Here is a 57671-nt window from a genome sequence, read left to right as displayed (position 1 = left end):
AGCCGGGAACGCTGGTCACCCTGCTGGGACCATCCGGCTGCGGTAAGACAACCACCCTGCGCCTGCTCGCCGGGCTGGAACACCCAACGTCGGGACGCATTCTGATCGGTGGAAAAGACGTCACAAATCTTCCTGCCAATGAACGCGACGTTTCCATGGTGTTCCAGTCTTACGCGCTGTTTCCACATATGAGTTCGCTGGACAATGTTGCCTATGGCTTGGAATCTTCCGGCTTCAAGAAGGCAGAGGCGCGTGAACGTGCGGAAGAAGGACTGAAGTTGGTTGGTCTGGCCGGTATGGGCCATCGCCTGCCTGCGGAACTTTCGGGCGGGCAACAGCAGCGTGTGGCTGTGGCTCGTGCTTTGGTACTGGAACCACAGGTTCTGCTTCTGGATGAGCCGCTTTCCAATCTTGATGCGCGACTGCGCCGACGCGTACGAACGGAAATCCGTGAGTTGCAACAACGCCTTGGATTTACGGCGGTCTATGTCACCCATGATCAGGACGAAGCGCTGGCCGTGTCAGACACCATCATCGTGATGAAGGAAGGCAATATTGCTCAAAAAGGCAGCCCGCGTGACCTCTATGAGTCCCCCGCCTCCGCTTTCATCGCGGATTTTATGGGAGAGGCGAATGTGGTTCCCTGCGAAGTGATTTCCACCAAAAACAACGAAGCCGTTATCCGGATCGGCGCACTGACACACCGTGTCGCTGCGCGCAATGCCAGAACTGGGCCTGCACAACTGGCGATCCGCCCGAACGCTGTCAATTTGCAGCCGATGGCTGGTGGTGATTTTCCGGGCCGTATCGCGCACGCCGCTTATCTGGGAGATCACATTGAATATGAGATCGAAACCGAACATGGCAAACTCTTCATAGTCGATCCAGAAGCGGAGCAGGCCTTGCCGCCACTCACCGACGTCTCGATACACTTCAAGACACGTGGACTCGCCCTTATCAGTCAATAGACCGTAGTAGCCATCTCTATTTCCGACGAAAGCAGAAAATGACGAACCATAACAATCAGGAACTGGAAGCGCGACTGGCTCTTGCCAAAGACATTGCATTAGCCGCTGGCGCTAAGGCACTCGATTATTTCAACAATCGCGAGGCACTCACTATTGAATTCAAGCGCGATCCGCAAGATGTGGTCTCCATCGCTGACCGTGATGTGGAACAGCTTATTCGCACGTTGGTTTCAGAAAAATTTTCAACCGACGGCTTTCTCGGTGAGGAATATGGGCTAGACGAAGGATCGTCTGGTTATACGTGGGTGGTGGATCCTATTGATGGAACCAGCCCCTTCGTCAATGGCATGCCGAACTGGTGCGTTTCGATTGCCGTTTTGAAGGATGGTGAACCTGTCATTGGTGTTATCAAAGCGCCTTGTTTTGATGAGCTTTATGCTTCTGCAAAAGGTCTTGGTGCGACACTCAACGGCAAGGCACTGAAACTTGATTCAACGAAGACCATTCAAAACGCTGTTACCGGCATCGGTGCAAATAACTACGTTACTCCACAAACCGTGGCCAAGATCGTGGAGAACCTTCTGGAAGCCGGTGGTACTTTCATTCGCAACGGTTCAGGCGCTTTGATGATTGCCTATGTCGCAGCAGGCAGGCTCGTGGGCTATTATGAACCATACATGCATGCTTGGGATTGCATGGCTGGATTTTGCCTCGTGCGCGAAGCAGGCGGTTATGCCCATCCATTCCCGGTCGATGGAGAAAACATTATGAAAGGCAGCCACGTATTTGCTTCAGCACCCGGAGCCATCGATGATTTAAAAAAGGTCGCGAACCTCTAAGACCTGTCGTCTTGTTGCGCACATTTTTTGACTTCGCAAAGCTTGTCAAAGCGCGCAGTGTTCCAGTGTATATGACACTATTTAACGGTTTGGGGGAACAGGAAGGTGACTCCAGCCTTTATACCCCATTTGGGACCTTCCTCAGGACCCTCGAGCCAGTATTTGGCCCCCAGCGACAGGCTCATGGTCTGATCGCCAACCTTTACGATCTTTGAGAACGAGCCCGAAACAGGCACAGTCCATTGATCGGCTGTCCAGTCATAGTCGGCATCTAGATTGGCCGATATCGTCCTGCCTTTACCGATATGCCACGCGATAAACGGTTGCAACTCTGTCTGATTTACGTCCGGCCTACTACCGGCACCGAGTACCGACCAAATATGATTTGCCGACATACCGGTCGTGACCGAACTGGTTTGATAAAGCAGCAAGCCCAATGGGCCGAGAGAGAACTTACCGGACCCCAGCAGATCATCTGTAGCCGTTGGAAAAGAAAACTGCGGTCCAATTGCCCAGATTAGCGGGCCATGAGCCGCCGAGGTGAATGAGAAAGTTTGTGTGATATCGCCTAGCCCGTAAGTGCTACCGCCCTCGCCAAACGGGTTGGTATAAACGAAAGGAATGTCTGTATGAGAAATGACATTCCAGCGATCATTAAATCGCATTGGTATCACCGGCTCGATATCCAGAGAGAAGCCGCGCACCTTCCCGCTTCGCCGGCCGAAATCGAGATCAGAATGCACCGGCACACTGATCATGAATGAAGCCGGATTGGAGACCTTTCGGGCCAACTCATCGACATCATCATTTGAAGATTGAGCAAGGGACGACGACGTTATCAATAGGATAGAAACCACACCGCCTAAAATAAGCTGCCCGGCTTTTCCACCAATTCTCGCTCGGGCGATCAAATCTGTGGTCACGCGGTTTCCCATCAGCGGCCTCGACACCTGCGTCCAATTCAAACCTAAACATGTTTTACAATAAGATCTCTATTGTGCTGTGGCTTGTGAGAACGCCACCCCGGCAATCCGGTCGCCATCCAGGCGATAAACAAGCGATTGCTCCACCGTCTCACCTGAAACTTTATGCTCGTTTGAATAGCGTGCAAATTGCTTGGCTTTTACCTTGCCCAGACGTTTCTCCAGAGCACGTTTGTCATCTTTCAAAGCTGGAATTGGCAGTTCGAGGTTCGACAGATCGATACGGGGCTGCCCACATTTGGCTGACTTATCCGTTATAACTTCAGCTGCGATCAGATTGAGAATGGCGCCATCGCCCTTCTTCTTGTTCAAACCGTCCGATATAAACCAGATGCGACGGGGTAAATTATCACCGGTTATCTCGTAACAAAGCCAAGCGGTTTTACCCGATGACGTGCTATGGCCCTGAACGGTGCCTCCGGCGAGCGCTTGAATTTCATCGAGTTTTGTTTTTCCAAGCGATACATCCTTGTCGGCCAATCTGATAAGATTATCAAAAGGAACGCTAAATTGAACGATAGTCGCTTTGGCTGTCTGCCCGCCCAGCACCATGGCCGGAAACCCACTTAACTTATCGTTCTGAGCATTCGCCGACGAGCAAGTCAGGACCGAAAATATCATCCCGACCAAGCCCACCAATCCGGCGGGATTGAATGATCTGATATGCATAGCCATCTCCCTCATCATGCCATGGTGAAACTGGTGGTTTGCAGAATGCCTTCGAAAGAAACGCACATGGCTCGCTTAAAATGCTTTTCTTCAATCTGCTGAAACCATTGGCTTTTTGACCGATAACGGCATCGACAATGTCAGAATAACTGCATCACCTTCTGCACGGTTTTCCGCCGCGAATTCATGGAAATATTTAACGCGGGCAGAAAGCGGGGTTTCCCCCAGCTCAAAGTTCCAGCCAGCTGTCGCTCCTATGGCCGCCACACGGCCCTTGAAAGGGGCGGCGGCCCCGTCTCCACTATCACCAGACAGCTGCTGATAGTAATAGCCAACCAATCCCGCATCGAATTTGGCATTGAAGTGTTTTACCGCTGCCCATTCAAAATGGAACTCGTTACCAGTTCTATAGTCCGTAGCAGGGTTTTCCGCATTGAATGTTATACCGACCACACCGGAGAGATCCCAACCGATAGCAGGATCCAACCAGGTTCCAGCGGCAAATATGTCTGCGCCCCAATGGTGGAAAGCGATGTTTGAAATCTCGCCATCCTGATAGTCGCCAATAGGTACATTGACCAATGTACCGACCTGGTAGTGGAAGTTACCGGTCTGCCACCCAAGGAACCCACTGACGATGGGGTCACCAATGGTAAAAACCGTATCTCGTACGCCCCTCGAAACCTCGCCGACGCGCGGACCATTCAAAACGACATCGGCCTCGGTCTTCTTCCATCCAAATGGCAGCGATGCGCCCAAACCGAGAGAGCCTCCCGCAATGGTTTCCGGCAAAACCCACATCACGGTCGGAATCTCGATGGCTGCCGTGCCCGTCACACCAACGGCCAGTTTACCGCCTGTCGGAAGGCTTTTATTTCCACCAAGATCTCCCCGATAATAATAAAAGTCGTTCTGAAAATAGACGCCCGGAGGAGGTGTTATGCCCGCTGCGGGGCCCTTCGATCCCAACAGGTAGAAACCCGCCCCTCCTTCCGCACTCATCGCAACAGACGGAACAAGAAACGATCCCACAAGTGCCCCCAGTGCCAGCATATGCAGAGAAATTCGACCCATGACATCCCCTCGACCACGAGCAAAGTGTTCAGTATTCTTTACGAATCTGCGCATACTAATTTTTAGCAATACTCGTTTCTTTTCGCTTTTCGCGCAATGTTTAATAAGTACGTTACGGTAAATCCCCGCCGCCGAAGGTCTTCGTATTTCAACTTTTAAAAGCAATGGCTCGACGCGACGGTCATCCAGCGGCTTAGACAAGCTCGATAATCAATTCCGCACCGTCGGCTTGGGCAGTTCGGCCCTCGTCTGCCCAATCTGGATTTGATCCATAATGACATTCGCAACCATACGTGGAACGCTCATTCCTTCCAGCTCGTTGCCGACAGCTTGATGCAGACCGGGATTAGACTGCGTCACATCCTTCAACTCCGCTGTCGCTTCAGTCGGCCTCAGTTGGACGAGCGCCGCCAAGCGAAATCCAACTGCCAGATCATTCTGCGGAGGCAATTGATTGGCAAACAACAATACATCATGCCAGTTACCACGCCGGGCAGCATCAAGCGCGAGAACTGTACGCGCTTTCAATGCCATATTACGCTTCTGCTGTTCGCTTTCGTTAATCAAAGCAATAGCTTGATCCCAGTTCTGGTTAGCAAACAAGGCAAGTGCCAGGGTCGCCTTTACCTCCAGATTATTGGGATTGAGCGCTACGGCGCGCTTTCCAGCCTCCAGCGCATCCTCTATCCTGCCTTTGCGAAAATTGGCTTCCATCAGGGCAAATTCGGCTCGATCTGACCATGGTGCGATAGAGACAGCCTCCTGAGCAAGTTCCAGGCTACGGTCGAGCACATCTTTGGCGATAACCGACCCGCTGGAATTGACAAGAACGCGGGAAAGAGCTGCCATCGCATCCGTCTGTCGCGGATCATACTTCAGCGTCCGTTCAAGACAGCTTTGGGTGTCTGATTGTACCTGACCTTTCGCCAACGATATTTCTGCTTTCAGAACACAGACATTGCCAAAGAACTGGCTCTTCACATCCGTAGCGATCCGGCTATTGATTATGCCCGTTGAGGCGGCCAACTTTTGTGAAAGCCCGGACGACAGTTCCGCCCGCACCTGCTCCGCGGTCAATCCTGATCCCGGCACCTCTTCCACACCTGAACTCACAATGACGTTCTTGACCTCGTCATTGACCTGCCACCAGATGCTTCTGGTCTGGTCTTCAACCCGATACCGCATGCGTACCGTGTAGGCGGGAAGTCGCATCTGAGGATCTATGGACCCGCTATCGTTGGAACGAAGTGCTAGTGTGTGAAAATTGCCAAGCGCGATCAGCAATGAATCGCGAACACTTTCAGCCTCTCGATCAAAGGCAGGGTTCTCGGGGCTAAAATCGATTGCAACCGTCGGCTTGACTGTATCCGTCGAACGATTGGTCAGAAAATAAACAAGTGCCAAAGAGATTAACAATGCGAAACTGGCAACGGCCAGATCGAGATATTTAAAACGACGCCTTAATGTTACGGGCGGTATTGACGGAGGCGGGATCGGGGCTTGCCCCACAAGAGGATCCGAAGTTGCCTCTTCGGCATCGGCACGACGGTTGAACGCCAATGCATACTTGCCTTTTGGCAACTCTATCTCAATCGGCTTTTCTCTGCCGAAAGCCTCATAATACTGTACTAGAGCAGCGCGCAAGCGGCTGACTTCGATACGGACAATCGGATCGGTAGAAGGATCGAAGCTCTCTGGCCGCCCAAGGACATCAATCGCTATTGAATATCCTTTTACTCCGTCGTCACAGCCCGCGAAATGAAGGCTCGCGATGTAGTTGAGTATGGCTTTGCCCCGATCCGTGGCACGGAACCGCTTGTCCGCAGTCAGGTCAGCCAGCGCAGATTTAATTTCCTCATCTGAGATTTCTCGGTCATCAAACGCATTACTATTCCGTGCCATACCACCCCTCGCGGACCCGACATGAGAATAAATTAGCTGTTTGGAATTAAAATAAGCCTCAGACGAATATTGTCAATATTCCCGGATAATTAAAGAACAATGTTCCATTTCGGGGCATGAACTAGCGATGTGATAAGCAATACTCCAAGACATCGTCTTCTATTTCCTTGCATATTGTCTCATATTCCAAGGAAAGTGGAGTGATTTCAACTTGATCCCGCCTCAACCTCTCCAACATATTGCTGGCTTCGTCATAAGCCTCGAAAAGACCGATCAGCGGCTCCCCGGAGAATTGCTTCAGCTCCGAGCGGACAGATGGAAGCTTTAACATGAGTTTGCTAAGTCCGCTTCTCGATGCTGAGCTGGCGTTGCGGCGGACTGGTCTATCCTGGTTCACTGTCCACGGATCTCCCCTCAACGGATTTGGTTGTAAAGCATGACACCAATTTGTGCGCGTGGCAGTACGTTACGGTAAATCTACCTGTGTCACCGCGGCCACTCGATCTCTGCCAGCGAGAGAGTGTCAACAGCAATCGAACCTGCACTAGAGTATTTACTGTAACGTACTTACGAGCGCCCCAGAATTATTCGAGCTTCTTCAAGTTGCCATCGATATGAGCATCGACGACATCCCAATTTGCCTCGCGAACAGGAGCACGGAATGTTGATACAATCCATTTTGAGGAGGGCGCTATGAAGAAGCCCGTTATCCGCCGACTACTTTCGGCGACCGCCGCGCTCGTCATGACAATGACGTCTGTGACGGTTGTAACACCCGTTCATGCGCAGCAAAATGCGCCTGCAGAACCCGCGGCAAAGCCGAACATCCTCGTCATCTTTGGTGACGATATCGGCCAGACGAACATCAGCGCCTATTCGTTCGGTGTCATGGGATATCGTACACCGAATATCGACCGGATCGCGCATGAAGGACTGATGTTCACGGACTATTATGCCGAGAACAGCTGTACCGCTGGACGCTCATCCTTCATCACCGGACAAACCCCGAAACGCACCGGCTTGTCGAAAGTCGGTGTGCCAGGGGCAACTGTTGGTCTGCAAGCACGCGACGTCACCCTCGCTCAGGCGCTTAAACCTCTGGGTTATGCAACCGGGCAGTTTGGTAAGAACCACTTGGGCGACCGTGACGAATATCTGCCAACCAATCACGGGTTCGACGAATTCTACGGCAATCTCTATCACCTGAATGCCGAAGAAGAGCCTGAAAATCCAAACTGGCCGAAGGATGATGAAGCCTTCACCAAGATGAACTCGCCGCGCGGCGTGCTCAAGGCCAGCGCTGACGGAAAAATCGAGGATACCGGCGCGCTGACGAAAAAGCGCATGGAAACCATCGATGACGAAACAACCGACGCTGCAATCGACTTCATAAAACGTCAGGTCGACCAGAAGAAGCCGTTCTTCACCTGGATGAACACGACGCGCATGCATCTGTTCACCCATGTTCGCCCTTCAATGATCGGGCAGAGCGGCATGACCGGCAATGAGTATGCCGACGGCATGATCGAGCACGACGGTGATGTCGGAAAACTCCTGAAGACGCTGGATGACCTGGGCATCGCGGACAACACCATCGTCGTCTACACGACCGATAATGGACCGAACCGCTTCACCTGGCCGGATGCTGCAAACTCGCCATTCCGCAATGAAAAGGATTCCAATTTCGAAGGTGCCTTCCGTGTACCGGCAATGGTGCGGTGGCCCGGCCATATCAAGCCCGGTCAGGTGTCGACGGATATGTTCTCCGGTCTGGACTGGTTCCCGACTTTGATGGCTGTTGCCGGCGATACCGATATCAAGGATCGCCTTCTCAAGGGTACCAGCATTGGCGGCAAGCAGTTCAAGGTGCACCTGGACGGCTATAACCAGTTGCCATATCTCACAGGGCAAGAATCCAAGAGCGCTCGCAATGATTTCGCCTATTTCAACGATGACGGTGTTCTCGTTGCCTATCGCCTTGGCGACTGGAAAGCGGTCTTCGTTGAGATGCAGCATCCCGGCGGGTTTGCCGTATGGCAACAGCCTTTCACGCCGCTGCGTGTTCCCAAGCTCTACAATCTGCGCATGGATCCCTATGAGCGCGCCGATATTGTTTCAGACCAGTACTTCGACTGGTTGACAAGAAACGATTTCAAGCTGGCACAGATGACGATGCACGCCGCAGAATTCCTTCAGACCTTCGTTGAATATCCGCCTAGTCAGGAACCGGCAAGTTTCTCGATAGATCAGATTGCCCGCGATGTCGAGGCCAAGATCAAGGAAAACGCAGCGAAGTCCAAAGCGAACTGACATTCGAAATGACGGCACGCGCTTCAGCGCGTGCCGTTTCTTCGCCGACAGGAGCACAGCATGACTGCACGCGATGACATTCTGAAACTAGGTGACCGTGTGGGACAATCTGTCATCGGACAGGAGCAAATGGTCGAACGCCTATTGCTGGGTGTGATTTCAAACGGCCACATACTGGTTGAGGGGCTCCCCGGGCTTGCCAAAACCCGTGCAATCAAAAGCCTTGCGAAAAATCTCGAATCCGAGCTTTCACGCATCCAATTCACACCCGATCTTCTACCTGCGGATGTCACCGGTTCTGAAATCTATATCTCAGACGGCGCAAAAAGCGCCTTTCAGTTTCAGCAGGGTCCGATCTTCGCCAATCTCATTCTTGCCGATGAGATCAATCGCGCACCCGCCAAGGTTCAATCAGCCCTGCTGGAAGCGATGGAAGAACGGCAAGTAACTGTCGGTGGAAAGAGCTATCAATTGCCGGACCTGTTCATGGTGATGGCAACGCAGAATCCGATTGAGCAAGAAGGGACCTACCCCTTGCCCGAGGCACAACTGGATCGATTTCTGCTTCATATTCGGGTCGATTATCCCGATGAACAATCCGAAGCTGCGATCATGCGTCTTAACCGGAGCGAGGAACAGGAAGCCCACGACAAGGCTCCCGCAAAAGAAAAAACGACCCGCCTATCGGCGCAGAGCATCTTTGAGGCGCGCAAGGAAATAGGCACGATTACAGTGTCGGAGCCGGTTGAAAAATACATGGTCGCACTGGTTTTTGCGACACGTTATCCAGAACGATACAATGCCGATCTGGCCAAACTTTTACAGGTAGGTGTGAGCCCGCGCGGTGTGATCGGCCTTGATCGCATGTCGCGCTCCTATGCCTGGTTGAAGGGTCGTGATTTTGTTACGCCCGATGACGTCAAGGCCATCATGCACGACGTATTCCGGCACCGGTTACTGTTGTCCTATGAAGCACATGCGTCAAACACAACGCCCGACCAGATCATTGATCGCATCACCGAGCTGGTGGCTGTGTCATGAGCGCAAGCCTGAGCGACGATACTGGTGTTTACGTAGACACCTCCGCGCTCGTTGCACTTGAGGCGCAAGCGCGTGATCTCAGCTTCGTCCAAAAATCGCCCAGCCATCGCCAGCTTGCGGGACGGATGCGCTCGGCGGTACGTGGTCGAGGCCTCTCCTTCGAGGAGTTGCGCGAATATCTGCCGGGCGACGATATCCGCTCTATCGATTGGCGCGTCACGGCGCGCACGAAGAAGCCGGTCGTGCGAGTTTACAGTGAAGAGAAAGAACGTCCTGCCCTCCTGATCGTTGATCAGCGCATCAATATGTTTTTCGGCAGCAAACGCGCCATGAAATCCGTATGTGCAGCGGAATGCGCAATGCTGTGCGCCTGGCGTATTCTGGGATCGGGTGATCGTGTTGGTGGCATCGTATTCGGCGATACAGATACAGCGCAGATCAAACCGCAGCGCAGTCGCAATGCGGTGATCGGCCTAGCCAACCAGATTGCGGAGAAAAACGCTGCACTCAATGCCAGCTATGCGCTTGATCCCGCTCCATCCATGTTGAATGACATTTTGCATCACGTCAGCGCCATCGCCTATCACGACTATCTCGTGATCGTGGTCAGCGACTTCGATGGCCATGACGATACGACACGCGATTACCTGCTCCAGATTTCGAGCCGCAATGATGTGATCTGCCTGTTGGTCTATGATCCATTTCTGCTTGATCTGCCGAAGAGCGGCGAACTGGTCGTCAGTGGCGGCACCACACAGGCCGAATTGACTTTTGGCAAAGGACCAATGCGCAATTCCATCGATAGCTTCGCGCGTAACCGCGGGCGCGAATTCCGCTCCTGGCAACGCGAACTCGGGCTACCAATGCTGCCCATCTCTGCGGCAGAAGAAACCGCACCACAATTACGCAACCTCCTTGAGAAGTCCATGTGGCGCCAAAGGAGGCGATAGTGGATCAAGCAACAGAGACCGCTCTTAGGTCGCTCCACGACATTGCTATTCCACCGCCAATTTCATGGCTACCGCAAACATGGGGATGGGGACTACTGGCGGCCCTGCTCTTCCTGGCAATTGCCATCTTCATCGTTCGATGGTTCGTCCGCTATCGACGCAACGCCTATCGGCGTGAAGCACTCCACGCTCTCGAGATCATTTCCAACAACACACTCTCAGCACGGTCACCGGCAATAGAAGTTGCCGAACTGCTGAAGCGCACGGCACTATCCGCATGGCCTCGCATCGACGTCGCAACTCTATCTGGCAGTCGCTGGGTTGGGTTCCTCGAGCAGCACAGTTCAGAGCCGCTCGGAGCTGATCTGAAGGCACTCCTGACGGGTCAGGAATACGAACCGGGACCGACAAAGGACTTGCCTGTGATCGTCAGTCAGGCGCGACTTTGGATCGAGAGGCATCATGTATGAACTCGATCATCCATGGCTTCTGCTTCTATTGCCAGTACCGCTGCTTCTCTGGTGGCTTCTGCCAAGCCATCGGGTATCGGCCGCTTCAATCAGACTGCCCTTCTTCAAAGATGTCGCACGAGCAGCAGGTGTTGAGCCAACGGTGGGATCGATCATTCCGCGGCGAAGCTGGTGGCAGATCGTCCTTGATCTACTCGCTTGGGGCTTGCTGGTTTTGGCGCTCGCCCGACCGCAACTCATCGAACCGCCGATTACCAAATCGATACCGCAGCGCGATATATTGCTAGCGCTCGATCTTTCCCAATCGATGGACACACGCGATTTTGCGACACCAAGCGGTGCGTTGGACACGCGGATCAACGCCGTCAAAACAGTGGTAGCGGACTTTGTTGCAAGGCGGGCATACGACCGGCTGGGGTTGATTGCCTTTGGCGACGCCCCTTATCCGCTAGCGCCGTTCACGATGGACCACGATTTAATACGGACAATGATCGGCTCTCTCGTGCCGGGCGAAGCCGGTCCCAGAACCGCAATGGGCGACTCTATCGGCCTTGCTATTCGCATGTTCGAGAAATCGGATGTGCCCGAGAAAGTGCTTATCCTGCTCTCCGATGGCAACGATACTGCGAGCAAGATGCCGCCTCTAAAAGCCGCAGAAATCGCCAAAGACGGCCACATCGTTATTCACACTGTCGCAATCGGTGACCCAAACGCCACCGGCGAGGATAAGGTCGACACACAGACATTACAGGCCATCGCCACGCGAACGGGTGGACGCTATTCATTCGGTCAGGATCAGACCAGTCTGGGCTCCATCTACGAGATGCTGGACAGTATAACACCACAGGAACAAAAAGAGTTGTCATGGCGACCGCGACGGGAGCTGTTCCAGTATCCGGCAGCACTTTCATTGATGATATTGATCTTTTCTCTTTGTCTTAGTGTTGCACAGGCACGAATGGTGCGGAGAGCAGCGGTATGACCTCCGACTTTCACTGCCTGCGCCCGGCCTGGCTAATTTTATTGATACTGCCACTTGCCCTGGTTTGGTTTGCGGCGCGGTCTTCAAACGTCAGGCAGAAGTGGAAAAACATGATTGCTCCACATCTGCTTGAGCGACTGGTTATCGAAGGAGACAGCAAGCGGCGTTTTCAGCCAGCGACACTTCTAGCGCTCATTATGGTCATCATGATCCTCGCAATCGCCGGTCCAAGCTGGGATAAGGAAACACCACCTTTCGTGCATGACACGGCATCACTGGTGATCGCGGTCGATCTTTCGCAGACAATGGATGCCATTGACGTCAGCCCCAGCCGCATCGAAAGGGCCAAGCTCAAAATCCACGATATTCTGGCAAGTCGCGCTGGGGCTAGAACGGCCGTGATTGCTTACGCAGGCACAGCACATCTGGTTCTACCCCTCACCGATGACGCCGATCTGATTGAATCCTATACCGATGCGCTTTCAACGGGTATCATGCCGCGTCCCGGAAAGGATACGGGCGCAGCACTTATCCGCGCAGCCGCACTACTGAAGGAAGACGGTTCTTCCGGAACAATATTGTTCATGACAGACGGAGTAGAAACCTCAGCCATCAAATCGCTGGGCGATGAACGGGATAATGGCGTTGTGGTGTTGATCATCAGTACGGCGGATGGTGGGCCGATCAAGACCGGCGACGGTGGCTTTCTTTCATCAGACAGTGGTACGCGCCTCGTTACCAAACTCGATGCTGAAAGCATGGCACAACTGCGCGCCTCAAACACTATTGCAGTCACAACCGTCACTGACGACGATGCCGATGTTCGATGGATTACGGCACAGATACAGGGAAACTTTGCACAACAGCAATGGAACAAGGAAAGCCGATGGCGCGACAGCGGATGGTGGTTTCTCATCCCGGCGGCGCTGCTGTTTGCCCTCACGTTCCGACGCGGCTGGGTTGTCAGACTTGGCGGCATGATCATTGCCATTCATTTAATCGGAAACGATCCGGCAAGCGCTGGTTCATTCGAAGATATGTGGCTGACGCAGGACCAGCAGGGACGAATTGCTTTTCAAAACAAAGATTTTTCCAAAGCCGCGAAGTTGTTTCGCAATCCCATGTGGCGTGGTGTCGCCGAATACCGGGCCGGGAATTATCAGGGAGCCATCAATGCATTTGCCATCATCGACAGCCCGCAGAGCTGGTACAACCAAGGCAATGCGCTGATGCATCTGAAGAAATTCGCTGAAGCTGTTTCCGCATACGAGAAAGCACTTCAGGCAAACCCAAAGTCGGAAGATGTTCAGGCCAATCTCGCGACGGCAAAACGTCTCCTGCAAGCACAGCAGAATGAGGAGCAGGATCAGACAGAAGATCCCGATTTGAAGCCTGACAGCGTCCAGTTTGATGACAAGGGCAAAGAAGGCAAAGATGTTGAAATTGCCATGTCTGAACAAACTTCTCAGATGTGGATCAAAAACATTGCTGTCAGCCCGGCCGCCATGCTGGCACGCCGGTTTTCGATTGAAGCAGAAGGCGGTACCAAATGAGGATTTTGTTTCGCCTCATCGGTTTCGGCCTTCTTCTGACAACCCAATTTCTCGTCAGTGATGCCTCAGCGCAGGAACCTATCATACGTGCCAAGATCGAAGAAACCGGCACAATCGTGCCGGGCCAACAAGTTCATCTCGTGCTGAATGTGCTTGCTCCGGGTTTTTTCACCTCGCCTCCACAATTCCCCCTGTTCGCGCTGCCGCACGCTCTGGTGACATTGCCTGATGAACGATCCCAGAACGTCACAGACACCATAAATGGCGTTCAATTCAGCGGCATTCAAAAGCGCTATTCTATTATACCCCAAGTCAGCGGGAGTTATAGCATTCCCGCAATCGAGATTTCGTTCGACTATCTTGAGGATGGAAATCGCAAGCACACAACAGCGACGAGCGCACCGATGTCCTTCAGCGTCGACGCTGCCCAACAGGATGGACAGCCTGAATTTGCTGCCGGGTCTTTGGAACTGACACAAAGTTTCGATAGGCCTCCGGATAAATTACAGACCGGAGACGCTCTGGTCAGAACACTTACTATTACCGCAACGGATACGGTGGCGATCACCATTCCGCCTGTCAATGTTGGCACCTCACAAGGCCTGGACCAGTATGTAAAGCCGGCCACTGTGGCGGACAATGTTCCAGCGGGGCGACAAACAGCAAGTCGTCGCGTCGAAACCATCGTCTACACGGCTTCCAAGCCTGGCACTTTCACGCTACCGGCGGTTTCCTATCACTGGTTTGATGTGCAATCACAGCAAGTTCAGATCGCAACTTTACCGGTGACAACCGTTACGGTCGCTCCAAATACAGCGAAATCTGCGACACCCGTTGAACCCGCAGACAAGAACATGCCAAGTCGGCAGGTGCTTTGGATATTGGCGTTAGCCGTGCTTCTGGTCGCTGTCGTTCTGGCCGTCGCTTTGCGATATCGGGCGCGGCTTTCGAAGCTTCTGCACAAATGGAATGAGCGGCGGCGAAACTCGATCGGTAGGCAAAAAAGACAGACACTTCGCATTATCAAAACGGCGAATTATCCACAAATCAACGCTGCGCTGGAAGCCTGGACGCGTCGCAAGGGATACGCCTCCCTTGAAGATTGGGCGCGGGCAGCAGGTGACACGTCACTGGCCACGCAAGTCAAGATCCTACAACGACAGCTTTATGGAAATAGCGCCCCGGAAGAGATTGATCGCCGTATCCTGGCTCGCGGCGTTGAGAACCGTATATCGCGTAAAAGCACCACAAAGCCACCTGCCCTTGTCGCGCTGAACCCCTGATACACTTTGCTGATTTACCGTAACGTACTTCCTGCCAGAACGACACCAAGGCAACCTTTGTACAATTTCGCGGAGGATGACGATGGGTATGAACGCTTTGAGCAAACGTTATTCCGAGCAGGCTTCAGATGAAATGGCCTGGATTCCAGGCGGGACGTTTCAGATGGGGTCGGACAACCATTATCCCGAGGAAGCGCCGCGACACCCGGTGAAGGTGGACGGATTTTGGATCAGCACAACACCTGTCACCAATCGTCAGTTTTCCCGCTTCGTTGAAGAAACGGGGTATATCACGATGGCGGAGAAAGCACCCGATCCACGGGATTATCCCGGCGCTCTGCCCGAAATGCTGCGCGCAGGCTCACTTGTATTCACGTCGCCAAAGCGGGTCGAAGGTTGCGATATAGGCCAATGGTGGAAATTCAAATTCGGAGCAAACTGGCGCAAGCCATTGGGCGGGCTCAGCGATTTACGCGGTAAGCTCGATCATCCTGTCGTTCACGTGGCCCATTGTGATGCACTTGCCTATGCTCAGTGGGCGGGTCTTGATTTGCCAACCGAGGCAGAATTCGAGTTCGCAGCCAAAGGTGGGCACGAGGACGTGGAATATGCGTGGGGCGACGAACTGATGCCAGATGGCGTTGCCATGGCCAACACGTGGCAAGGCGTATTTCCCGTGAAAAGCACGAAACCAGCAGGGCGTGAGCGAACATCTCCAGTCCGGTCATTCCCCGCCAACGGTTATGGTGTTTACGACATGATCGGCAATGTCTGGGAATGGACCAATGATTACTGGACAACGCAACATGCGCAACCGGCTGCAAGTCCCTGCTGCATACCCAGCAACCCCCGTGGGGGCGAAGCATTGGCGAGTTTGGACCCACAGCAACCCGATATCCGCATCGCCAGACGTGTGCTGAAGGGCGGCTCTCACCTCTGTTCGCCTGATTATTGCCGGCGCTATCGTCCGGCTGCGCGCCATGCAGAACCCGAAGACACATCCACAAGCCATGTCGGATTTCGGTGCGTGAAAAGACCAACGAACTAGGGAGAAGTTCATGCGTTTGCTTACGCTGTTGGTGCTGATCGTCACATTGCAGATATCTACATCAGCATGGGCCGCAGAGCTTTCCAACTGGAATGACAGTAAATCCAGACAGCAGATCGTCGACTTCGTCGAGAAGGTAACGAAGGAAGGCAATAAAGATTATGTAGCACCTGTTGACCGAATTGCCGTGTTCGACAATGACGGCACACTCTGGACGGAGCAACCCTATTATTTTCAGTTGGCTTTCATGCTGGACCGGGTCAAGGCACTGGCTCCCGATCATCCGGAATGGAACACCACGGAACCGTTCAAATCCATCCTCAACGGCGATCTGGCAGGTATCGCGAAAAGTGGCGAGAAGGGCGTGGTGGAGCTTGGCATGGCGACCCATGCCGGCATGACAACGGACGAGTTCAACAAGATCGTCACAGATTGGTACGCAACGGCGAAACACCCAAAGACAGGTAAGCCCTTTACGGAAATGACATTCCTGCCTATGCGCGAGCTGCTTGATTATTTGCGCGCTCATGACTTCAAAACATTCATCGTGTCAGGCGGTGGCGTGGAATTCATGCGTCCCATGACCGAAAAGGCCTATGGCATTCCTGCGGAGCAGGTGATCGGCAGCAGTATCAAAACCCAATATGCCGTCGAGAATGACCAGCCCGTCCTGAAACGCTTGCCGGAGGTCGATTTCATCGATGATGGTCCCGGCAAACCGGTGGGCATCAATCGCATCATCGGCAAGAAGCCGATTTTTATCGCTGGCAACTCCGATGGTGATTACGAAATGCTGCGTTGGGGCACCACCTCTCCCAACAGCCTCGGTATCATCATCCATCACACCGACGGAGACCGGGAATATGCCTATGACCGGCAGTCGTCATTCGGCAAGCTGGACAAAGCTCTGACCGAAGCGCCGAAACGAAATTGGGTCATCGTCGACATGAAGAATGATTGGAAGAAGGTCTATGCCTTCGAATGACCTTTCATTCCACGTGCCATTATCCGCAGTCCATAAACACTCAAGGAGGACTCCAATGCCGATCAACAGGCGCATTCTCCGATGTACAGTCAGCGGGCTATTCTTGCTCGGCATGATTACCATATCTGCCGCACAAGACGGCAAGGCTGCTTCCGACAGGATCGAACCCGCTTCGATTCAAGCCTTAGAGAATATGGGGAAGCATTTGCAATCCTTGCAGAAATTTTCCCTCGAATCTCAAACGATTGTGGACGCCGTTCTGGATACCGACCAGAAACTGGAGATTGGCGGCGAGATTACCTATGAGGTTGAAAGACCGAACAAACTCCGTATCGATCTGAAAACTGATGTGGTGCAGGGTGAGTTCATTTATAACGGAACGACGTTCACCTACGTTTCGCCAAACAGCAATACTTATGCTCAGGCTCCAGCACCCGCGACGATCAAGGAAACGCTTGAAGAAGCCGCTCAGAAATATCATCTGACTTTCCCATTGGCGGATTTATTTGCTTGGGGCACACCAGACGCGCCTATCAAAGAGATTGTCGAAGGCTTTCACGCTGGTAATGCAACGGTGAATGGCAAGCCAACGGATCATTGGGCTTACCGCACCAGTGATCAGGATTTCGAAGTCTGGATTGCTTCAGACGGCCCACCTTTGCCCCTCAAGGTTTCGCTTGTGGATCGTGACGATCAGACCCGCCCGCGTATGACAGCTGTTCTCAATTGGAACGAAACGCCCGATATTCAGGCGAGTGTTTTTGAATTCACGCCACCGCCCAACGCGCAAAAGCTCCGCTTCCTGGAAGAGGGGAATCCGCAATGAAACTATTTCGTATCACGATAGGACTTTTGTTCGCCACGGCTATGATTGCCCCCCAGATTGCCGAGGCTCGTGGAGCCTTTGGCGGGCGCATGCCGCGCATGAATTTGGGCGGCGGCGGAATGCATGGCTTCGGTGGTGGCGGAGGCTTTCATGGTCCCCGGATGGGCGGCTTTAACGGGCCAGCACATTTTGAGCCCCGCTTCAATCCATCGGTGCCGCGCCCTCGCGGTGGCAATGTTCCGCATGCAAGAACGGCGCCGGGCCTGCATCCAGCGCATCATCCGGTGCCGGCTCCACATCCCGGCCCCAATCCAAAACCTCATCCGGCACCGAAACCACATCCCGGGCCGGGTCCTGCTCCACACCCGGGTCCCGGGCCAGTTCCGCCCAGACCTGGACCACATCCTTTGCCGCCGCCTCCTCCCCCACCGCCAGGTCCATATTGGCCGGGTTATTGGAATGGAGGTTGGGATCCGGCAGCCGCGGCCATAGTTGGCACCGCCGCAGCCGTCGCTATTGGCACGGTCATCGCCAATGTTCCGCCAGACTGTACCAATGTTGCTGTCAACGGCATAAACTACAAGGATTGTAACGGAAACTGGTTCGAGCCGAAGTATAACGGACATTCCGTCGTCTATGTTGCAGTGGCTCCGCCAAAGTAGCTAGAACTGGTTACCCGCTTCATCACTACAGACGGAGCGGGCAACCTGCCAATGCCTTTAACCAGTTCGTCAGAGATGTGGAAAGGCAACCTTACCGCAGAAAACTCCTCGTGGATTGCCTATCCATTTGTGGTAGACTGCAAGGAATTAAGGTCCGATGCAGATTTGTGACGGCTTGGCGTAAGGAGTTTCAGGCCGATGAGGCAGATCAATCGTTGTGTGTACAGAGGGGCAGCATTGGCCTGCCTGTTTGTGACCTCCAATGTCATGGCTGCCGATCAATCAACTTCGTCCGCTCCGCTAGAACCGCGCGGCTGGATCATTACGCTTGGCGCTGGCACCGAGTATGGCCCGTCTTACGAGGGCGCGCACGATAAGTCGTTCAGCTTTGTGCCCTCTTTCGATATCCGTCGCCTTGGTGAAGCAGCAGACCTTAGCGCTCCCGACGACAATATCGACTATTCGCTGTTTGAATTGGGTGGCGTCGAGATCGGACCGGTTGTCAGTCTTCGCGGCAATCGCAAGCCCTCTGACGACCCAAGCCTGCAAGGGTTGCACGAAATCCGCTGGAGCGTGGATGCAGGCGCGTTCGCACAATATTGGGCCATTCAGGACAAACTGCGCTTTCGTGTCGAAGCCCGACAGGGATTACGGCATGATGACGGCTTTGTAGCCGATCTGGGGGCCGATTGGTTTCAACGCGCAGGCAAGGATTTGATTTTCTCAGTGGGCCCTCGCCTTTCCTTTGCCAACGCAACCTATATGCAAAACAATTTCGGCGTGAGCGCTAATGAAGTGGCAAATGGGGCTCTATTGCCCGCCTATGATGCACGCGGAGGTGTGAAATCGGTTGGCGTTGTGGCGAGCGTCACTTACCAGCTAACCGATACTATGAGCATTCAGGCTTATGACAAGTTTGAACGGCTGGTGAGCGACGCCGCCGACAGTCCAATTGTCACGCAAGGCGGATCACCCAATCAAAATTCCATCGGCATCATATTGAGCCGGTCATTTGAGCTCCGGTTCTGATAATTCTTCTTCAACCTGTTCGGCGGTGGAGACCAACCAGACCCCTGACAGAATGAGGATGCTTCCCGCTATCTGCAAAAGATAGGTTGGTTCCTGAAACCAAAGCCAGCTGACGGCCAGCACCGCCACATAGCTGATGGCTGAAATCGGAAAAGCCTTGCTGAGATCGAAATCAGCAAGCACTTTCATCCAGAAGAAGAAGCACGCAATTTCCACCGCCACGGCCGCCAGCATCCATGGCGAAGTTGCCGCAGCGATTACCCACCCAAAGCCTGCCGTTGTGATCTGGTCCAGATGTTCAGCTGCAAACTTCACAAAAATCTGCGCCAATGTGTTGAAGACCGGAATGGCGATCCAGAGCGCGACGTGACTTTTCACGACTTCGCCTCCAGTGTTTCATCGACTGCAAACATCGGTGAAACCAGTTTCAACACGGCCTGAATTATGGGATTGCGGTGCCGGAAAAACATCGCATTGCGCGTCAGACGACTGCCAAGCCTGACCTTGTTCTCATAGTATGCCTGCCCGCTTTGATAGCGGCGCATACCGTGCTTGAGGCAGTATTCGAGATTGTTGAACCAGCTGAGATAATAGAGATTGTATTTGCGTCCAGCCTCAGCATCCATGCAGAAGAATTTGTCGATCAGCACCTGTTCATCGCAAACGAAAATGTTCGCTGCTAGAATTTGCTCTTCAACCTTGTAGACGGTACAGAAAGACCGTCCGCGCATCTGCCGTAATATTCCCGTGAAATAGGCGCTAGTGAGCGCTTCAAACTGCCATTCGCTTCGTTCACGCGTATGATTATAAAGCTCCATGAAGCGTGGCAAAAAATCGGCAATATCCGAGTGATACTCAACAGTCACTGCATCACGGCTGCGCAACTTGCGGCGCATATCCTTGCGTGTTCCAGGTGAAAGCCGCGCCAGATAGTCTTCGATCGAAGCAAAGTCTATGTCCAGCCATGCGGTTGCCAGACCGGGCATGACGGCATAACCACCCGCTGCAAACACATTTTGCAAGACGTCGGGAAGTGTTTCAGGCACATCCTTGATGCCACGAAGGGCGCAGCCTTCAGCATCGGCCATTCGGTTAAAGCCTTCAAGGAGTTGCTTTAGCAAAACCGGCTGCATCTCCGGCGCGACGGACATATGAAATCCGGGGGTTCCAATTTCGGTGCAGGGCGATCCTAGACAGGCGAGACGCAATGTGAGAAAGCTCGACCAATACCGCCGGACGCCGCGCACCAGCCGGCGCATACGCCCCTCCTCCAATGTCGTATCAAGTTGATACTCCGTCAGAAAAGCGGGCATTGCGGCAACAATGCGCTCGTTTTGAACAATCGTGACATATCGCCAGTGAAAACCCTCAATACCAGCCTGTTCGACTGCTAGCAGATAATCATAGTTTTCGATTTCGTTGGGAAAACAGTCGTTCCAGGCCTCGCGGCCGATATGGGCTATGGAGGCGACAACGCGCGTTTCAGCAAGCGCCGTCTTGCCGATGAGTACAGGCGTGCACGCTGGCAGTCCGTCAAACAAGCTCGCAAGCATTCTGCCCCTCGAAATAGCTGGCGGTGAAATCCGCGACTGAACGATGCTGCCGATCCACATGAATCATGTGATAGCTGTCCTCAATCCAGTGCAGGCTGCTTGGTGCTCCCAGATGTCGGGCGATATATTCTGCCTGTCTTGGATTGCTCAGATCATCTTCACGCGCGTGGAGAATGAGTGTTGGGATTCGAATGGCAGGAAGCTGCTGTCGAAATGCCTGTCCCAGACGATACATTTCAATAATCCCGGTCCCGGGGAAATGTTCCAGCACACCTTCTGCCGACATGCCTGTCATGAGGCGGCGCAACCGATCATCCTTGATGCCCATTGCCGGAGTTTCGGAAAAATTCAGGCGATTGAGAAAGGGTACATGCGCCAGCCAGCCGATTTGCCGGGATAGAAATGGATAAAAGAAAGGTACCCCCCAGCCATCATAATGAAAGCACGGAGAATAAAGTGCGACAGCCTTTATGGAACCTGGATTGCGATGCGCGGACAAAAGCGCCAGCTTTCCCCCCACACAGATACCAGCTGCATAGGTGGTGTCCGCATAGGCTTTCAGCTTTTCCGTCGCTTCTTCGACACTATCAAGCCAGTCGCGCCAGTGGCTTTTGCGAAATGACGCTTCGCTTTCTCCGTGTCCAGCAAGAAGAGGCGCATAGACCGTAAAGCCCCGTCGATTGAGAAGTCGCCCGACCAGGCGCATCTCCGCCGGAGCACCCGTCATGCCGTGAACCAGTAATACGGCCTGTCCGTTGGTTCCCGGCATAAAGAATGAAAACGGATCGGAGAGATTCATGAATTCTACTTTCTCAAAGCCCTGTCAGGCCGACGCAAACGACGCCAATCGTGATCAATGAAACTCCGAAGGCGTGACGCTGATTGATCTTTTCGGAAAAGAATAAGGACCCGGCGGCGACCATCGCCGCGTAACTCAACGCCATCAAGGGAAAGGCGATTGACAGAGGAACCTGTTCCAGCACCAGCATCCAGCAGAACAATTCCACCGCCCAGAAAACCACACCCAGCCACGTGACCGGCAGCAAAAGGGTTCGCCACATGTCGGGCGCGCGATCCGCCGCAAACTTGAAGCAGACTTCGCGCCCCACTTCCGTAAGGATGCAGAAAATCACCAGTGCCAGCATCGACAAGGAAAGCGTTCCGGTCATTGCACCATCATCCCGCTCAATGCATGCAGAAGTTGGTGATTGAGCGCGCTGTTGACCGCGATTGTGTGCTCCATGGCATCAGGTCCGGCGGGCTGATCAAGCATGACCTCGATATTTTTCACGATCCGGCGGGTGAACGGTCCACGATAAATGGGTCGCGAATAATCACCGATCACATCAGCCCCGACGATGCGATGACGTCCGCTGATTACCCGCAGAGCCTCCAACAGAAACGGCAACCGCATCTGCCCCTGATCCCAGTTCGTAACGGCCTCGTCGCGGGCCAGAACATCCTTGTCTATGGTGATGTAAACAGCTTCGGTACCAATACGGGAGATCAGACGTGATACGAAATCTGCCTCTCCACAATCGGCAATCGTTCGCCAATCAATGTAACCCCTTCTGTGGGAATGGCTCGCTCCAGCACCATAACTGCACCAGACACGGCTGGGTGCGTGGTCGTAGGGATAGAGTTCGAGCCGCTCGTCCCTCAAAAGTGACAGATTGGCACCTTTCCATTCGGGAAGGTTCAGGTCGCTGCTGCACACACCGAGAGTAATGATCTTCTTCACCAGAGGATTTGCAGCGGCCCGATTGACCCAGGACCCGCAATGCACACCATTTTTGAAATGAACCCAATCGGGGTGATTGTCGAAATGGATCAGTGTGATCGGCTGACGCGACTGTTCCAGCGCAAGTTCAAGCAACAGAGATGTGATGTGATGAAAGTCACCAGAGCCCATGAAGAACAGGGAAGCCTCTCCAGCCCTCTTTGAAAAAGCATCCGATAGCTGCTTCTTCAACTTGGTCAATTCATCCGGGCGAGCCCAAAGGCGAAGCAAGTCGCCTTCAGCCTTGGCCATAATTTCGGACGCGCCAGCATCGCGGCACGTCCTCATAAAGTCGGACTGCAGCTCCAGCGCGTCATCGAGATGAAGAAGATGGAGCTGCATTTTTGTTACCGCTTTGCTGCGCGCACGAAGAGCTGGTCGAGCAGTGTCAGCGCTAGATCGATCTCTTCGTGGGAAATCAGCAAGTTGGGAGCCAACGTGATGACATTCTTGTGGTAGCCGCCAACGTCGAGCACGAGACCATAATTCTTGCCATTAACAGCAAGGTCTCCCTTCATGCCTTCATCGCACATCCAGTCAAGCGTGGCTTTGTCTGGCGTGTAACTGTCTTCCTGACAAACTTCCAACCGGAGCGCGAGGCCGAGACCATCGACTTCGCCGATTGTCTTGTGTTTTGCCTGAAGCTGCTTCAGTCCATCGAGGAAGTAGGCGCCTTTCTCCATGATCGTCGCGCCATAGTCTTTCTCTTCTTCCAGCATCCGCAACGTCTCAAGCGCAATAGCCGTGCCCATGGGGTTGCTTGCAAATGTGGAATGGGTCGAACCGGGAGGGAAAACACCCGGATGGATCATGTCTTCACGCGCCCAGATACCTGACAACGGGTTGAGGCCATTGGTGATTGCCTTGCCGAACACCAAGACATCCGGATTGACACCAAAATGCTCAATCGACCACAGTTTACCGGTGCGATAGACCCCCATCTGAATTTCATCGACCACCAGCAAGATGCCGTGTTCATCGAGAACCTTCTTCAGTTCCTTGAAGAAGTTCATTGGCGGAATAACATAGCCACCAGTGCCCTGAATCGGCTCCACATAGAAGGCAGCGAATTCCGACTTGCCAGCCTTCGGATCCCAAACACCATTATACTCGCTTTCGAACAAACGAGCGAATTTCTGAACGCAGTAATGCCCGTACTCTTCCTTGCTCATGCCCTTGGGGCCACGGAAATGATACGGAAACTCGATGAACTGCGCGCGATCAGAGAAATGGCCGTAGCGACGGCGATAACGATAGCTCGATGTGATCGACGACGCACCCAGCGTACGTCCATGATAGCCGCCTTCAAAGGCAAACATCAGGCTCTTGCCGCCGCTGAAATTGCGCACCAGCTTGAGTGAATCCTCAACAGCCTGCGATCCGCCGACATTGAAATGTACACGGCCTTTAGTGCCGAACTTGCGTTGCGCGTCCTGCGCAATCAGGGCCGCGAGTTCCACCTTCTCGCGGTGGAGATACTGCGAGGCGACCTGCGGCAGCGTATCAAGCTGGCGATGTGCAGCTGCATTCAAACGCGGGTTGCGATAGCCGAAGTTGACCGCCGAATACCACATCTGCAGATCGAGAAATGGCGTCTCTTGCTCGTTGAACAGAAATGATCCTTCGCAACCGGTGAAAAACGCGGGATTTTCCGAGTAATGGACCGTGTCACCATGCGAGCAATAAAGCTCTTCAAGCAAACGCAGATCGCTTTCGGTTTCGGCAACAACCGAATAGGGTTGGGACGAATTGGAAGTCACAGTCTTGTTCATGGATGTGCTTTCTGGGAATGATAGTGATTGTCTTTGCAACAGGCGCATTTCGAGCGTCGACTTGCCGCTTGTGAGCAGATTTGCCGTTACGAAGGTTGGGACTTATAGGTTTGGGAGTTCAGCGAGACCGGTGATTACTCAAGCAGCGGCAAACCTCTGGGGAAACTCCTCTTCCCGCAATGCGGGCAACAGGTCGCGCAGATTTCGCGTGATATCATGGAAGCCGTCATAGGCTGTGAACGGGATATTCTGGTTGCGGCAGTGATCCGCCAAGGCTTTTTTGGCGAAGATCAGTTCTGGTCGGCCGGACACGCAGAAGTCCGACCGACCATCGCCAACGTAGACGCGAGGGACGGCAACATCGAGAACTCTGCATTTGCAGACGCCTGATGCAGCCCGACATCCACTGTCGGCGTAAGGAGAAAGGAGCGCGTAGCTATCGCGTCCGATATGTTCGGTTACCACAAAGCGGTTGGCGATCACCGACAATGAGTCGAGGCCAATCCGCGAAAGAATACGCCGGATAAAATAATCCACACCATCGCTGACAATGGTAACGGCTAAGCTTTCCGATTGGCAGAAGGCGACGAATGCAATGAAACCGGGATCGATCTCGATCTCATCCAGAACCGCATCGAGTTCATCACGACGTGCATTGATCAAGGCAATCTGCTGGCGCATGCAGGCACCAGAGTCGATCTCGCCCGCAGCCCACTGTGCCTCGATTTCTTCCCATGATGGATCGGCAAGACGAGACAGAACATAATCCGTTGCATCATGCGTCGAAATCGTTCCGTCAAAGTCACAATATACATGCATCTAATCGGCCTCTGCTAATTGACAGGGCTTCTAGCAGCCGTAACTGAGGCGATGCTGATGGGAAAATGAAGCGAAACTGAAATCTCGCCTGTTTTCTTAAAAAATCTGCATTTTATGCAAAGAAAGTCAGCGCCGGGACGAGACCGCAGCCGCTTTACCAATAACGAGGTCGACGCGCAAACCCCGGCCATTTGCAGGCACATCCAGCGACACTCTCACCGAAAGGCGCGTAGCAATATCCGCGACAATAGCGAGCCCCAGTCCCGTTCCTTCCTCCTGCGGGGAGCCAACACGGTAGAACCGTTGGAACACGGCTTCTCGTTGTTCCGATGGAATACCAGGTCCAGTATCACAGATCGTCAACAGCCATTCCGTTTCACTCGCTTCATGGAGCGAAACGTGAATATCGCCCTCCTCCGGCGTATATTTGGTGGCGTTTTCGATCAGGTTCTCAATAAGCAATCGTAACAGTGGTTCGTCGGTATCGACCCATGCATCTTCCATACCATCCAGGGTGATCTCGAGACGTTTCTGTCGAATGACCGGTCCCAGTTCGGCCAAAACGGACGCGGCCATGTCATAGAGATTGAACCGACTATACTGAACCTGTTGGTAGCTGACACGACCGGCCTGTAGAAGCTGTTCGATCAAACGCATTGCCTTCTCGTTGCTTTGCACGAGGCTGGCGACGATTGCCTTCCGCTCATCTTCATTATCCGATTGTTGCAACATCTGGAGCAACAACTTCAAACCCGCATGAGGCGTTCGGAGCTGATGCGCAGCATGGTCAGCAAAACGCCGTTCGGCAGTCAGAGAGCGATCCAGCTTGCTCATCAGCTGGTTGACGGACCGTCCAAGAGGCGTGAGATCACGCGGTAATCCATCCGTTGGGATGAACGAGAGATCGTCCGATGAACGGCTGCGTATCTGATTGATGAGCCCGTAAATCGTCCGCAATCCGCGCCGGATGCCGAACCACATCAACAATCCGATCAAGGGAACAAGGATCAGTAACGGGATGACGAGATTGAGCAAAATGTTGGAGACCAGTGTATTGCGCAGTTCGGTTTTCTCACCAACCTCAACGACAAACTGGTCCCCCGGTATCTGGAGCGTGTAAATCCGCCAGAGTTCCCCATCATAGACGACATCAGACAAACCGCTTCCCGACAAGGGCTGTTCGGGACGAAACGCCGTTGTGGAATAGACAGCTACCCCCCCGTTCTTCCAGACCCGAAACATATGCGCATCCGCATAGTCGTCCACGTCTTCGTTCAACGCCAGCTGATCCCCCATGGCAAAATCGAGATCCTTGAACTGACGCGCCTCATTGAAATTGTGCTTTTGCAGCGGCTTCTGCAGCAGATTCCACAGCACATTGGCATCGTTGATCAGCTGCGCATCATAGATATGATTGATTTCGCGCAGCGCGCTCTGGAAAGCGAACACTCCGATAATAACGAGTGCGATCAGAATTGTCGGAGCAACGCGGATGAACAGGCTCCACGTCAAAGTGGGCTGTTTCATCGTTCAACCATATATCCGACACCGCGCATCGAAGTGATGAATTCCGATCCCAATTTCTTGCGCAGATTGTAGATAATCACCTCGGTCGTGTTGCTTTCAATCGCGCTTCCCGCACTGTAAAGCGCATATTCGATATCGCGCTTGGTCACATATTTACCTGCGCGTTCCATCAGCAGTTTCAACAGCTGAAACTCTTTCGCGGTAACGGAAATTGGGCCGTCGCTACCGCGAACAACCATTGCCGCCGGATCAACTTCAATCGGGCCGCTTTTCAAAATACTGTCTGCACGACCATCGCGCCGTCGCATCACCGCACGCAAACGGGCGAGCAGTTCTTCCAGATCGAATGGTTTGGTGAGATAGTCGTCGGCGCCACTGTCCAGCCCCTCGACCCGTTGCTGTGGCAGATCTCGAGCCGTCAATAAAAGGATCGGTATGCTGTTGCCGGTTTGCCGGACTTTCCGCAGAACATCAATGCCACTCAGTTTCGGCAAATTAACATCGAGCACCACAATACTGTAGTCGAGCGTCGCCAAGGCCTCGACCGCCGCCTCGCCGTCCTGAACCCAATCGACGCCATAAGCATGTTTCTCAAGTACTTGAGAGAGAGAACGCCCTAATATAATGTCATCTTCAACAAGTAAGACGCGCAAGATTTTAACCTTCAGCCATGAAGAATTCGAATTCTTAGCCCGGCCATTCCGGCAATTTTACGACAGTTATAAGAGCTGCATTGCGAATTGGCGCGCAGTCATTAGCTTATCCCCTCTCAATAACGCGAATGTGCTGTCCACCGCCAATATCGATGAATTGTGTGGGCGGCGGCACCTCATGAACATCATGTTTACCGAAACTCTGCGGATAGAAAGCATAGCCTTCGGGTGCTTCCGGAGCGGTTCTGTCATCCAGAAGACGCCCTCCGGAAAGCTCGGTCATTGGGTCGGGAATGGCCGAAATCAATCGTCTTGTGTAAGGATGGGTTGGATTGGAGAAAATCCGATCCCAAGGGCCACTTTCCACAATTTGCCCGAAATACATGACCGCCACACGGTCGCTCATATGTTCCACGACGCTCAGATCATGACTGATCATGATATAGGACAGGCCCAGCCTCTCCTTCAGCTCCAGCAATAGATTGATGATCTGTGCACGAATGGAGACGTCGAGCGCAGAGACAGGTTCATCGAGAACAATTACCTTCGGATTGAGCAAAAGCGCCCGCGCAATCCCGATGCGTTGACGCTGACCTCCGGAGAATTCATGCGGAAAACGTCTCGCATGCTCAGGCTTCAAACCGACGAGGCGCAAGATCTCCTCGATCCGTCCATCCACTTCGCTGCGCGATACCACGCCATGAAGCCGCAACGGGGCGGCAAGGGAGGTATATACCGTCTGACGCGGATTGAGCGATGCAAACGGATCCTGAAACACCATTTGCGCCATTTGCGCACGTTCGAGCCGCGATGGTTCGTTTCTGCCCGTGATCGGGCGGCCTTCAAAGTAAATCTCGCCGCTGGTCGGCTTCTGTAACCCCACGATCGAAAGCGCGAGGGTGGATTTACCGCAGCCGGATTCACCCACGATCGACAGGCACTCACCCTTGTTAAGCGTCAGGCTGAGATTATTGACGGCACGCAGCAGCTGTCTGGAACGGCTGAAGACGCCACCAGAAACAGGAAAATAAACACATATATCGTCAATGGTGACGAGCGGTTCCGTTGTTCGGGTCGTATGCATGTTATTCATGATGGAAACACCTCACCACACCCGCATCCTGCAGCGGCGTCCATCCCGGCTTTTCGGCACGACATAGTTCGGTTGCGCGCGAGCAGCGCGGTTCAAACCGACATCCTTTTGGAAAGGCGGAGATGGATGGCACAACCCCTTCGATTTCCTGCAACTGGCGCTGTCCTTCTTTCTGGCGCGAGCCGAGCCGAGGCAGCGACGCCAGAAGGCCGTGCGCGTAAGGATGCGACGGATGCTGGAACAGACCAGCCGTTATGCGCTCCTCCACCAGATGCCCCGCATACATGACGCCAACACGGCGGCACATTTTGGCAATGACCCCGAGATCATGGCTGATCATCAGCACGGACGTGCCCCGCTGGGCGCAAAGCTCCTGCATCAGACGCAGGATTTCTGCCTGCACTGTAACGTCAAGCGCTGTGGTCGGCTCGTCTGCAATCAAAAGATCAGGATCGCAAGCCAGAGCAATCGCAACCATCACGCGCTGGCGCATGCCACCCGACATCTGGTGCGGATAGTTCTTCACGCGTTGATCGGGTGCAGGAACCTGCACATTTGCCAGCGCTTCCACAGCTTTACGTTCAGCTTCGTGCCAGGTCGCACCTTGATGCAGCACAAACATTTCCGCAATCTGCCGCCCGACAGGCGACAGAGGATTGAGCGCGGTCATCGGCTCCTGGAAAATCATGGCAATACGACTGCCGCGCAGCTTGCGCATTTCACGCGATGACAGACTGTTCAAATCCTGTCCGTTGAAGCGGATAGCACCGCCAGTCACCGACAGAGGTTTGCGTAGCAAGCCGATCATCGACAACGCGGTGATGCTCTTCCCGCAACCGGATTCACCCACGAGACCGAAGGTTTCTCCCGCGCCAATGGTGAAGGATACATCTTCAACCACATTGTGACTGGTGGAGCCGGACACGATATCGATACGGAGGTTTTCCACCTCCAGAAGTGCTCTTTCGCTCATACCTTGCGTGTCCTCATATGCGGGTCGAGCCAGTCGCGCAGGCCATCGCCGAAGAGATTGAGGCCAAGCACGGTGAGGAAGATCGCCACACCGGGGAAAATGGCTGCCCATGGCGCGTTGACGATAAGCTCGCGTGCGTCGGTCAGCATATTGCCCCAGCTTGGGTCAGGCGGACTGATGCCAAGCCCGAGATAGGAAAGTGCAGCCTCGGCGAGAATGGCGTCACCCATGCCAAGCGTACCAATGACAAGGATCGGGCCGATCATATTGGGCACGATCTGCGTGATCATGATGCGAATATCGCTATAGCCCAGCATTTTTGCAGCCTGCACATAACCCTGCTTCTTGAGTGAGAGCGTTGAGCTGCGGGCGATGCGGCATGTCCAGGACCAGTTCGTCAGACCAAGCGCCAGCAAGAGGCTGGGCAGGCCGGGACCGAGAACCGCCATGATGGCCAGCGCAAAGATCAGTGACGGGATTGCCAGCATCAGATTGGTCAAGCCGTTGACGAAATCATCCCACCAGCCGCCGAAATAACCGGCCGAAATGCCGAAGCCAAGACCAATCACTGTGTTGATGCATTGCGAGACAATGCCGACTGTCAGCGACACCTGCGCGCCGTAAAGGATACGCGAGTAAACGTCGCGGCCTTGCGCGTCTGTCCCGAACCAGAACTGGGCGTCGGGCGGCAATTCGGCATTCATAAGATCGGCATCAAGAACCGGATGATAATGGGCCAGCAGCGGCGCAAAGACTGCCGCTGTCAGAATGATGATGCATACGAGCCCGCCGAATATGAGATTAAAACGCAGCTTCATGGGCTTACTCGTGGCTGATGCGCGGGTCGATGACCGCGTAAAGAATGTCAACGATCGTGTTGATGACGAGGAACCATAAAACGATCACGAGAATTGCGCCTTGCACAACAGGAATATCGCGCAGCGAAACGCTATCGATCAGCAAGGAGCCAAGGCCGGGCCAAGAGAAGAGCTTTTCAACGACGACGGCCTGCCCCATCATCGAGCCGAATTGCAGACCGATTGTCGTTATGATCAGCACAAGCGCGTTGCGCATCACGTGCCATTTTACGAGCCTGAAGCTATTCATGCCCTTTGAACGCGCCGTGCGAATGAAATCAGCGCCCATCACTTCCAGCACTGCAGCGCGCGTTGTTCGCGCCAGCAGAGCCAAGGGTGCTACACCCAAAGTCAGCGCGGGCAGAATGATATTACGTATGCCGCCGTCGCCATAACCGAAACTGGGCAACCAGCCGAGCGTTAGCGCAAACAGATACATCGCCAGCAGGCCAAGCCAGAATTGCGGCATTGAAAGCCCGGAAACCGCACCGATCATCGTCGTGCTATCAAGAATGCTTCCGGGCTTGAGTGCGGCGAGAAACCCCAGCGGCACGCCGATCAAAATCGCAAATCCCATTGCTGCGAAGGCAAGTTTCAAGGTCGGCCACATGCGTTCCTGAATAAGCGTAACGACCGGCTGTCTTGAGCGATAGGACGTGCCGAGATCGAACTTGGCCAGTTGAACGAGATAGTTGCCGAAGCGCACGTGAACGGGTTTGTCGAGGCCGAATTCCTGCGTGATTTTTTCGACCAGTTTCGGGTCGCTCATGCCTTTGCCGCTGGCAACAAGGCCGGTCGCGATGCTGCCGGGAACAACACTGAATATGACGAAAACCAGCAATGACACCGCCAGAACTGTCGGGATCATCTGCAAGACGCGGCGCACAATGAAATAGAGCACGCAGTCCTCCTTTCGGATCAGCGACGAAACGCTGGAGCAAAGGGGATATGTGGCCCGCTCGTTAACGAGCGGGCCGATCAATGTGAACCGGAATTAGCGACCGGACGGAACCGTGTCGTCGACCCACAGCTTTTCATAGGACTGAACAGCAATTTCCGCCGCATTCGGCTGTAGACCATGCAACCATGGCTGATGCGCAAGGACGGCCTTGTTGTAGTTGAAGAACCAGACCGGCGCTTCTTCCTGCAACAGATTATTGGCCTTCTTCAGAAGTTCATTCTTCTCTTCTTCAGTCTTGGCAGCCTTCGCCTCATCGACAATCTTGTCGAATTCCGCATTGGAGAACTTCTGATAGTTGCAGGCCGACTGCGGCGTCTTGGAATAGAAGCACTGCATCGCGGTCAGTGCGTCCGGGCCGCTTTCCAGTGACCACATATAGGCCTGGAAGTTACCTGCCGGGACGACATCTGCAAGCACCGATGCTTCCACAGGCTTTGCCTTCACCTTGATGCCGACTTTTGCCAGCATCGGGATGATTGCCTGCACAATGGTCAAACCCCAGCTTTCGTTTTGCGTTGCAGTTAGCTCAAATTCGAAGCCATCCGGATAACCGGCCTCTGCGAGCAGGGCCTTGGCCTTCTCTGGGTCATAAGGATAGGGCTTGGCATCCTTGTCGAATGCAGGCGACGAGTTCGGAAGCCAGCCGACCGCACGATAAGCCTTGTCCTTGACGAGACGCTTGATGATGAGATCGCTGTCAATGGCGTAGTTGATCGCCTGACGAACACGCTTATCCTGAAACGGCTTGAAATCGGGATTGAAGCCGACTGCGCGCGTATAGGCTTCGGCCACTTCCAGCATATTCTTCGCGAGTTCCGGGTCCGCGCGATAGGTGCTGTATTGTGCTGGTCCGAGCACCGCCACGTCGATTTCCTTGTTGCGGAAAGCAACGTCACGCGCGGCGGCATCACCCATGATCATAATATTGATTTTGTCGGCATAGGGCTTGCCCTTGTCGTAGTACTTATCCCATTTCTCAACCGTCAAACGGGAGCCGGGGACATATTCGGCGAATTTGTAAGGTCCAAGCCCAATCGGGTGACGCTGAAACTCCTCACTGTCGCCCTGTCCGGCAGGATAAATCGCCGTGTTGTTGTACATAAACTGATAGCCGGGATCGATTGGCTGCTTGAGCGTAATTTCCAGCGTACGATCGTCAATCTTTTTCAGGCCCGAGATTTCCTTGGCCTTGCCCTGCGCATATTCGTCCGCACCCTTGATTTCGGCAATGTAACGCGCCGGAGGCATAGCCTTCTTCGGGTCCATCATCCGGGTATAGCTCCAGATGATATCGTCTGCCGTCAGCGGCTTGCCGTCATGGAAGAATGCATCCTGACGCAGCTTGTAGGTATAGACGAGCTTGTCGTCCGAAACGCTTACATCTGTTGCGAGACCCAATACGGGTTTGCTCTGATTGGCATCCCAATCATAAAGCGAACGATGAATAGCCTTGGCGTAGAATTCATCCTGGGTTGCAGGCGAAGACTGAATATCCAATGTCGAGAAACTATCGCCATATGGCGCGACAAAATTGATGACACCGCCAGAGCGCGGTGCGTCATCGGCAAAAGCCGCAGTACCCGCCATCAATGCGACGGACATCGCCGCAAGCAATGCAAATTTCCTCATGATCTTCCCCTTTTGTTTTTGTAGATCCGATGAATGAACGTATTCAGGCAGCGTAACCGAAGCGTCGCTGCCTGTTCTCCCTATGAACGTTCGAACACCACATCGCCTTCGCGAATGGTGAGCATGCAATGCGTATCGCGGAGAATTTCCTCCGGCTTTGCCGTGAGCATGTTGCGCGAGAAAACCGCAATATCCGCCGCCTGTCCCGCAACCAGCTTGCCTTTGACGTTTTCAAGCTTCTGCGAAAAGGCACCATATTCGGTGTAGACCTGAAGAGCCTCTTCAATAGTCACGCGCTCGCGTGCATCCATGACCATGCCCTTGCCCGTTTCGCGCGTCAGCATCGAGTAGATGTTAGGATAAGGATTCGGATGGCAGACCGGCGCATCGCTTCCCGTCGCAGGTTTAAAGCCAAGGTCTTTCCACGTCTTGAGCGGGTAGCTTGAAAGCGCCCTCTCCTCACCCAGAACGGAAATATAGGCATCACCAAAATCATAGATGAAGACTTGCTGCGGGCACGGATAAATACCTGCCTTTTTCATCCGCTCATGCTGTTCTGGCGTCGAAAACCCGCAATGTTCAATACGATGACGGCGGTTCGGGTCGGGATAGGCGGCAAGCGCCTTCTCATAAGCAGTGATGAGCTGCCCGATGGCCGCGTCACCGATGGCATGGCAGGCCAGCTGATATCCCTTCTTATGGGTATCCAGTACCAGTGCTTCCAGTTCGGCAGTCGGCAAAATCTGCACACCAATATTGTTGTCGTCACCGAGATAGGGCTTGCTCATCCAGGCGGTGCGACCACCAGCAGAACCATCGAGGAATATCTTGACCGCGCCAACGGTCAACATGTCATCGCCGACACCAGAGACCAGTCCGGCTTCGTAGCATTTTTCAACGATTGAAGGGCCCGGGTCGCCCAGCAGAACCAGCCATGTGCGTACCGGCAGCCGCTTTTGCAGCTTAGCAATGTTGTAGGCGCGAATTTCGTCAAAGCCTGCAACCTGACCGACCGCCGCATCCATGACGCTTGTAATGCCATAGGAAAGCAACAGATTGCCCGCAGCCTCGATGGCTTCGATCATTTCTTCTGTGGTCGCAGTCGGGATAGCCTTGCGAACTGCGCCTTGTGCGTTTTCGGCAACCATACCGGTGAGAACACCGTTCTGCTGCTCAATCAGACCGCCGTCAGGCACAGGTGATTTTTCGTTGATACCGGCCAGCTCAAAGGCCCTCGAATTGAAGATCGACACGTGGCCGCACGCGCGCACCAGCATGACAGGATGGTCTGGCGCAACCGCATCAAGTTCCGATTTATGCGGGTGGCGGCCAACATCAAGCTTGGTCTGATCGTAACCACGCGCCTTGATCCATGTACCAGGGGGAACCGTCGCCGCTTTTTCACGGATTGCGCTGAGCAGGCTTTCGAGCGTGGGTGCGGCGTGGGCGGTTGCGTCAAGCCATTTAAGCGTAAGCCCGACCGATATGAGATGGAGGTGAGAATCGTTCAATCCCGGTGTGGCGAAACGACCTTTCAGATCGATCAGCCGTGTCTTGTCGCCCTTAAGGCCCCAGAGCTGATCTTTAGTACCCGTGGCAAGCACCTTGCCTTGCCAGATTGCCAGGGCTTCAACTGTGCCCTCTTCATATCCACACCAGATCGTGCCGTTATAAATTATGGTATCAGCACGCATTTCGGGCATTACAGACATTCAGCGATCCCCTCCCTAAGTTACCGCTTTCATAGAACTATTGAGCAGAGTTCCACTGATGTATCAACCGTTCAAGCCGTGGATTTGACAAATTTTTTGGGAGCAACTTGAGCAAAGTGACGAACTTGCCGACGGTTTGCCGAAACCGACGATAAGCGCAATTGTCCAGCCCGGCGAGACTGAAAGCCGGCTAAGAGCGATACACAATTTGAACGGGAATAACGACTGCGCTTCAAGAGCAATAGCGGCCGCGGATCATCAGACGCGCTGAATAGTTGAAGGCGGAGCCATATGGCCCCGCCGTCTTTTTATAAGGATCAAATGATGCCGAGAGCATCCATGGCTTCTGCCACCCGTACGAAACCAGCAACATTGGCGCCGAGAACATAATCGCCCGGCGTGCCATATTCTTCGGCCGTTTCAGCGCAAAGATCATGGATATTGCGCATGATCTCGGCAAGACGCGCTTCCGTCTGTTCGAAAGTCCAGCTGTCACGCGATGCGTTCTGCTGCATTTCGAGAGCCGAGGTTGCCACGCCGCCAGCATTGGCAGCCTTGCCGGGAGCGAAGAGAACCTTCGCATCCTGGAAAATCTTCACTGCTTCCGGTGTGGATGGCATATTCGCGCCTTCGCCCACAGCAATGACACCATTTTTCACAAGCGTCTTGGCGTCCTTGCCGGTCAGTTCGTTCTGCGTTGCCGATGGCATGGCCACGTCACAAGGCACATCCCAGATTGAGCCGCCCTCAATGTAATGGACCGACTGGCCCTTTTGGCGTGCATATTCGGAAATACGCTCTCTGCGCACTTCCTTGATTTCCTTGACGAGATCAAGATCGATGCCGTTTTCGTCAACGATGTAGCCGTTGGAATCCGAACAGGCGACGATCTTACCGCCAAACTCGATCACCTTTTCCATCGTGTAGATGGCGACATTGCCCGAACCGGACACGACGACGCGCTTGCCGTCGAAGTCCTGCTTACGCGCCTGAAGCATACGCTGCACGAAATAGGTCGCGCCATAACCAGTTGCTTCCTTGCGCGCTCTCGAACCGCCGTAGAACAGCGCCTTGCCCGTCAGTACGCCAGCCTCATAGCGATTGGTCAGGCGCTTGTACTGGCCAAACATATAGCCGATCTCACGTCCACCAACGCCGATATCGCCTGCCGGTACGTCGACATACTCGCCGATATGGCGGTGAAGTTCGGTCATAAAGGACTGGCAGAAACGCATGATTTCGGCATCGGAACGACCGCGCGGGTTGAAATCCGAACCGCCCTTGCCGCCGCCAATCGGCATGCCGGTCAGCGCATTTTTGAACGTCTGCTCGAAACCGAGGAACTTGATGATCCCGACATTAACAGATGGATGGAAGCGAATGCCGCCCTTATAGGGTCCGAGCGCCGAGTTGAACTGTACACGGAAGCCACGATTAATCTGTACACGCCCCTGATCATCGACCCACGGCACGCGGAAAATAATCTGCCGTTCCGGCTCACAAATACGTTCAATCAGGGCATTGTCGGCATAATATGGTCGTTTCGCAATGACGCGCCCAACACTTTCCAGCACCTCTCGAACAGCCTGGTGAAACTCAATTTCACCTGCGTTGCGATGGAGGACGTCTTCGAGAATGGGCTCGAGCTTTTCATGAACGTTGACCAAAATTTCATCTCCAGAGTCGGTATGTAATCTCATAACGGTCACTCTCTAGAATAAAATTTGACCAATTTGAATAAGTATTAAGCATTAATTGTGCGAAAGGAACGGAAACGCTTACTTTTAAAGCACGACCGCCCTGAAATGGCATCGTCAGACAACGTATTGCGCGCTATTGATCAAGATCACGACACCTAAAATTGTAATATTTCCCGAGGCTTGATTAAAAAATAGCCAGCTGAATAATGCCGAAGGGATTATTTCAGTATCGTGGAAGCGAGACCATGCTCCCTCCATCAGCAGCATCCATGACTGGGCCTAGCGTCCGCTGCCGAGACTCGTCGTGATATGATGCATGAATGCCTGCGTTGCGGCTGACACTTCAGAACTTGGGAGAGCCAGTTTCATTCCGAGTAAGGGCAGCGTTGGCATCGGCTCGCGCACGATATGCAAATCCGGTGGCACTGCATTCTTGGTCATCACACTTATGGCAAGCCCCGAGCGCGTCACCGCGATCAGGCCGGCAATGCTGTTACTGGCGTAAGAGATACTATATTGCAGCCCGGCTTTCGTCATGGCGTCACAGGCAGCGCGGTGATCCATCGCGTTGGAAGCTGGTAGTGCAAGCGGTATCCTGTCACCAAACTCATGCTCTTCAAGCGTCGCCTTAGCGCCGACCCAGACCATCGCCTCGGTTCGTATGATATCTTGAGCGTCATTCGGGTTGAGTGTCGAGATCAAAGCAAGATCGACTTGCCCTGAATGCAGCAAACCACGCAATTCGACTGTCGGGGCAGCGACAACCTTGATGTCGACATTGCCGTGATTGGTGCCAAAACTTCTGAAAATCTTTGGAAAAAAAGCCAGAAGATAGTCTTCCGGGCAGCCAAAGACGATGGACCCCTTAAGACCATGATCCGAGAAAGCCGCTAGCGCTTCATCATGTGCTTTGAGAATGCGCTCGGCATAGGTGAGAAACTTTTCTCCAGCGCTCGTCAACCGAACACCACTTCCGCTGCGGTGCATAAGCGTTTGCCCAAGCGCCTCTTCAAGCCGCTGCATCTGCATGGTCACAGCCGATTGTGTTCGCCCAACCTGAAGTGCGGTCGTGCTGAGTGAGCCGGTTTGTGCGGCGCGAACAAATGTCTGCAACAAGCGAGGGTCCAAGGATGCCTGCATATCAATTTTCCTTATAACTTAACGGCATTATTATCAAATTTACTTCGAACTATCCAGCTGCAATGGTTGATCAAAATCTGGCCGGAGAACCGTCATGTCAAACAACCTCGAACCTGAATTCTGGGCCAATGTCGACAAGCATTTGATCCGATATGGAGGTGTGTTCGACCCGGCGATCGTCGAGCGGGCAGAAGGCTGCTTCGTTTACGATGCGGACGACAGACCTATTCTGGACTTCACATCCGGGCAAATGAGCGCCCTGCTCGGCCATTCTCACCCGGCGATCATCGAGAGAGTAAAAGGACAGGTTGAGACCGTCGCGCACCTGTTCAGCGGCATGCTTTCACGGCCCGTCGTCGAGCTTGCAAGAAGGCTAGCACTCCTGGCGCCCGGTCTCGACAAAGTGCTTCTCCTCTCCACCGGCGCGGAATCGAACGAAGCTGCCATTCGCATGGCAAAGTTGGTGACTGGCAAACACGAAATTGTAGCTTTTTCCAAGAGTTGGCATGGCATGACGGGTGCGGCCGCCTCCGCGACCTATTCCGCCGGGCGTAAAGGCTACGGTCCCGCAATGGCCGGATCAATCACTGTTCCAGCACCCAACACATTCCGCCCGCGCTTCAAAAAGGCCGATGGCACCATTGATTGGCATGCTGAACTTGATGACGCTTTTGCGCTGGTCGATGCCCAGTCAATCGGAAGCCTAGCCGCATTTATCGCAGAGCCGATCCTCTCTAGCGGCGGCATGCTGGAACTGCCTGAAGGGTACCTCCGCGCACTCAGAGATAAATGCCACGAACGCGGCATGCTTCTTATCCTTGACGAAGCCCAGACGGGTATTGGCCGCACCGGCGAAATGTTCGCCTATCAGCGCGATGGCGTGACACCGGATATCCTGACCATCTCGAAGACGATCGGTGGGGGGTTGCCGCTGTCAGCCACGCTGACAACCACCAAGATCGAACAGGAGGCCTTTGAGCGCGGCTTCCTCTTCTATACGACCCACGTCTCGGACCCACTGCCCGCAGCGGTCGGTCTGGCGGTACTGGATGTCGTCGCCGAACAGGATTTGGTCGAGCGCGCACGTCACCTCGGTAAGAGGCTGATCGATGGCCTCAATGCCATCAAGCAGCGTTACGAATGCGTCGGCGATGTTCGCGGGCGCGGCCTCTTTGTGGGCATGGAGATTGTCAAGGACCGCACGAGCCGGCAACCGGACCATGAACTTGGCGCGCGCATCGCGAAAGAAGCATTCAATCGCGGCTTGAACATGAACATCGTCAAGCTGCCGGGCATGGGCGCCGTCTTCCGTATCGCACCGCCATTGATCATCACCGAAAAAGAAATCGATCTCGGCCTCGATATCATCGCCCAATCCATCGAACACGAACTCATGACAGATCAAAAGGCAGCAGCAGAATGATGAACGCGGCGACACCAGCTCCTGCGGAACAAGAACAGCCGCAGACAATCCGCGTGTTGGTAGCAAAACTTGGCCTCGACGGCCATGATCGCGGCGCAAAAGTAGTAGCGCGTGTTCTGCGCGATGCCGGTATGGAAGTGATCTATACCGGACTTTATAAAACGCCGCTCCAAGTCGTTCAGGCTGCCATTCAGGAGGACGTTGACGTCATCGGCGTCAGCCTGCTTTCAGGCTCACACGTGCCATTGTTTCGCGAACTCGGACGCTGCCTGAAAGAACAGGGCGCGGGACACATCTTTGTCGTCGCTGGCGGCGTGATACCGGAGCAGGACTATGCAGCTTTGATCGATGGCGGTGTGGATGCCATTGTGCCACAGGAAGCGCGTGTGGAGACAATCGTTACAACCATCACCGATCTTGTAACGTCCCGTGGCCGCATATGACAGCAGTCGCTCAAGCCACCACACGAACGAAAGCCGCCTACAAACCATCGCAGGAATTCGTCGCCGATGTGCTTGCCGGAGACATTCTGGCTATCGCCCGGATGATTTCGCGGGCCGAGACAGGGATTGCCGAAGCAAGTACTGCATTGGCGGATATCTACCGGCATGCGGGTAAGGCCCATATCATCGGCATCACCGGTGTACCGGGTGCTGGAAAATCGACACTCGTTTCGGCACTCATCAAGGCATTTGCCGCTGACGGTCACAAAGTCGGTGTGGTTGCTGTCGATCCCAGCAGTCCCTATTCGGGCGGCGCGATCCTTGGTGATCGCGTGCGCATGAGCGACAATGCGCAGGCGAACAACGCATTTGTCCGCAGCATGGCGACACGCGGCCATCTGGGCGGCCTTGCACCCGCCACCTTGCAGGCTGTCGATGTGCTCGACGCCGCAGGCTATTCACCGATCATCATCGAGACCGTCGGTGTCGGTCAGGATGAAGTCGAGGTCGTTTCAGCGGCGCATACGGTTGTAGTGCTTTCCGCACCGGGTCTTGGCGATGACGTTCAGGCGATCAAGGCCGGCATTCTGGAAATTGCCGATATCCATACGGTTAGCAAGGCCGACAAGCCTGAGGCAGCCGCGACACTTGCGGCACTGAAAGCCATGATGACCCTAGGGGGACCGGCGGAACAGACAACCTGGACTGTTCCCGTTTTCGCGGTCAGCCCGGTAACGGGTGACAAGGTGAGCAATCTCAAAGAACTGATCCAGCAGCACTGGGTCCATCTCAATAACACCGGCGAGCTTGCGGCCCGCCAACGAAAAATCTGCATGACACGAATATTGGGTGCCGCCCGTCGCTTGTTTCACAAGCGTTTCGTAACCGGTGCAACCGAGATCGAAAACCTGCTGCAATCGGTGTTGGAGCGGCGAGACGATCCGGAGACGGCTGCACGCACCCTTCTCAGCCGCAGAGAGGCTTTGAAATGACAAAACTATATCGGGAAGAAGCAATCGGAAGCATCAGTGCGGCACAGGCCACATGGGAAGCCAATGAACTTGCGGCGACACTTGCCAACCGGCCAGAGGAAAAAGCCGAATATGAAACCGAATGCGGCATTCCCCTGAAGCGTGTCTATACGGCTGCAGATGTTGCCGATATTCCTGCCGATGCGCTCGGTTTTCCCGGAGCTTATCCGTTCACGCGTGGCCCCTATCCAACCATGTATCGGGGACGTCCATGGACGATCCGGCAGGTTGCCGGATTCGGAAACCCTGAAGCGACCAATCAGCGCTACAAATATATGGTTCAGACCGGGCAGACTGGCCTCTCCACCGATTTCGACCTGCCCACATTGCTCGGCCTCGATTCCGACGATCCGATGGCATTTGGCGAAGTGGGCCGGTGCGGTGTTGCCATTGATACGATTGATGATGTCGACCGCCTGTTCGACGGGATCGATCTCGAACAAATCTCGGTATCCCTAACAATCAACCCGTCGGCTTGGGTCATCTATGCCATGTATGTGGCGGTTGCCGAAAGCCGTGGTTACGATCTGACAAAGCTTGCAGGTACTTTGCAGGCTGACCCACTGAAGGAATATGTGGCGCAGAAGGAATGGATCTATCCCGTTCGCCCCGCTGTGCGGCTACTGCGCGACCTGATCATGTATAGCGCCAAGGTCACGCCAAAGCTCAATCCGATCAGTCTCAGCGGCTATCACCTTTCCGACGTCGGCGGCAATGCGATCCAGGAGATCGCCTTCATCATGGCCTTCACCACAGCCTATTGCGAAGAAGTGATTGCCGCCGGCATGGACATCGACGACTTTGCGCCACGCCTCTCATTCTTCTTCATCAGCCAGCAAGATTTCTTCGAACAAATTTGCAAGTTTCGCGCGGCAAGACGGGTCTATGCGAAGCTGATGGCTGAGCGTTTCGGCGCGAAGAAGGCGGAATCGATGCGGTTGCGTGTGCATGTGCAGACCGCTGCCATGAGCCTGACCAAGGTCGAGCACCAGAACAATCTGGTGCGCACGGCAATCCAGGCACTCGGTGCCGTTCTGGGTGGATGTCAGAGCATGCATACCAACGGGCTGGATGAAGCTTTTGCTATTCCGACCGAAGAAGCGATGAAACTCGCCATCCGCACCCAGCAGATCATTCGTGACGAGATCAATGTAACGTCTGTGGTTGATCCTCTTGGCGGTTCCTTTTTCGTCGAGCGGCTGACGCACGATATGGAAGAGGAAATCTGGAAGGTCCTGAACAAGGTCGACGAGCGCGGCGGTGCAATCAAGCTTGTTGAGGAAGGCTGGTTCCAGCAACAGCTGGCCGATTCCGCTTATGCGACATTCAAGAAGATCGAAACAGGAGAAAAGGTTTCGGTCGGCGTCAATCGCTATGTCGATGAGACAGCCACAAGCGCCGATGTCGACATCCATCCCTATGACGAGGAATGCACCCAGGTTCAGATCGACCGCCTCAACGCCGTGCGCACGAGCCGCGATAACGCACATATCAAGACCCTGATGGCGGAACTGGTTGCACAAGCACAGACCGACGACGTGAACCTTTTACCGAAAACCATAGAACTCGTGAAAGCCAAGGCGTCGCTCGGCGAAATATGCCGCGCATTGCGCGACACCTGGGGCGCTTATGACGAACCAATGATCGTATGAGACACAAAATGGGAAACACTGTTGTCGTTCATGTGGATGGCGTCATTGCCTGGGTCAAGCTCAACCGACCCGACCGGTTGAATGCCATGAACCAGGCTCTGGTGAATGATCTTGCTGCTGCACTGGATCATATTGAGGCTGACGAGAAAATACGCGCGGTCATCTTGCATGGCGAAGGGCGTGCATTCTGCTCCGGCGATGACCTGCAAGATCTCGACAATCAGACCACGTCGGCTGATGCCACACAGGCGTGGGTTGAATCCATTCAGGCCATCACTTTGAAGATCATGGGGTCGAAGAAGATCGTCATTGCCGCCATTCACGGCTGGTGCGTCGGCGGCGCGCTCGAATGGGCGATCAATTGCGACTTCCGGATTTTCGCAAAAACAGCACGTTGGTTTTTTCCTGAAGTCACTTATGGGTTCTTTGTCACCGGCGGCGTCACCGCCTTGCTGACCAAGCACATCGGCCCGCAGGCTGCGAAGGAACTCATTATTCTGGGCGAGCGTCACGATGCGGCCAAGGCACTTCAAGTTGGCATCGCCTGGAAAGTGGTTCCGGACGAAGAATTGTTGAAGGAAGCACGAGCACTTGCGCTAAAAATCGCCGACCGTCCGGCAGCGTCGGTAGCCGCAATCAAAGAAGCAATCAACGAAGGTTTCCATTCGTCGCTCGAACAGGCCATGGCGCGAGAAACGCGTGCCACTGTCTCCGGTTTCCTGTCGCCTGACGCGCAGATGCGCGCGAAGCACTATTAAGCAGATGGGGCTGACGATGGATCAAATCCCCCTGCAAACGGTCATTCCCGGACAAAGCGACAGTGCTATCGATATGCGGGTACTGCCCAAAATTCTTGCGCATCAGGCAGAGATGCTGGGCGACAGGCCCTTTATCGACATCTGTGGTCGCAAAGCCAGCTTCCGGGATATGCACCGCATTTCGAACCGGCTCGCCAACGGCCTGCGCGCTCTTGGCGTCGAAAAATCGGACCGTGTGGCACTTTTGCTGCCCAATTGTTTTGAATTTGTCGCGATCTGGTTTGCCGTTGCAAAACTGGGTGCTATCGAAGCGCCGAACAATCCAGACCTTAAAGGCGAGCTTTTAAGCCACAATCTGAACAATTGCGGCGCGAAAGTGCTGATTGCCGATGCGAAAAGGCTGAGCGACCTTGCCAATATTCAGGACCAGTTACCGCTTATCGAAACGCTCGTCCTGATCGATACGACTGCCACTGCCGCGCGAGCAGCCGGTGTGACCATCGAGCAAATCGTCACTTTTGACGAATGCATGACCCAATCGGATGAGTTTGACCCGGTTGAGATCCACTATTCCGATCCAATGGCAATCCTCTATACGTCTGGGACCACCGGCCCGGCCAAAGGCGTTTTGATGTCGCATCATCATTGCTATTGCTGGACCATGGCGATGGCGCTCAATCTCGGCTACACCGCTGCCGACAGCTATTTCTGTACCTTACCCCTATTCCATACCGACGCGCAGATGTTTGGTGTCTATCTGCCGCTCATCTTTGGAACGCAAACCACTCTGGTCGAAAGTTTCAGTGCATCGCGCTTCTGGGAACAGGTACGCACCAGCGGGGCGACAGCCACGAACCTGCTCGGCGCCATGGGAGTTATTCTCGCCCGGGCAGAACCAAAAGCGGACGATGGCAACAATCCTCTTCGGGTTTGTCAATGCATTCCCATGGTTCCTGATAAAGCCGCGTTTGAACACCGCTTTGCCATGAAACTCGTTACCGGCTATGGCCAGACCGAAACCAGTTTCGTGACGCTTGATACGCCCGGCGCAACCCGCGACGGTTCATGCGGCACGGCTCATCCGGACTGGGAAGTGGCAATCGTTGATGAGCACGACCGACCCGTTGCAGCGGGCGTGGTGGGCGAAATCGTCTCGCGCCCAAAAAAGAACTGGTACATGTTCTCCGGCTACTATCGGGCCGAAGCCAGAACAGTCCAGACGCTGCGCAATCTCTGGTACCACTCCGGCGATGCTGGCTATCAGGATGAAGACGGCTGGTTTTATTTCAAGCACCGCCTGAACGAAGCAATTCGGCGACGCGGAGAAAATATCTCCGCCTTCGAGGTCGAAACAATTGCCGAGGCGCATAGCGACATTGTCGAAAGCGCCGCCTTTGGTGTTCCCTCGGAATTTACCGAAGAAGACATCATGCTGGTGGCAATGCGTCGACCGGGATCGTCCCTCACACCAGCCGAACTGGTGGAGCATTTTCGCGCTAAGGCACCGCGTCATATGACCCCGCGTTATATCGAACTCACCGATGGGCCGCTGCCGCGAACCCCAACGGAAAAGATTGCCCGCAGTGAACTTAAAAAAAGGGGAGTGACTGCGGAAGTGTTTGACCGGGGGACGCGCTGACACGCGCCGCCCGGCCCAAGAGGTCCTGAAAACAAGGGAAATCTGCGCGTGTGGGCAGCGCAGGCAGGGACATTGTTTGTGCCCGCGATTAAAATGGGAGACTATCATGAAACCGATACTGCTTCCGGCGATCAGTTTGTCAGTCATGCTCGCCCTCGGTGGTGCTGCCTCCGCGGATATCGTGGTTGGCGTAGCTGGCCCAATCACCGGCCCCAATGCTGCTTTCGGCGCCCAGTTTCAAAAGGGTGCGGAACAGGCGGCGAACGACATCAATGCAAAAGGCGGCATACTCGGCCAGAAAATCAAGGTTGAGATCGGCGACGATGTTTCCGATCCCAAGCAGGGGATCTCGGTCGCTAACAAGTTTGCTGCTGACGGCGTCAAATACGTCATCGGCCACTACAATTCCGGCGTTTCAATTCCTGCTTCTGAAGTCTATGCCGAAAACGGTGTACTGGAATTTTCGCCAGCATCGACCAATCCGCAATATACCGAGCGCGAGCTTTGGAACACATTCCGCACGTGCGGTCGCGATGACCAGCAGGGCAAAGTGGCAGGCGACTATATCGTCGAGCATTTCAAGAACGCAAAAATCGCCATCGTTCACGACAAGACGCCCTATGGTGTCGGGCTCGTCGATGTCGCCAAGAAGGTGCTGAACGACGCTGGTGTCAAGGAAGTGCTCTATGAGGGCATTAATCAGGGTGATAAAGACTTCTCAGCACTCATCAGCAAGATGAAAGAGTCTGGCGTTTCCCTGATCTATTTCGGCGGCCTCCATACGGAAGCCGGGCTGATCATGCGCCAGTCTGCCGATCAGGGACTGAAGGCTACGCTCTTTTCCGGCGACGGCATGGTCTCCAATGAGCTTGCCTCGATCGCGGGCGATGCAGTCATAGGTACGTTGAACACATTCGCGCCCGACCCACGCAAGAACCCGGCGGCGAAAGAACTCGTTGAGAAGTATCGCGCGCAGGGCTTTGAGCCGGAAGCCTATACGCTTTATTCCTATGCCGCGATGCAGATCATTACACAGGCCATCGAAAAACTTGGCTCTGCCGAAGACGCGCAAAAAGTCGCCGAGACCATCAAATCCGGCGGAGCCTGGCCTACAGTAATCGGCCAGATCAGCTATGATGCAAAGGGAGACATTACCCGGCCGGACTATGTTGTCTATGAGTGGACGAAAGGCGAGAACGGCAAACCCACTTACGGCGAGAAATAGTCGTAACGTTTGAACCGTCGACCAGGATAATCAATAACAGAGGCGCGGATTTTAAACCGCGCCTCTCCTTTATTCGGGTCGAAGCGGTCCTAGCGCTCTGAGAATTCCAGAACTGTGCCGCTGGCGCTCTCGGGCTTCACGGCCACGCCTGCCGACGTTGGCACGAAGGAAACGCCGTGTGCGGACAGTGCTGCACGCGCTTTATCCAATGAACTGACCCGAATGCGAAGCGCCGCAAATGCGCTGGCGGGTGTCTTGCTCAGGTCAACTTCCGGGTAAAGCGATGCCGCTTTCTCACGATCCACAACCAGTATATCGGCGGACTCTGGTCCGGTTAGAACCTTCCAGCCACCATCATGCTCAATAGCTTCCCCGGCTCTGAAAAGACGGGCGAAGCCTTTGGCAGACTGTGCGGGTTCATCCGAGATGGTCACGATGGCAGATAGTCCGATTGCCCCATTTTCATGTTCGATCAATTCCGGCAACCAGACGGTTTCACGGGTCTTGTGCTGGCACATGAACACCATGCCTTGCGGGACTTCGCTATTTGCGAAGGATACGGTTTCAAAGGCTGCAACGCCTTCGCCACCGCTCGGCAATTGCACGGGGCGCTGAAAGGCGCCGACTTCGCCCGTCGCTATATCGAGCGCTGCAAGCTCCGCCTTTGCCTCGCGTGCATTATCGATCCGGCAGGCAATTGCATGTAGTCCTTCACCTTGCGCGGCCAGTTTCTCACGCTGGTGCAAATTGCCCGGCGTTTCGGCAACAATGCCCAGAAGCTCGAAATAGTCCTCCGGGAACATGATCGTATAGTTGCCGGTGCCTTTCTCCTTGCTGTGCAGCCCGCGTGGGCTCAGCGTAAAACCGAAGCGACGGTACTGCTCGGCACTTTTCTCCAGATCGTTAACCAGCAGAAAAACGTGATCGACGCCTTTTACCGGATGAGACATGCGGAGTTTCCTTTTTTCATAAAATCAGATGCTAGGAATTGAGGCTTATTTCTTTGTCGGCGCCAATACAATCTCATGGATTGTGACGCGCGGGTTCATATTGGCAACATAGAGTGCGGTTTCAGCCATGTCCTCCGGCTGGATGACGTCATCCATGCGTGCAGGATCAAAACCCGGGCGACGCGCCAGAAGCGGCGTCGCCACTTCGCCGGGGCAAAGAACAGTAGAACGAATACCGTTTTGCCCCTCCTGCGCGTTCAGGCTCGCGCTCAAATCGTTGAGCGCATGCTTGGATGCGCCATAGGGCACGCCACCAGCCGGTGATGAAAAACGTCCCGCCCACGAAGATGTATGGATCATCAGGCCAGCGCCCTGCTTGCGCATCGGGGTCAGTGCGGCCGCGATCACATTGATAGCCCCCTTGATATTGATATCGATGACATCATCCCATGAATCGAAATCGATATCAGACCAGCTGCGGCGCGGGATATTAAGACCAGCATTGTTGCAGAGTATATCGAGACGTCCGGCCCAGCCGACGATGGCTTCCGCAGTATCTGCCATCGCTTTGCGGTCAAGCACGTCAGCAGGAAACGTCCGAACCTCACCGCCAGCGGACGTGATCTCATCAGCGATAGACGCCAGCGCATCCGCTTTCCGGCCGGTCAGAGCGACAGGCCAGCCCTGGCTTGCAAACCGTCGCGCCATAGCGGCCCCGATGCCCGACCCGGCACCCGTGATCCACACCGCACCTGGCTTGGTTTTGCCCGCATTTTCGTTCTGTTCGTGAGAAATCTGGCTCATCAACAAACTCCAATATAGAAAATCGACATTTATTAACGCATGGTTATCGAGAAATTATACTAATTTTATCATTCAAATTAGTTTATCTTGACAAAATCATAGCGGATTCTAGCATAACCGTGCTTGCATAAGAAAAAGACCCTTGAGAGCTGCTTTAAAGAGCGTTTTCAGGGGGTTGAACAATATCGGGACGTGCGGGAAAAGAGGCCGGAAAGCCCTCCTCAACGTCCTTCAGGGGAACATAGAATGCATATCAGAAAAGCTGGCCTTGGCCTGTTTCTCGCAGCCTTTTCGCTCGCGACGGCGTCATCTCACGCCGAAGAAGTGAAGCGCGGCGGTACGGTTATTGTCCATATGAATACCGAGCAGGGCGTACTCAACCCTGCGCTGCGCGCCTCCACCGGCGTTTACCAGATCACTGGCCGCATTTTGGAGCCTCTGATCGACCGTACCTATGAGGGCTATGTACCGGTTCTGGCAACGAGCTGGTCTTCATCGGAAGACGGCAAGGCCATCACCTTCAAGCTGCGCGAGAATGTACGCTGGCATGATGGCCAGCCTTTCACCTGCGATGACGTTTCGTTCAGCGCGATGAACCTCTGGAAGAAGCTGCTCAACTATTCGACCACGCTTCAGGCCAATCTCGAAGCTGTCGACTGCACAGACCCGCACACAGCCGTGTTCCGCTATTCCAAGCCGATGCCTCTGGAATTGCTGGTCGCAGCCATGCCAGATCTCGGCCATCCGGTGCCGAAGCATCTTTATGAAGGCACCGATATTCTGAAGAACAAGTACAATTCCGCGCCGGTCGGCACGGGTCCATTCAAGTTCGTCGAATATGAGCGCGGTCAGCACATCATTGCCGAGCGCAATGACGATTATTGGCGCGGCAAGGAATATCCTTATCTCGACCGTATCATCTGGCGTTTCATGCCAGACAAGGCCGCGGCTGCCGCAGCACTTGAAGCTGGTGAAATGATGGAAACCGCCTTCAACGGCATTTCCATGTCGGATACCGAGCGCCTCCAGAAGGATGGCCGCTTCGACACCGGCACCAAAGGCTTCGAAAACAACGTCGCCCACTCGACCATCGAGTTCAACCTGCGCAATCCGATCCTTGCCAATCTGAAGGTTCGTCAGGCGATCTATCACGCGCTCGACATTGATTTTGCGATCAAGACGATCATGCGCGGCTACGCCAAGCCGGGTCGTGGCCCGATCCCGAGCACCGGTGGCGCAAATTATACCGATCAGGTCCAGACCTATCCGTATGACGTGGAAAAGGCCAAGAAGCTGCTCGATGAGGCCGGCTACCCGGCAGGCCCGGATGGTATCCGCTTCAAGCTGCGCCATCGTCCGGCACCATGGGGCGAGTATACGCAGCTTTGGGCTGAATATTATGCGCAGGCCATGAAAGAAGTCGGCATCGACGTCGAAATCCTGACCAACGATGCGCCGGGCTTCCTGAACGGTGTCTATCGCGATCACGACTTCGACACGGCGAGCGGCTGGCACCAGTTCCGTTCTGACCCGGCTGTCTCGACCACCGTCTGGCTGCGTTCCGGCGCTCCGGTCGGCACGGCATGGTCCAACCAGTTCGACTATAATTCTGACGAAATGGACAGCCTGATCGACAAGGCTGCAAGCGAGCTCGACCCTGCCAAGCGCGCTGATCTCTATCACCAGATCCAGCAGCTTGAAATGAAGGACCTGCCGGTCATCTTCGCCATCGAACATCCATTCGTCGGCGTGACCAACAAGGTTCTCAAGAACCACCACAATACACCGCGGTGGGATTCGTCGAGCTGGTACGATCTCTGGATCGATCAATAAGCGATATAAGACCGCTGCCGAACTTCCGGCAGCGGTTCTCCCACTTTTATGAATGCTGACTATGAATATCTTGCAGGATAATCCGCAATGTCCCTGCCCCCAATCCTGACCTTTGCGCTGCGCCGCATCTTGCAGGCAATCCCCGTCATCCTCCTCATCATGATCGGGGCGTTTCTGCTTATCAAGCTTGCGCCCGGCGACACGGTTGACGCACTTGTCGGCGACATGGGCGGCGCAGACCCGCAATTCGTTGCCAATCTGCGCACCGAATATGGTCTCGACCAACCGGTCTGGGTGCAGCTGTGGATTTACATGACCAAGCTGGCTCGGTTCGATTTCGGCTGGTCCTATGTCTATGAACTGCCCGTACTGGATGTGCTCAAGGCTCGTCTTGTGCCAACGCTGCTGCTTATGCTCTCTTCCCTGTCGGTCGCCTTTATTTTCGGCATCGCGCTTGGCGCTTTTGCGGCGCGCAAGGCCTATTCGCTGACCGACAATGTCATTTCAACGCTTGGCCTCGTGTTCTACGCCATGCCGAGTTTCTTCCTCAGCCTCATCCTGATGTTTATCTTTTCCGTCAAGCTGGGCTGGCTGCCCGTCGGCGGGTACAAAACGCTGGGCGGCTTTTATACCGGCTGGAAGAACGTCTGGGATATTGCGGTTCACCTCGTCATGCCGACGACGGCGCTTTCACTTATCTACCTTGCATTTTACATGCGCCTGATGCGCACAAGCGTGCTCGAAGTAGCCGATCTCGATTATGTCCGTACAGCCCGCGCCAAGGGAGCCAGCGGCGCGAGACTGATGTTCCATCACATTATGCGCAACGCTTTCCTCCCCGTCGTGACGTTGCTGGGCCTCCAGTTTTCCACCGTGCTTGGCGGCTCGGTTGTGATCGAGACAATCTTCTCGCTGCCCGGCCTTGGCCAGCTTGCCTATACCTCGGTGATCAAGCGCGACCTCAACACGCTGATGGGCATTATTTTCCTGTGCTCGGTGCTGGTGGTGATCGTGAACTTCATCACCGATCTCATCTATGCGCGGCTTGATTCCAGGATCGAACTGTCATGACATCCCAGGACCTCTCCCTCACTCGCCCGCCTGTGTCCCGCACGAAAGTTCTGTGGCAGCGTTTCAGCCGCAACCGCGCCGCTGTGCTCGGCCTAGTCCTTTTCATCGCCGTGGTTTTGATCGCGCTTCTGGCCGATTTCATTGTCCCCGGCGATCCGTTGCGCCGCGCTGGCGATCCACTTGTCTGGCCTTTCATCAATGGTGCAACACCGCTCGGCACCGACCAGCTCGGTCGCGATATCATGGCTGGCATTTTCCATGGTGCACGCATCTCGTTGCTGATTGGCGTCGTAGCGACCCTGATCTCGATCATCATCGGCATCGTGATCGGCGCGCTTGCCGGTTATTATGGCGGCTGGGTGGATGACGTTCTGATGCGCATCACCGAAGCTTTCCAGACAGTGCCCAGCTTCGTGCTGCTTTTAACGCTGGTGGCCATTTTCGGCTCATCCATCGAGAACATCATTATCTGCATCGGCATCGTGTCATGGACTGCGCCTGCCCGTATGGTACGTGCCGAGTTTCTGGCGTTGCGCAAGCGCGAATTCATTGACGCTGCGCGTAATCTCGGTGTCGGCAACATGTCGATCATCTTCCGCGAAATCCTGCCAAACGCTTTGCCGCCAGTGATCGTGTTCGCGTCCGTGGTTATGGCCACATCCATCCTGATGGAAAGCGCACTTGCCTTCCTCGGTCTCGGTGATCCCAACTATGCGAGCTGGGGTAACATGATCGGTCAGGGCCGCGCCGTATTGCGCACCGACTGGTTCTGCTCGGTCATTCCCGGCATTGCCATTCTGCTCACCGTTCTTTCCTTCAGTCTGCTCGGCGAAGGCCTGAACGACGCGCTTAATCCGAGGCAGAAGAAATAATGACCGCCGCACCTGTTCTAGAAATCAGCAACCTGCAAATCGCGCTGCCGAAGGGCGCCGACCGTCCCTATGCCTTGCAGGACCTGACGCTGACCATCAATCCCGGCGAAATCGTCTGCCTCGTTGGCGAAAGCGGCTCCGGTAAATCGCTTTCGGCAGGCGCGATCATGCGCCTTCTGCCGGAACCGCATGTTCGCGTAACCCACGGCACGATCAAGCTTGAAGGTACAGATCTTTATTCGCTCAGCGAAGCCGACATGAAAAAGCTGCGCGGCAATCGCATCGGCATGATCTTTCAGGAGCCGATGACTGCGCTCAACCCGCAGAAAACGGTTGGCTGGCAGATCGATGAAGTGTTGCGCCTGCACACCAAGCTGAGCCGCAAGGAACGTCGCGCTGCCGTGCTTGATATGCTGGCAGAAGTGAAAATCCCCGACCCGGAATCTGCCTATAACGCCTATCCGCACCAGATTTCGGGCGGACAGCGCCAGCGCGTCATGATCGCCATGGCGCTGATCCTTAAGCCACGTCTCATCATTGCCGATGAGCCGACCACGGCGCTCGACGTTACAACACAGGCCCAAATCCTGAAACTGATCCGTGATCTGCAACGCGAACACGACACGGGCATTCTTTTCATCACACACGACTTTGGTGTAGTTGCAGAAATTGCCGATCGCGTCGCCGTGTTGCGGCTTGGTGAGCTGGTTGAACAAGGCCCGGCAAATGAAGTGCTGAACCATCCCCAGCACGCCTACACAAAAGCGCTGATTGCTTCGGTTCCAGCACTCACACCGCCCGAGCCAAAGCCATCCGTTGAAGCGCAGCCGATTATTCTCAAGGCGAGCGCCTTACGCAAAACATTCAAGGCGCGGGGTGGATTGCTCTCCGGCAAACGCAGCGCAGTGCCCGCTGTGAACGATCTGTCGTTTGAATTGCGTCAGGGGGAAACCCTTGGCGTCGTAGGTGAAAGCGGGTCGGGCAAGACGACCGTTTCGCGCATCGTCACGCGTCTGCTGGAAGCAGATAGCGGCATGGTCGACATCAACGGCAGGGATTTTCTGGGCGCAAGCCCGCGTGAAGTGCGCGCCATGCGCAAGGATATCCAGATGGTCTTTCAGGACCCGATGGCTTCTCTCAACCCGCGCCGCCGTGTGGTTGACCTGATTGCACAAGGTCCTATCGTCCATGGCGTGCCAAAAGCACAGGCCCACGCAAAAGCACGCGAATTGCTGGAACTGGTCGAGCTTTCGCCCGCCGCCGCCGATCGATTTCCGCACGAGTTTTCCGGCGGACAGCGCCAGCGCATCGGCATTGCTCGTGCCTTGGCGCTTGAACCACGGATCATTGTGGCGGACGAACCGGTCTCGGCACTAGACGTCTCGGTGCAGGCGCAGGTACTGCGACTTCTGGCCGATCTGCGTGAACGGCTGAACCTGTCACTGCTCTTCGTCACCCATGATCTTCGCGTCGCAGCCCAGCTTTGCGACCGCATCATTGTCATGTCCAAGGGTGAAATCGCCGAAACCGGCCCAACGGCGGAAGTTTTCGCCAATCCTCGCCACGAATACACACAGCGCCTGCTTGCCTCCATCCCCGGCAAGAACTGGACGCCTCCTCGTCTTGAAAACGCGTGAAGCCATGCAAAAAGTAGAATTCCCACCCTCCATTTGGGCCGCCACTGCGCCACCTCGCACACCGGCCAAGCCGCTTAACAGTGACACTGAAGCCGATGTCGTTATCATCGGTGGTGGTTTTACAGGTCTGTCGGCAGCGCTTCATCTGGCAAAACGCGGCAAGCGCGTCATCCTGCTGGAAGGCAATGCTGTCGGCTGGGGCGCGTCTGGACGCAACAATGGTCAGGTCATCCCGACGATGACGTCTGCCGAACCGGATGCTATTGCCAAGCGCTATGGCGCTTCAGGTGAACGCTTTGCAAGGCTCATTGGCAACAGCGCGGATATTCTCTTTTCAATCGTGCGCGATGAAAATATCGAAGCCGAAGCCGAACAGAAGGGCTGGTTCCAGCCTGCTCACTCGCCCGGTCGCGTGAAGCTTTCGCAATCGCGCGTGGAAGCGTGGAAGCGGTTCGGCTTTCCAGCAGAATTTCTTGACCGAGCGGCAACATCGCAATTGCTCGGCACAGATTTCTGGTATGGCGGCATGTTCAACCCGACTGGTGGCCATATTAATCCGCTGGCCTTCGCGCGCGGCCTTGCTGCCGCTGCGGAACGCCATGGCGCAATCATACACGAGCAAAGCCCTGTCACCTCCTATCGACAGATCGGTGATCACTGGGAAGTACGAACCGACAACGCAACCGTCCGCGCCAAAGGCTTTCTACTCGCCACCAATGCCTATACTGGCGAGCTGCGCGAAAAGCTCGCCCCGCGTCTGGCCCGTACAATCGTGCCGGTACTCTCGTGGCAGATGGCGACCGCACCTGTGAGCGACAATCTGCGCGCGACAATTTTGCCCGGACGACAAGCCGTCTCCGATACGCGCGGCGACCTGCGCTTCTTCCGCTATGATGCCCGCAACAGGCTGATCACCGGTGGCATCGTGATGGGCGATTTCAACGTCGCGGAACGCGTCAAGCGCAAGACCGCACGTAACATGGCTGAATCTTTCCCGGCATTGGGCGAACCAGAAATCACCCATGTCTGGAGCGGCTATATCGGCATGACGTGGGACCGCTTTCCACGCGTTCATCAACTTGGCGCCAATGGCTGGGCATGGATTGGCTGTAACGGGCGCGGCGTAGCGCTTGGCACTTCCCTTGGCCGCGAATTTGCACGCGCGCTTGATGGAGAGCCGGTGCAAGAACTCGCCTTGCCCGTCTCTGAACCTGTGCCACTGCCGTTTCACAAAGTGGCGCGAAAGATCGCCCCATTCTATCTCGCCTGGCTTCGACGCAAGGACCTCTCCGAGCCCAATCTCTAAGCCAGCTCATTCAACGTTCATGTGAAAGGTCAGATCCATGAATCAATTGCCAATTCTCGAACGCCGCCGCATTGAGGCGATGGTCATCAAGAACATCTACGATGTCGTGCGCGAACGCTCCGGTGAAGAAGAAGCGCAGACTGTCGTGGGCGAAGCCGTCAGCCGCTCCGCTATTGAACAGGGCAAGAGCTTTGCCGAGGATCTCGGCCGCACGCCGACGCTTCAGGATTTTGCCGATATCCAGCCGCTCTGGACAAAGGAAAACGCACTCGAAATCGACGTGATTTCGCGAGACGCAAGCCATTTCGATTTCAACGTTACGCGTTGCCGCTATTCAGAAATGTATCGCGAGATGGGCCTTGGTCATATTGGCCATCTTTTATCCTGCAATCGCGATGGTGATTTCTGCATCGGCTATAATCCTGCAATGAAGCTGGAACGCACGCAGACCATCATGAAGGGCGCAAGCCACTGCGATTTCCGCTATACCCTCGACGCCACCGAAGAAACGACGAAGGAAGCCTGATATGCCGGTTGAAAACTGGACGTCGAACCAGCTTGATGAACTCGTTGCGTTCCGCCGCGACCTTCACGAAAATCCTGAGCTGCTTTACGATGTGAACCGGACAGCGGACAAGGTTGCCGAAGCGTTGCGCGCAGCAGGCGTGGATGAAGTCGCAACAGGCATCGGGCGCACCGGTGTCGTCGGTGTTATTCGCGGACAGACCAATAATTCCGGTCGCACTGTTGCCTTGCGCGCCGACATGGATGCGCTGCCTATTCTGGAAGAAACCGGCGCAGAATGGTCGTCGAAAGTGCCCGGCAAGATGCATGCTTGCGGTCATGACGGCCATACGACGATGCTTTTGGGCGCCGCCCGCGAACTGGCGCAAAGCCGGGCTTTCGATGGTACCGTCGTCGTTATTTTCCAGCCTGCAGAAGAAGGAGGGGCCGGTGCCAAGGCAATGATTGAGGACGGCCTGTTCAAGCGCTGGCCGGTCAATGAAGTCTACGGTATGCACAACCGTCCAAATCTCGAGGTCGGACATTTCACCATCAACTCTGGCCCGATCATGGGCTCGGTCGATGTGCTCGACATCACCATCGAGGGCGTTGGTGGGCATGCAGCCTCACCGCACCAAACCATCGATCCCATTCCGGTAACGGCGGCACTCATTCAGGCTATCCAGACACTGACTGCCCGCACGCTCGACCCGCTGGACTCTGCGGTGATTTCGATCACGACTATTCAGGGCGGTGACGCATTCAACGTTATTCCGCAGAAAATCCGGATGACCGGCACGGTCCGCACGCTTCGCGAGGAAGTGCGTGACCATATCGAGAAAAAGCTTGCCCGTGCAGTACAGGGCATCGCCGACGCATTTGAAGCCAAGGCGACACTCGATTATCAGCGCAACTATCCCGTGACCGTCAATCACGAGCAGGAAACCGAACTCGCGGCCATCGCTGCCGAGGCGGTCTCAGGTTCCGAGCGTGTCACGCGCGACATGCCTGCAACGCTGGGCGGTGAGGATTTCGCGTTCATGCTGAATGAAGTTCCGGGCGCAATGATCAATATCGGCAACGGTCCGAGCGCCAATCTGCATCACCCGAAATATGACTTCAACGATGATGTCATTGCCTGGGGATGTTCCTATTGGACGACTTTGGTGCGCCACAGATTGCCGGTTTAGCAGCGCTGAAACGCTTGCATATTATAAAGCTTTCGGTGAGGCGGTTTTCCGCCTCACCGAACATTTTTTAGACAGCGCTTTTCAACGACCTATGGGCGGAAATTGGAAACAACCAGTCATATGCGATGTTGAAAAGAAACGTATAGGCCAGGTAGAAGAGCACAATCACGACGTCCATCATCAGGGCAGCGATAATCGAAATACCCAGATACCAGGCAATGAATGGTATCAACAGCACAACAAGTCCTGCTTCAAACAGCATGGCATGCACAACGCGCAGAGGCATGGTTTTACGCGCCGTTCCTCTCAGTCGCAACATGGCCCGATCAAATCCAAGATTGAAGAGAAAATTCCAGATGGTCGCGGTTGTCGCAGATATGATCCCGACAACGCCCATGGCTTCCACCGGCTTGTTAAAGAGAATGGCCGAGGCCGGGATGAAAATTGCCAGTCCAATAATTTCAAACATCGCCGCATGGCGAACACGATCCATAAAACTACGCACTTTGATTTATTCCTTGATATTGGTGCGCCCTTTCTATCTACTATTGTGGATTTGAAAAGTTAGATACTATCTGGATTTGCGATAGATGAATGTCGAGCTGGACCAACTGGAAGCATTCGTCGCAGCCGCCGAGCACGGCTCCTTTTCGGCAGCAGCACGTCATTTGCGCAAAGCACAATCAGCCGTTAGCGTTTTGATTTCGTCTCTGGAAGACGACCTCAACGTCAAACTCTTCAGCCGAGCAACGCGCAGCCCGGCGCTCACCGAAGCAGGCAAAAGGCTGTTGCCTGAAGCGCGCCTCATGCTGGACAGACGTGAGCATCTGATTTCAGTCGCGCGAAACTTCGACGCGCATGTTGAATCAAGATTGGTGGTTGCTCTGGATGAGCTGTATCCAGAACCGGCAGTTGCCGCACTTTTCGCCGCGTTTGCACAGCACTATCCCCATGTTGAACTCGAATTGCAGTTTCCGCATTCATCCGTGATCGCCGGTCTTTTGAAAGACGGCAAGGTTGATCTTGGTGTCATGTGGCGTCTCGATCAGATGCCATCTGAGCTTGGATTCCAGACTATAGGCTGGGTACCGCTTGTTCTCGTATGCGGACGCAACCACCCGCTCGCCAGCATGCCCGTCAGTTGGGAAGATTTGAAAACCCATCGACAGATCATGGTTCGCAAACGTAGCGACGAAGATGAAAAACACCGGCTGAGGGTGGCCGCAGAAGTCTGGTGGGTGGAAAGCCACTGGGTCATTCTGCAAATTCTGAAACAGGGCATCGGCTGGGCTTACATCCCCGAGCATATCCTGCGGGATTCACCTTTGGCTGGTGAGCTTGTCATTCCAAAGCTACAGTTTGATGGTGGAGCCCATCCCGTAGCGCTTGAACTCGTCTGGAACAAGCATCGTCCGCATGGCCCCGCCGCAAAGTGGCTCAGACAACAATTTGCCTCTGACAAATTTTGATTTGGCCCAAGCGGGTGATCTTGAATTCTAGGCCGTGCACTCATAAATAGGCTAGCTATTTGAATGGATTAGTTATTGAAAGGCCTCGGATTTGGAGGTCTTTGATGTCACGTCGCCGCTA

Annotated in this window: 54 protein-coding genes (1 of these 54 running past the window's edge); 28 read left to right on the top strand and 26 right to left on the bottom strand. The window is 54.5% G+C overall.

What is annotated here, in order from left to right:
- Positions 1-968, top strand: the 3' portion of a protein-coding gene (locus tag FHW00_RS11660; protein ID WP_078340637.1) for an ABC transporter ATP-binding protein. It extends 94 nt beyond the left edge of the window; the window shows 968 of its 1062 coding nt (coding positions 95-1062); its start codon lies beyond the left edge, outside the window; the stop codon is at positions 966-968.
- 38 nt (positions 969-1006) lie between these two features.
- A complete protein-coding gene (locus tag FHW00_RS11655) occupies positions 1007-1807 on the top strand; it encodes an inositol monophosphatase family protein (protein WP_078340638.1) in 801 nt (266 codons plus the stop codon).
- Positions 1808-1884: 77 nt separating this feature from the next.
- Here FHW00_RS11655 and FHW00_RS11650 read toward each other — a convergent pair whose 3' ends face one another.
- The 4 genes from FHW00_RS11650 to FHW00_RS11635 all read right to left on the bottom strand — a co-directional run bounded on the left by FHW00_RS11650 (position 1885) and on the right by FHW00_RS11635 (position 6435).
- A complete protein-coding gene (locus tag FHW00_RS11650; RefSeq protein WP_078340639.1) occupies positions 1885-2730 on the bottom strand; it encodes a hypothetical protein in 846 nt (281 codons plus the stop codon).
- A 69-nt stretch (positions 2731-2799) separates the two neighbouring features.
- Positions 2800-3459, bottom strand: coding sequence for a hypothetical protein (locus FHW00_RS11645; RefSeq protein ID WP_139364436.1), 660 nt, complete (start codon positions 3457-3459; stop codon positions 2800-2802).
- A gap of 90 nt (positions 3460-3549) precedes the next feature.
- Positions 3550-4512 (bottom strand): SphA family protein, encoded by a 963-nt coding sequence (locus tag FHW00_RS11640; RefSeq protein WP_445558000.1) that lies wholly within the window; start codon positions 4510-4512, stop codon positions 3550-3552.
- A 231-nt stretch (positions 4513-4743) separates the two neighbouring features.
- Positions 4744-6435, bottom strand: coding sequence for a tetratricopeptide repeat protein (locus FHW00_RS11635; RefSeq protein ID WP_078340642.1), 1692 nt, complete (start codon positions 6433-6435; stop codon positions 4744-4746).
- A 693-nt stretch (positions 6436-7128) separates the two neighbouring features.
- Here FHW00_RS11635 and FHW00_RS11630 point away from each other — a divergent pair.
- The 10 genes from FHW00_RS11630 (at position 7129) to FHW00_RS11585 (ending at position 17883) form a co-directional block, all read left to right on the top strand.
- Positions 7129-8745 carry an arylsulfatase gene (locus tag FHW00_RS11630; RefSeq protein ID WP_078340644.1) on the top strand — a complete coding sequence of 539 codons (1617 nt, stop codon included), beginning with the start codon at positions 7129-7131 and terminating at the stop codon, positions 8743-8745.
- Positions 8746-8805: 60 nt separating this feature from the next.
- Positions 8806-9786 carry an AAA family ATPase gene (locus FHW00_RS11625; protein WP_078340645.1) on the top strand — a complete coding sequence of 327 codons (981 nt, stop codon included), beginning with the start codon at positions 8806-8808 and terminating at the stop codon, positions 9784-9786.
- On the top strand, positions 9783-10736 hold the full coding sequence (locus FHW00_RS11620; RefSeq protein WP_078340646.1) for a DUF58 domain-containing protein: 954 nt from the start codon (positions 9783-9785) through the stop codon (positions 10734-10736). Before FHW00_RS11625 ends, FHW00_RS11620 begins: the two co-directional genes overlap by 4 nt.
- Positions 10736-11206 (top strand): DUF4381 domain-containing protein, encoded by a 471-nt coding sequence (locus FHW00_RS11615; RefSeq protein WP_445557995.1) that lies wholly within the window; start codon positions 10736-10738, stop codon positions 11204-11206. The genes FHW00_RS11620 and FHW00_RS11615 overlap by 1 nt, the downstream gene beginning before the upstream one ends.
- Positions 11199-12188: a VWA domain-containing protein gene (locus tag FHW00_RS11610; protein WP_078340648.1), complete on the top strand. Its 990-nt coding sequence runs from the start codon at positions 11199-11201 to the stop codon at positions 12186-12188. The genes FHW00_RS11615 and FHW00_RS11610 overlap by 8 nt, the downstream gene beginning before the upstream one ends.
- A gap of 110 nt (positions 12189-12298) precedes the next feature.
- Entirely contained in the window at positions 12299-13741 is a 1443-nt protein-coding gene (locus tag FHW00_RS11605; RefSeq protein ID WP_445557996.1) for a VWA domain-containing protein, read from the top strand.
- Positions 13738-15024: a BatD family protein gene (locus FHW00_RS11600; protein ID WP_078340650.1), complete on the top strand. Its 1287-nt coding sequence runs from the start codon at positions 13738-13740 to the stop codon at positions 15022-15024. The genes FHW00_RS11605 and FHW00_RS11600 overlap by 4 nt, the downstream gene beginning before the upstream one ends.
- A gap of 82 nt (positions 15025-15106) precedes the next feature.
- A complete protein-coding gene (locus FHW00_RS11595) occupies positions 15107-16072 on the top strand; it encodes a formylglycine-generating enzyme family protein (protein WP_078340651.1) in 966 nt (321 codons plus the stop codon).
- Positions 16073-16082: 10 nt separating this feature from the next.
- Positions 16083-17057 (top strand): HAD family hydrolase, encoded by a 975-nt coding sequence (locus FHW00_RS11590; RefSeq protein WP_078340652.1) that lies wholly within the window; start codon positions 16083-16085, stop codon positions 17055-17057.
- Positions 17058-17112: 55 nt separating this feature from the next.
- On the top strand, positions 17113-17883 hold the full coding sequence (locus tag FHW00_RS11585; protein ID WP_078340653.1) for a DUF2092 domain-containing protein: 771 nt from the start codon (positions 17113-17115) through the stop codon (positions 17881-17883).
- A 2-nt stretch (positions 17884-17885) separates the two neighbouring features.
- Here the strand turns inward: FHW00_RS11585 and FHW00_RS11580 are convergent, their stop codons facing one another.
- Entirely contained in the window at positions 17886-18071 is a 186-nt protein-coding gene (locus FHW00_RS11580) for a hypothetical protein (protein ID WP_078340654.1), read from the bottom strand.
- Positions 18072-18084: 13 nt separating this feature from the next.
- Positions 18085-18324 (bottom strand): hypothetical protein, encoded by a 240-nt coding sequence (locus FHW00_RS11575; protein WP_162762704.1) that lies wholly within the window; start codon positions 18322-18324, stop codon positions 18085-18087.
- A 419-nt stretch (positions 18325-18743) separates the two neighbouring features.
- On the opposite strand from FHW00_RS11575, the gene FHW00_RS11570 reads away from it, so the two are divergent.
- Complete coding sequence (locus FHW00_RS11570; protein ID WP_078340657.1) at positions 18744-19574, top strand: MipA/OmpV family protein; 831 nt, start codon at positions 18744-18746, stop codon at positions 19572-19574.
- Here FHW00_RS11570 and FHW00_RS11565 read toward each other — a convergent pair.
- The 17 genes from FHW00_RS11565 to FHW00_RS11485 all read right to left on the bottom strand — a co-directional run bounded on the left by FHW00_RS11565 (position 19554) and on the right by FHW00_RS11485 (position 37743).
- Positions 19554-19952 (bottom strand): EamA family transporter, encoded by a 399-nt coding sequence (locus tag FHW00_RS11565; protein ID WP_078340658.1) that lies wholly within the window; start codon positions 19950-19952, stop codon positions 19554-19556. The two genes, FHW00_RS11570 and FHW00_RS11565, sit on opposite strands and share 21 nt — an antisense overlap.
- On the bottom strand, positions 19949-21127 hold the full coding sequence (locus tag FHW00_RS11560; protein ID WP_078340659.1) for a GNAT family N-acetyltransferase: 1179 nt from the start codon (positions 21125-21127) through the stop codon (positions 19949-19951). The genes FHW00_RS11565 and FHW00_RS11560 overlap by 4 nt, the downstream gene beginning before the upstream one ends.
- Positions 21108-21926, bottom strand: coding sequence for an alpha/beta hydrolase (locus FHW00_RS11555; RefSeq protein WP_078340660.1), 819 nt, complete (start codon positions 21924-21926; stop codon positions 21108-21110). The genes FHW00_RS11560 and FHW00_RS11555 overlap by 20 nt, the downstream gene beginning before the upstream one ends.
- 13 nt (positions 21927-21939) lie before the next feature.
- Positions 21940-22296 carry an EamA family transporter gene (locus FHW00_RS11550; RefSeq protein WP_078340661.1) on the bottom strand — a complete coding sequence of 119 codons (357 nt, stop codon included), beginning with the start codon at positions 22294-22296 and terminating at the stop codon, positions 21940-21942.
- Positions 22293-23249 (bottom strand): arginase family protein, encoded by a 957-nt coding sequence (locus FHW00_RS11545; RefSeq protein ID WP_078340662.1) that lies wholly within the window; start codon positions 23247-23249, stop codon positions 22293-22295. The genes FHW00_RS11550 and FHW00_RS11545 overlap by 4 nt, the downstream gene beginning before the upstream one ends.
- Before the next feature lie 5 nt (positions 23250-23254).
- Positions 23255-24679 carry an aminotransferase class III-fold pyridoxal phosphate-dependent enzyme gene (locus tag FHW00_RS11540; RefSeq protein WP_113534842.1) on the bottom strand — a complete coding sequence of 475 codons (1425 nt, stop codon included), beginning with the start codon at positions 24677-24679 and terminating at the stop codon, positions 23255-23257.
- A 138-nt stretch (positions 24680-24817) separates the two neighbouring features.
- Positions 24818-25498, bottom strand: coding sequence for an MtnX-like HAD-IB family phosphatase (locus FHW00_RS11535; RefSeq protein ID WP_078340664.1), 681 nt, complete (start codon positions 25496-25498; stop codon positions 24818-24820).
- 126 nt (positions 25499-25624) lie between these two features.
- Positions 25625-27025 carry a sensor histidine kinase gene (locus FHW00_RS11530; protein WP_078340665.1) on the bottom strand — a complete coding sequence of 467 codons (1401 nt, stop codon included), beginning with the start codon at positions 27023-27025 and terminating at the stop codon, positions 25625-25627.
- A complete protein-coding gene (locus FHW00_RS11525; protein ID WP_078340666.1) occupies positions 27022-27678 on the bottom strand; it encodes a response regulator transcription factor in 657 nt (218 codons plus the stop codon). The genes FHW00_RS11530 and FHW00_RS11525 overlap by 4 nt, the downstream gene beginning before the upstream one ends.
- A 106-nt stretch (positions 27679-27784) precedes the next feature.
- Positions 27785-28771 (bottom strand): ABC transporter ATP-binding protein, encoded by a 987-nt coding sequence (locus FHW00_RS11520; RefSeq protein ID WP_078340667.1) that lies wholly within the window; start codon positions 28769-28771, stop codon positions 27785-27787.
- Positions 28764-29744 carry an ABC transporter ATP-binding protein gene (locus tag FHW00_RS11515; RefSeq protein ID WP_078340668.1) on the bottom strand — a complete coding sequence of 327 codons (981 nt, stop codon included), beginning with the start codon at positions 29742-29744 and terminating at the stop codon, positions 28764-28766. The genes FHW00_RS11520 and FHW00_RS11515 overlap by 8 nt, the downstream gene beginning before the upstream one ends.
- On the bottom strand, positions 29741-30562 hold the full coding sequence (locus FHW00_RS11510) for an ABC transporter permease (RefSeq protein ID WP_078340669.1): 822 nt from the start codon (positions 30560-30562) through the stop codon (positions 29741-29743). The genes FHW00_RS11515 and FHW00_RS11510 overlap by 4 nt, the downstream gene beginning before the upstream one ends.
- Positions 30563-30566: 4 nt before the next feature.
- Positions 30567-31502 (bottom strand): ABC transporter permease, encoded by a 936-nt coding sequence (locus tag FHW00_RS11505; protein ID WP_078340670.1) that lies wholly within the window; start codon positions 31500-31502, stop codon positions 30567-30569.
- Between the two features lie 93 nt (positions 31503-31595).
- Positions 31596-33191, bottom strand: a complete 1596-nt coding sequence (locus FHW00_RS11500; protein ID WP_078340671.1) for an ABC transporter substrate-binding protein — start codon at positions 33189-33191, stop codon at positions 31596-31598.
- 80 nt (positions 33192-33271) lie between these two features.
- Positions 33272-34894, bottom strand: coding sequence for an amidohydrolase (locus tag FHW00_RS11495; protein WP_445558001.1), 1623 nt, complete (start codon positions 34892-34894; stop codon positions 33272-33274).
- 326 nt (positions 34895-35220) lie between these two features.
- Complete coding sequence (gene gdhA, locus FHW00_RS11490) at positions 35221-36603, bottom strand: NADP-specific glutamate dehydrogenase (protein ID WP_139364437.1); 1383 nt, start codon at positions 36601-36603, stop codon at positions 35221-35223.
- A 279-nt stretch (positions 36604-36882) separates the two neighbouring features.
- On the bottom strand, positions 36883-37743 hold the full coding sequence (locus tag FHW00_RS11485) for a LysR family transcriptional regulator (RefSeq protein WP_078340674.1): 861 nt from the start codon (positions 37741-37743) through the stop codon (positions 36883-36885).
- 94 nt (positions 37744-37837) lie between these two features.
- Between FHW00_RS11485 and FHW00_RS11480 the strand changes: the two genes are divergently transcribed.
- The 7 genes from FHW00_RS11480 (at position 37838) to FHW00_RS11450 (ending at position 45914) form a co-directional block, all read left to right on the top strand.
- Positions 37838-39166: an aspartate aminotransferase family protein gene (locus FHW00_RS11480; protein ID WP_078340675.1), complete on the top strand. Its 1329-nt coding sequence runs from the start codon at positions 37838-37840 to the stop codon at positions 39164-39166.
- Positions 39163-39609, top strand: coding sequence for a cobalamin B12-binding domain-containing protein (locus FHW00_RS11475; protein ID WP_078340676.1), 447 nt, complete (start codon positions 39163-39165; stop codon positions 39607-39609). Before FHW00_RS11480 ends, FHW00_RS11475 begins: the two co-directional genes overlap by 4 nt.
- Entirely contained in the window at positions 39606-40601 is a 996-nt protein-coding gene (gene meaB, locus FHW00_RS11470) for a methylmalonyl Co-A mutase-associated GTPase MeaB (RefSeq protein WP_078340677.1), read from the top strand. The genes FHW00_RS11475 and meaB overlap by 4 nt, the downstream gene beginning before the upstream one ends.
- Positions 40598-42292 carry a methylmalonyl-CoA mutase family protein gene (locus tag FHW00_RS11465; protein ID WP_182514656.1) on the top strand — a complete coding sequence of 565 codons (1695 nt, stop codon included), beginning with the start codon at positions 40598-40600 and terminating at the stop codon, positions 42290-42292. The genes meaB and FHW00_RS11465 overlap by 4 nt, the downstream gene beginning before the upstream one ends.
- 8 nt (positions 42293-42300) lie before the next feature.
- Positions 42301-43050 (top strand): enoyl-CoA hydratase/isomerase family protein, encoded by a 750-nt coding sequence (locus tag FHW00_RS11460; RefSeq protein ID WP_078340678.1) that lies wholly within the window; start codon positions 42301-42303, stop codon positions 43048-43050.
- 16 nt (positions 43051-43066) lie between these two features.
- Complete coding sequence (locus FHW00_RS11455) at positions 43067-44689, top strand: AMP-binding protein (protein ID WP_445557999.1); 1623 nt, start codon at positions 43067-43069, stop codon at positions 44687-44689.
- A 106-nt stretch (positions 44690-44795) separates the two neighbouring features.
- A complete protein-coding gene (locus FHW00_RS11450; RefSeq protein ID WP_078340680.1) occupies positions 44796-45914 on the top strand; it encodes a branched-chain amino acid ABC transporter substrate-binding protein in 1119 nt (372 codons plus the stop codon).
- Positions 45915-46003: 89 nt separating this feature from the next.
- On the opposite strand, the gene FHW00_RS11445 is transcribed toward FHW00_RS11450, so the two are convergent.
- Together FHW00_RS11445 and FHW00_RS11440 are read right to left on the bottom strand one after the other, a co-directional pair.
- Positions 46004-46864, bottom strand: a complete 861-nt coding sequence (locus tag FHW00_RS11445; RefSeq protein ID WP_078340681.1) for a VOC family protein — start codon at positions 46862-46864, stop codon at positions 46004-46006.
- A 45-nt stretch (positions 46865-46909) separates the two neighbouring features.
- Positions 46910-47668: an SDR family oxidoreductase gene (locus tag FHW00_RS11440; RefSeq protein ID WP_078340682.1), complete on the bottom strand. Its 759-nt coding sequence runs from the start codon at positions 47666-47668 to the stop codon at positions 46910-46912.
- A 246-nt stretch (positions 47669-47914) separates the two neighbouring features.
- On the opposite strand from FHW00_RS11440, the gene FHW00_RS11435 reads away from it, so the two are divergent.
- From FHW00_RS11435 to FHW00_RS11405, 7 genes are all read left to right on the top strand, one after another.
- Positions 47915-49501 carry an ABC transporter substrate-binding protein gene (locus tag FHW00_RS11435; protein WP_078340683.1) on the top strand — a complete coding sequence of 529 codons (1587 nt, stop codon included), beginning with the start codon at positions 47915-47917 and terminating at the stop codon, positions 49499-49501.
- Between the two features lie 87 nt (positions 49502-49588).
- Positions 49589-50572 (top strand): ABC transporter permease, encoded by a 984-nt coding sequence (locus tag FHW00_RS11430; RefSeq protein ID WP_078340684.1) that lies wholly within the window; start codon positions 49589-49591, stop codon positions 50570-50572.
- Positions 50569-51444: an ABC transporter permease gene (locus FHW00_RS11425; RefSeq protein WP_078340685.1), complete on the top strand. Its 876-nt coding sequence runs from the start codon at positions 50569-50571 to the stop codon at positions 51442-51444. Before FHW00_RS11430 ends, FHW00_RS11425 begins: the two co-directional genes overlap by 4 nt.
- Positions 51444-53081, top strand: coding sequence for an ABC transporter ATP-binding protein (locus FHW00_RS11420; RefSeq protein WP_078340686.1), 1638 nt, complete (start codon positions 51444-51446; stop codon positions 53079-53081). Before FHW00_RS11425 ends, FHW00_RS11420 begins: the two co-directional genes overlap by 1 nt.
- A 4-nt stretch (positions 53082-53085) precedes the next feature.
- The gene (locus FHW00_RS11415) at positions 53086-54387 is read left to right on the top strand and encodes an NAD(P)/FAD-dependent oxidoreductase (RefSeq protein WP_078340687.1); all 1302 of its coding nucleotides are present in this window, start codon (positions 53086-53088) and stop codon (positions 54385-54387) included.
- Positions 54388-54424: 37 nt separating this feature from the next.
- Positions 54425-54913, top strand: a complete 489-nt coding sequence (locus FHW00_RS11410; RefSeq protein WP_078340688.1) for an L-2-amino-thiazoline-4-carboxylic acid hydrolase — start codon at positions 54425-54427, stop codon at positions 54911-54913.
- A 1-nt stretch (position 54914) separates the two neighbouring features.
- A complete protein-coding gene (locus tag FHW00_RS11405; RefSeq protein ID WP_078340689.1) occupies positions 54915-56081 on the top strand; it encodes a M20 aminoacylase family protein in 1167 nt (388 codons plus the stop codon).
- Between the two features lie 67 nt (positions 56082-56148).
- Here FHW00_RS11405 and FHW00_RS11400 read toward each other — a convergent pair whose 3' ends face one another.
- Positions 56149-56586 carry a PACE efflux transporter gene (locus FHW00_RS11400; RefSeq protein WP_078340690.1) on the bottom strand — a complete coding sequence of 146 codons (438 nt, stop codon included), beginning with the start codon at positions 56584-56586 and terminating at the stop codon, positions 56149-56151.
- Positions 56587-56671: 85 nt separating this feature from the next.
- Here FHW00_RS11400 and FHW00_RS11395 point away from each other — a divergent pair, with 85 nt between their 5' ends.
- Positions 56672-57550 carry a LysR family transcriptional regulator gene (locus FHW00_RS11395; protein ID WP_078340691.1) on the top strand — a complete coding sequence of 293 codons (879 nt, stop codon included), beginning with the start codon at positions 56672-56674 and terminating at the stop codon, positions 57548-57550.
- Positions 57551-57671: the final 121 nt, after the last annotated feature.

This window comes from Ochrobactrum sp. P6BSIII, from assembly GCF_014138065.1.
Taxonomy (GTDB): Bacteria; Pseudomonadota; Alphaproteobacteria; order Rhizobiales; family Rhizobiaceae; genus Brucella.
The sequence above is the reverse complement of the archived record's forward strand: the minus strand, read 5'-3'. Positions and strand labels throughout refer to the sequence as shown.

Coding starts and splice junctions, on each gene's coding strand:
- FHW00_RS11655 (WP_078340638.1), top strand. CDS start 1,007: ATGACGAACCATAACAATCAGGAACTGGAAGCGCGACTGGCTCTTGCC.
- FHW00_RS11645 (WP_139364436.1), bottom strand. CDS start 3,459: ATGCATATCAGATCATTCAATCCCGCCGGATTGGTGGGCTTGGTCGGG.
- FHW00_RS11640 (WP_445558000.1), bottom strand. CDS start 4,512: ATGCTGGCACTGGGGGCACTTGTGGGATCGTTTCTTGTTCCGTCTGTT.
- FHW00_RS11635 (WP_078340642.1), bottom strand. CDS start 6,435: ATGGCACGGAATAGTAATGCGTTTGATGACCGAGAAATCTCAGATGAG.
- FHW00_RS11630 (WP_078340644.1), top strand. CDS start 7,129: ATGAAGAAGCCCGTTATCCGCCGACTACTTTCGGCGACCGCCGCGCTC.
- FHW00_RS11625 (WP_078340645.1), top strand. CDS start 8,806: ATGACTGCACGCGATGACATTCTGAAACTAGGTGACCGTGTGGGACAA.
- FHW00_RS11620 (WP_078340646.1), top strand. CDS start 9,783: ATGAGCGCAAGCCTGAGCGACGATACTGGTGTTTACGTAGACACCTCC.
- FHW00_RS11610 (WP_078340648.1), top strand. CDS start 11,199: ATGTATGAACTCGATCATCCATGGCTTCTGCTTCTATTGCCAGTACCG.
- FHW00_RS11605 (WP_445557996.1), top strand. CDS start 12,299: ATGATTGCTCCACATCTGCTTGAGCGACTGGTTATCGAAGGAGACAGC.
- FHW00_RS11600 (WP_078340650.1), top strand. CDS start 13,738: ATGAGGATTTTGTTTCGCCTCATCGGTTTCGGCCTTCTTCTGACAACC.
- FHW00_RS11595 (WP_078340651.1), top strand. CDS start 15,107: ATGGGTATGAACGCTTTGAGCAAACGTTATTCCGAGCAGGCTTCAGAT.
- FHW00_RS11590 (WP_078340652.1), top strand. CDS start 16,083: ATGCGTTTGCTTACGCTGTTGGTGCTGATCGTCACATTGCAGATATCT.
- FHW00_RS11585 (WP_078340653.1), top strand. CDS start 17,113: ATGCCGATCAACAGGCGCATTCTCCGATGTACAGTCAGCGGGCTATTC.
- FHW00_RS11580 (WP_078340654.1), bottom strand. CDS start 18,071: ATGTGCTGGCCCGTTAAAGCCGCCCATCCGGGGACCATGAAAGCCTCC.
- FHW00_RS11575 (WP_162762704.1), bottom strand. CDS start 18,324: ATGGACCTGGCGGTGGGGGAGGAGGCGGCGGCAAAGGATGTGGTCCAG.
- FHW00_RS11570 (WP_078340657.1), top strand. CDS start 18,744: ATGAGGCAGATCAATCGTTGTGTGTACAGAGGGGCAGCATTGGCCTGC.
- FHW00_RS11560 (WP_078340659.1), bottom strand. CDS start 21,127: ATGCTTGCGAGCTTGTTTGACGGACTGCCAGCGTGCACGCCTGTACTC.
- FHW00_RS11555 (WP_078340660.1), bottom strand. CDS start 21,926: ATGAATCTCTCCGATCCGTTTTCATTCTTTATGCCGGGAACCAACGGA.
- FHW00_RS11550 (WP_078340661.1), bottom strand. CDS start 22,296: ATGACCGGAACGCTTTCCTTGTCGATGCTGGCACTGGTGATTTTCTGC.
- FHW00_RS11545 (WP_078340662.1), bottom strand. CDS start 23,249: ATGCAGCTCCATCTTCTTCATCTCGATGACGCGCTGGAGCTGCAGTCC.
- FHW00_RS11540 (WP_113534842.1), bottom strand. CDS start 24,679: ATGAACAAGACTGTGACTTCCAATTCGTCCCAACCCTATTCGGTTGTT.
- FHW00_RS11535 (WP_078340664.1), bottom strand. CDS start 25,498: ATGCATGTATATTGTGACTTTGACGGAACGATTTCGACGCATGATGCA.
- FHW00_RS11530 (WP_078340665.1), bottom strand. CDS start 27,025: ATGAAACAGCCCACTTTGACGTGGAGCCTGTTCATCCGCGTTGCTCCG.
- FHW00_RS11520 (WP_078340667.1), bottom strand. CDS start 28,771: ATGAATAACATGCATACGACCCGAACAACGGAACCGCTCGTCACCATT.
- FHW00_RS11515 (WP_078340668.1), bottom strand. CDS start 29,744: ATGAGCGAAAGAGCACTTCTGGAGGTGGAAAACCTCCGTATCGATATC.
- FHW00_RS11510 (WP_078340669.1), bottom strand. CDS start 30,562: ATGAAGCTGCGTTTTAATCTCATATTCGGCGGGCTCGTATGCATCATC.
- FHW00_RS11500 (WP_078340671.1), bottom strand. CDS start 33,191: ATGAGGAAATTTGCATTGCTTGCGGCGATGTCCGTCGCATTGATGGCG.
- FHW00_RS11495 (WP_445558001.1), bottom strand. CDS start 34,894: ATGCCCGAAATGCGTGCTGATACCATAATTTATAACGGCACGATCTGG.
- gdhA (WP_139364437.1), bottom strand. CDS start 36,603: ATGAGATTACATACCGACTCTGGAGATGAAATTTTGGTCAACGTTCAT.
- FHW00_RS11485 (WP_078340674.1), bottom strand. CDS start 37,743: ATGCAGGCATCCTTGGACCCTCGCTTGTTGCAGACATTTGTTCGCGCC.
- FHW00_RS11480 (WP_078340675.1), top strand. CDS start 37,838: ATGTCAAACAACCTCGAACCTGAATTCTGGGCCAATGTCGACAAGCAT.
- FHW00_RS11475 (WP_078340676.1), top strand. CDS start 39,163: ATGATGAACGCGGCGACACCAGCTCCTGCGGAACAAGAACAGCCGCAG.
- meaB (WP_078340677.1), top strand. CDS start 39,606: ATGACAGCAGTCGCTCAAGCCACCACACGAACGAAAGCCGCCTACAAA.
- FHW00_RS11465 (WP_182514656.1), top strand. CDS start 40,598: ATGACAAAACTATATCGGGAAGAAGCAATCGGAAGCATCAGTGCGGCA.
- FHW00_RS11460 (WP_078340678.1), top strand. CDS start 42,301: ATGGGAAACACTGTTGTCGTTCATGTGGATGGCGTCATTGCCTGGGTC.
- FHW00_RS11455 (WP_445557999.1), top strand. CDS start 43,067: ATGGATCAAATCCCCCTGCAAACGGTCATTCCCGGACAAAGCGACAGT.
- FHW00_RS11450 (WP_078340680.1), top strand. CDS start 44,796: ATGAAACCGATACTGCTTCCGGCGATCAGTTTGTCAGTCATGCTCGCC.
- FHW00_RS11445 (WP_078340681.1), bottom strand. CDS start 46,864: ATGTCTCATCCGGTAAAAGGCGTCGATCACGTTTTTCTGCTGGTTAAC.
- FHW00_RS11440 (WP_078340682.1), bottom strand. CDS start 47,668: ATGAGCCAGATTTCTCACGAACAGAACGAAAATGCGGGCAAAACCAAG.
- FHW00_RS11435 (WP_078340683.1), top strand. CDS start 47,915: ATGCATATCAGAAAAGCTGGCCTTGGCCTGTTTCTCGCAGCCTTTTCG.
- FHW00_RS11430 (WP_078340684.1), top strand. CDS start 49,589: ATGTCCCTGCCCCCAATCCTGACCTTTGCGCTGCGCCGCATCTTGCAG.
- FHW00_RS11425 (WP_078340685.1), top strand. CDS start 50,569: ATGACATCCCAGGACCTCTCCCTCACTCGCCCGCCTGTGTCCCGCACG.
- FHW00_RS11420 (WP_078340686.1), top strand. CDS start 51,444: ATGACCGCCGCACCTGTTCTAGAAATCAGCAACCTGCAAATCGCGCTG.
- FHW00_RS11415 (WP_078340687.1), top strand. CDS start 53,086: ATGCAAAAAGTAGAATTCCCACCCTCCATTTGGGCCGCCACTGCGCCA.
- FHW00_RS11410 (WP_078340688.1), top strand. CDS start 54,425: ATGAATCAATTGCCAATTCTCGAACGCCGCCGCATTGAGGCGATGGTC.
- FHW00_RS11405 (WP_078340689.1), top strand. CDS start 54,915: ATGCCGGTTGAAAACTGGACGTCGAACCAGCTTGATGAACTCGTTGCG.
- FHW00_RS11395 (WP_078340691.1), top strand. CDS start 56,672: ATGAATGTCGAGCTGGACCAACTGGAAGCATTCGTCGCAGCCGCCGAG.